We start from the raw sequence: 55,831 nt of genomic DNA on the forward strand, positions 1-55,831 counted from the left end.
TGTACAACTGCTTTTTCAGCCGGTTGAATCCATTTTTGGTCACATGGTTGGAGTGACACTGCGGACATGTCAGATACATCTTCTTCATCCTTAAAGCAAGAGATTCTGATCTTATCGAAACCTATCGGTCAGGGCACTACCTAAAAATTTACCACACAAGTAAAAATTACTCGCTGCACTCTTGATTTTCCGGCGAGTGCCGGATCCCCTGAGATTGTATACTTGTTTACTGAATAACTCCGACCATTTCTGCGCCCATTCCTTGAGCGCTTGAATGGGAGTGTACCCTGTCCCCTCCCCCGAAATAGGTCCAGCGAATAATGGTGGCCGAGCAGAGGAGAGCCCACATGCGCAAGAGCAAGTACAGCGAGCAGCAGATCGTTGACGCACTGCGTCGCGCTGAGTCTGGAGTAGCCGTCAAGGACGTGTGCCGGGAGCTGGGTGTCAGCGCGGCGACCTTCTATCAATGGCGCTCGAAATGGAGGCTTCGGACCTGAAGCGGCTGCGCGCGCTGGAGGCGGCGCGCCCTGGCGGGTGAGTCCATGGCCGAGGGTGTGAGCAAGCGGCGCGTCTGTCGACTGCTCGGGCTGAGCCGCTCGGTGCTCGACGATCACGCCCGCCCACGTGACGACGGGCCGCTGATCAAGGCGCTGAGCGCGCTGGCCGAGCGCCATCCATACGCCGGGTCCCGCAAGCGCTATGTGCGGCTGCGCCGCGCCGGACATCCCACCAGGAACCACAAGCGTGTGAATTCCCAGGCCAACCAAGGCCCCAAGCATGTACGGCTCGATCGAGCCGAACGAGGATCATTGCATCATGAGCATCAAGGAATACCGCACCGCCATCGAAGCCAGGGGCGGCCTCCTGGTGGTCAGGGACACGCCGGGCGTGGCCTTCGGCGACCGGGTGCGGATCGAGAACCATGCGGGCCAGATCCGCAACGGTCAGGTCATCCGTGCGGCGGACGAGGAGGTGCTGATTCTGGTCTTCGAGGGCACGGATGATCTGGACCTGGAGAACACCTGGGTCCGCTTCCTCGACGAGCCGGTGGAGATCGCGCTCTCGCCCGAGATCCTGGGGCGCGAACTCAACGGCCTCGGCGAGCCGCGCGACGGGCGCCCGCCGGTACTCTCGGGGCTGCGGCGGCCGGTGGGCGGCTCGGCCATCAATCCGGCCGCCCGCACCTATCCGCGCGAGTTCATCCAGACCGGCGTCTCGACCATCGACGGGCTCAACAGCCTGGTGCGGGGGCAGAAGCTGCCGATCTTCTCGGGCTCGGGCCTGCCGCACAACCGGCTCGCGGCGCAGATCGTGCGTCAGGCCAGGCTGGTCGACGAGAACTCCAGCTTCTCGATCGTGTTCGCGGCCATGGGCGTTTCCTACGCCGACGCCAAGTTCTTCCGCGACGAGTTCGCCAACTCGGGCGTGCTGCGCAACGTGGTGATGTTCGTCAACCTCGCCGACGACCCGCCGGTGGAGCGGCTCACCCTCCCCCGCGCCGCGCTCACCGCCGCCGAGTATCTGGCCTATGATCTCGACCACCACGTGCTGGTGGTGCTCACCGACATGACCAACTACGCCGAGGCGCTGCGCGAGGTCGCCACCGCCAAGGGCGACGTGCCCGCGCGCAAGGGCTATCCGGGCTATCTCTACTCCGATCTGGCGGAACTCTACGAGCGCTGCGGTCGTATCCACGACCGGCGCGGGTCGATCACCATGATGCCGGTCGTCTCCATGCCCTCGGACGACATCACCCACCCCATCCCCGACCTCACCGGCTATATCACCGAGGGGCAGATCGTGCTCTCGCGCGAGCTGCACAATCGCGGCATCTATCCCCCGGTGCACATCTCGCCGAGCCTGTCGCGGCTGATGAAGGACGGCATCGGCAAGGACGACACCCGCGAGGACCACCCCCGGGTCGCCGCCCAGCTCTACAGCCTCTACGCCCGCGCCCAGGAGACCCGCAATCTCGCCTCGATCATCGGCGCCGACGAGCTGTCCGAGCGCGACCAGCGTTTCCTCGAATTCGCCGATGCCTTCGATGCCCAGTTCGTCACCCAGGGCGAGCACGAAGAACGCTCGATCATCGACACCCTGGATCTGGCCTGGCGGCTGATGGCGCGTTTCCCGCGCGAGCAGCTCACCCGACTCCACGAAACCGACCTCGCGCGACACCTGCCCCATGACGACTGACGACACCATCGACTGCGCCGACTGCCGTGCCTGCTGCTGTCGGCTCGAGGCGGTATGCCTGACCGACACCGGGGTGCCGGCGCGTTTCCTCACCGAGGACGCCTGGGGCCAGACCTGCATGCTCCGGCTCGACGACGGCTGGTGCGCCGCGCTCGATCGCGACACCCTGCGCTGTCGCATCTACGCGCAGCGCCCGCTGGTCTGTCGGCTGTTCGAGATGGGCGGCCCCGACTGTATCGACGCGCGCCAGGACGCCAACCTTGCCCCCTCGGACTGAGCACCGGAACCAGGCACCATGACCGAATCGCTGATCAAGATACCGCCGACCAAGAGCAGCCTGCTGCGGCTACAGCAGCAGGCGCAGTTCCTGATCGCCGGACACGATCTGCTCGAACGCAAGCGCGAGCTGCTCACCCGACTGGTCTACGAGCGCATCGACGAGTACCGCGCGCTGCGGCGCGAGGCCGAGACCGCGCTCGGCGCGGCCTATCACTGCCTCAGCCTCACCCACCTGCGCATGGGCAGTCGCGGTATCCGTCAGGCCGCGCTCGGCGCCGAGCCGGCGCTGCGCGTCAACGTCCTGCCGCACCGCGCGCTCGGCGTCGAGTACCCGGCGGTGGCCAGCGAGCGCCTGCCGCTCAAGCCCGTCGGCCTGCTCGGCACCGACGCGAGCTTCGACGCCACCCGCGCCAACCTCGCCGAGGCCGCGGTGCTGCTCGCCCGTCTCGGCGAGGTCGAGACCGCGCTGCACCGACTGATGGAGGAGCAGCGCAAGGCGCAGAAACGCGTCAACGCGCTCAAGTACAACATCATCCCCCGCTACCAGCGCACCATCCGCTTCATCCGCTCGGCGCTGGAAGAGGAAGAACGCAACGCCCTGTTCCAGGTGAAGCTGCTGCGCGAGAGACAGAGGTAGCGGCCGGGAGAATTGAACCGCAAAGACCCGAAGGGCGCGAAGACGATAGAAGAGAAAGGCGTTCAGACGTGTAGGCCGGGCAAAGCGCAACGTGCCCGGCGAGTGGGTTGCGAATCAGCTTCCAGCGGTCAACTTCCAGCCACCAGCCACCAGCCACCAGCCACCAGCCACCAGTCACCAGTCACCAGTCACCAGTCACCAGTCACCAGTCACCAGCCATGGGTCTCACACTGGAGACTGAAGGTTTCTCGTTGGTAGCGCATTCGTCGGCTCGTAGGGTGGGATGCGTGACCGTGCGAAGACGTTGAGGATCAGCGCCGAGGCCATCCGGTCACGCACCCCATCCCGAACGATCGATGACCGGTCGGGCGGGCGAGGCGCGCCAGCCCTCCCCACTGGAGGCTGAAGGCTGGTGCCTGGACGCTCCTGTTCGCCGCTCAAAGCTCCCGACCCAGTTCCACCATCCGGTCGAGCAGCGCGAACAGGGCCTGGTGGAGTCGGGCGTAGTGCTCGGGGGGCTGGGCGCGAATATGCTCGGGCGATTGCACGAAGGGGCCGGTCTCGGTGAGTTCGTCGGCGCAGTGGACGAGCAGCCGCTCGACGCCCTCGGTGGTCGCCTCCAGATGGCACTGCAGCCCCAGCACCCGGCCCTCGAAGAGAAAGCCCTGGTTGGCGCAGGCGGCGCTCGCGGCGAGCGGTTGCGCGCCCTCGGGCAGGGCGAAGGTGTCGCCGTGCCAGTGGAAGATCTCGAACCCCTCGGGCAGCGCCGCGAACAGCCCCGAGGCGCGACCCTCGGCGCTGAGTTCGAGCGGGAACCAGCCGATCTCGCGCTCGGGGTTGCGACACACCCGCGCGCCCAGCGCGGCGGCGATCTGCTGGGCGCCGAGACAGATGCCGATCAGGTTCTTGTCGGCGCCGATGGCGCGCGAGATGAACGCGCGTTCGGTGGCGAGCCAGGGATGGCGCTGCTCCTGATCGACCCCCATGGGACCGCCCATCACCACCAGCCAGTCGATCTCGGCGAGCGCGGGCAGCGGCTCGCCGAGATCGAGCCGTACCACCTGCAGCGCATGGCCGCGGGCACGCACCCAGTCGCCGATCGCCCCCGGCCCTTCGAAGGGGACATGTTGCAGGACACAAACGCGCATCGGATCATTCATCATCACGACCTCAGCAACCCGAACCCTCGGAGAGCAGGTCGAGATCGTTCTGGATCATCGCCTTGGCGCGATAGAGTCCGATCAGCGTCTTGGCATCGGTGATGGTGGCGTCATGACACCAATCGAGCGCCTGACTGAAGGGCAGCCAGTGGACCTCGATCAGCTCGCCGGGCTCGTGCGCGACCGGCTGGCTGGTGAGCCCGCGCGCCAGCCACAGATGGATGACCTCGGTGAACACCCCGGGCGAGGCGTGCATCGGCCCGAGATCGTTCCACTCCTCGGCCACCAGCCCGGCCTCCTCGGCCAGCTCGCGCACGGCGGTGCGCTGCGGCGTCTCGTCGGGATCGATGCGCCCGGCGGGCAGCTCCCACAGCCAGCCTCCGGCAGCGTGGCGGAACTGGCGCAGCAGACAGACCCGGTCCTGGTCGTCGAGCGCGACCGTGGCCGCACCACCGGGATGGCGGACGATCTCGAGCGCCACCTCGGCGCCGTCCGGCAGCTCTACCTGCTCGCGGTTGACGTCGATCACCTTGCCGGCGTACAGGGTCTCGCAGTTGATGATTCGGGCTTCGGACATGGCAACCTCGTTTCGCTATCAATGCGTTGCGGGGCATCGCACGCAAGGGCCGAGCGCGCCTCCGGGCCGTCTGCTCCGGACCTCCCCCGCTGACGCACGGAGCATAACCGTAACCCGGCGGCACTGTCGCCCCGGCGCGTCGATTTGGTGGGCACTCGCGCCAGGTTCTAAACTACCGCACCCTGTCCACCCGATTCGACAAGCCGGATCGGAGCAATACCTGCGAGGAGCGACGGCTTGACCCAAGACCCAATCATCATCTCCATCACCTTCAGCATCTATTTCGTCATCGTGCTGCTGATCGGCTGGTACGCCTATCAGCGCACCCGCGATCTCTCCGACTTCATCCTCGGTGGCCGCCGACTCGGCAGCGGGGTCGCGGCGCTCAGCGCCAGCGCCTCGGACATGAGCGGCTGGCTGCTGCTCGGCCTGCCCGGCTTCGCCTATGCCTCCGGGCTCGAGTCGATCTGGCTCGCCGGCGGCCTGCTGTTCGGCACCTGGCTCAACTGGCTCGTGGTCGCCGCCCGACTGCGCGTGTTCAGCTTCGCCTACGGCAACGCACTGACGCTGCCCGAATACTTCGCCAATCGCTTCGCCGACGCCAGCGGTCTGCTGCGCGGCATCGCGGCGGTGTTCATCCTGCTGTTCTTCCTGATCTACACCGCCTCCGGCCTGGTCGCCGGCGGCAAGCTGTTCGAGTCGGTCTTCGGCCTGCCCTATGTCTGGGCCGTCGGCATCGCGGTGCTCTCGATCATCGTCTACACCGCCATCGGCGGCTTCCTCGCCGTCTCCTGGACCGACGTGATGCAAGGCCTGCTGATGGCCGTGGCGCTGATCGCCGTGCCGATGCTCGCCATCGCCTTGGCCGGCGGCAGCGACAACGCGATCGATCAGCTCAACACCCTCAATCCCGAGCTGCTCGACCCCATGACCAAGATCGACGGCACCGCCATCGGCTGGATCGGCATCGTCTCGCTCGCCGCCTGGGGCCTCGGCTACTTCGGCCAGCCGCACGTGCTCGCGCGCTTCCAGGCGATCGCCTCGCCGCGCAAGGTGGCCACCGCACGCCGCATCGCCGTCACCTGGGTGGCGCTCACCCTGATCGGCGCCACCCTCACCGGGCTGGCCGGCATCATCACGCTCGATGCGCCGCTGCTCGACGACGCCCGCGAGACGGTGTTCATCGAGCTGGTCAACCTGCTGTTCCACCCGGTGATCGCCGGCATCCTGCTCGCGGCCATCCTCGCCGCGATCATGAGCACCGCCGACTCGCAGCTGCTGGTCAGCTCCTCGGCCTTCACCGAGGACGTCTACCGCACGCTGATGCGCCGCGAGGCCAGCGAGCGTGAGCTGGTGATGGTCGGGCGCGCGGCGGTGGTCAGCATCGCGCTGTTCGCCTTCGCCCTGGCGATGGACCCGGATGCCATGGTGCTCGATCTGGTCGCCTATGCCTGGGCCGGGTTCGGCGCCGCCTTCGGCGCGCCGCTGGTGCTCTCGCTCTACTGGCGGCGGATGACGCGCCTGGGCGCGCTCGCCGGCATCATCGTCGGCGGTCTCACCGTGGTGGTGTGGAAGCAGCTCGACGGCGGTCTGTTCGCGCTCTACGAGATCGTCCCCGGCATGCTGTTCTCGGCCCTCGCGGTGGTGATCGTCAGCCTGTTCGATCGTCAGGGTCAGGAGCACCTCGGCGAGCGCTTCGACGAGGTGCGCGAGCAGTTGCGTGTCGAGATGCGCGGCTGATCCCCGCCCCACGAGACGTGCAAGGCGTCTCGGCGGCGCCGCCCCGGCGGGACCGGGGCGGCGCCCATCGTCAACGATCGGCACGACACCGCCAGCAGGGCTGCATGCTCACCGGAGTGTTCATCTCCCCGTAACCGATCGTACATAGAATGAAACCCAACAGACCCCGACCCCAGGCGCCCGTGCCCCAGCGGCACGAGGGCCGCGCCAGTCGCTCCGATCCGAGCTCTTTGGCGACGCCGCGCCGACGCCGCGCCCATTGCACCCAGGACCCCCGAAGATGCCCACCATTCTTGTCATCGACGACGAACCGGATATCCGCGAAGTGATGCGCTTTGCGCTCGAGAGCGCGGAGTTCCGCGTGCTCGAGGCCGGTCATGCCGACGAGGCCCGCAAGCTGCTCGCCAGCGACCAACCCGACCTCATCCTGCTCGACTGGATGCTGCCCGGGCGCTCCGGCCTGGAGCTGGCCCAGCAACTCAAGCAGAACCCCAAGACCCGCGGTCTGCCGATCATCATGATCAGCGCCCGGGGCGAGGAGGAGGATCGCGTCAAGGGGCTCGACACCGGCGCCGACGACTACATCGCCAAGCCTTTCTCGCCGCGCGAGATGATCGCCCGCACCAAGGCGGTGCTGCGCCGCGCCAAGCCGAGCGAACCGGCCGACGAGATCGAGATCGGCGGACTGCGCATCGACAACATCGGACACCGCGTCAGCGCCAACGGCCGCCCGGTGGAGGTCGCCCCCACCGAGTATCGTCTGCTGCACTTCTTCATGACCCACGCCGACCGCGCCTTCAGCCGCTCACAGCTGCTCGATCAGGTGTGGGGCGATCAGGTCTATGTCGAGGAGCGCACCGTCGACGTCCATATCCGGCGGCTGCGCAAGGCGCTGGAGCCGACCCGTCACGACGGCCTGTTGCAGACCGTGCGCGGCGTCGGTTACCGCTTCTCGGACAAGACCTGAGCCGGCAGGCCCCAGCCCCGATGCGCCGCGCCCTGCTCTTCGAGCTCGCGCTCTTCGCCGTCCCCTCGGGCGGCGCCCTGATGCTGTGGCTCGGCGGTCTGGCGCCGGCCTGGAGCGTCCCGCTGGCGAGCGTCCCCGCGCTCGGGCGCCATATCTTCCGACTGATCGACCTCAGTACCCTGATCCGCCGCCAGCACCGGCTCGCCCCGCCCTTCCCGCGCGGACTCTGGGGCGAGGTCTATCGCAACATCGCCCGCTACCAGCAGCGCGGGCGCAAGGGGCGCAAGCGCCAGATCCGCTTCACCCGTCGCTTTCGCGAGGCGGCCAACGCCGTCCCCGACGCCCTGGTGATCCTCGACAAGCACCACCGCATCGACTGGGCCAACCCCGCCGCCGCGCAGCTGCTCGACATCCACTGGCCGGAGCAGGACGGGCAGCACTTCCTCGACGTCTTCTGCCACCCCGAACTCGGCGACTTCCTCCACGACGGCGAATACCTGCGCCCGCTCGACATCGCCCCCAGTCACAACCGCGCGCTGATGATCTCGCTGCGCATCGCCCCCTTCGGCGAGCGCAAGCGCCAGCGTCTGGTGGTGGGACGCGACATCACCAAGGTCTATCACCTCAACATGATCCGGCGCGACTTCGTCGCCAACGCCTCGCACGAGCTGCGCACCCCGCTGACGGTGATCGGCGGCTTCGTCGAGAACCTGCTCGACGCCCCCAACACCCCCGAGCCCCACCGCCGCCCGCTGACCCTGATGCACAACCAGGCCGAGCGGATGCGCTCGATCATCGAGGATCTGCTCACCCTCTCGCGTCTGGAGATGCACGACAGCCCCGCCGACCAGCACAGCGTCGACGTCCCCGAGGAGCTGCGACTGATCCTCCAGGAGGCGCAGGCCATCGGCGATGCCGGTCACCGACTCGACCCCCTGATCGACACCGGACTGCTGCTGCTCGGCAACCAACCCGAGCTGCGCAGCGCCTTCTCCAACCTCGTCTTCAACGCCATCAAGCACACCCCCGCCGGCACCCGCATCCGCATCCGCTGGTGCCAGGACAAGGACGGCGCAACCTTCGTCGTCGAGGACGACGGCCCCGGCATCGCCCCCGAGCACCTGCCCCGGCTCACCGAACGCTTCTACCGCATCGACGCCGCGCGCTCGCGCCAGTCCGGCGGCACCGGGCTGGGACTGGCGATCGTCAAACACGTGCTCAACCGTCACGACGCCAGCCTCAACATCTCCAGCGAACTCGGCCAGGGCACCACCTTCGCCTGCCACTTCCCCACCACCCGCACCCTGCGCCGCGACGCCCCCGTCCCCCACGTCGACACCACCCCACCCAATCCAAGCCGCTCGGCCAACGGCGAGGGTTGAGGCAACACCCCATCTAACCGAAAGACGCATCGAGATCGATGGGTCGTCTGGCATATCTCGATCGTCATCACCGCGACAGCAGCATCCAATCTGATGTCTCTGAGATCGGCCACCCAAACCGGCGCAACATCACGCGGCCCCTAAACCACAGCGACATTGGCGACGCCATCGGGCACACGAAGCGAACGGCGTACAATAAACCCGACGTCCAGGTTCGCGGCTCGGTCAACGGCAGATCACGACTCGATCGAGGCCCCGCCCACCGACCCAGCAGTGTCAGACCCCGTCCGATTGTGCGAAGATCGGCGACAACCTTTTTGACCAACCATTCAAGCAATCCATGTCTTCGACTCTCGAATCCAGCCAACCCACCCCCACCTCTTCCGACGCCTGCGTGGTGCCGAGCGATCCGACCGCGGCGCCGGTGAGCGACCCGCGTCTCTGGCACCTCGGCACCCGCGTGGTGGCGATGCCGAGCGACACCAACGCCTATGGCGACATCTTCGGCGGCTGGCTGATGGCGCAGGCGGATCTGGCCGGGAGCACGGTGGCGATCCAGGTGGCGCAGGGTCGGGTGGCGACGGTGGCGGTCAAGGAGTTCCGCTTCCTCGCCCCGGTGCTGGTCGGTGATCTGGTCGATCTGTTCGCGCGGATGCAGCGTCTCGGCAACAGCTCGGTGACGGTCGAGGTGCAGATCTGGGCACAGCGCGAGCCCGACCCGGCCAGTCGCCACCAGGTCGCCGCCGCGGCGATCACCTATGTCGCGGTGGACGACGATGGCCGACCGCGCCGGATCACGCCACCGCCGGCGCTGAGCGACTAGCGCCGTCCCGGGCGCACGCCCGACCACCCTGCCGCGACATCTTGTCGCCCCACCCCGCAACACGAGGATTCGCACCATGTTCGAAGCAACCAAGGTCGGCCGCTCGGTGAGCAAGCAGGACTTCAAGGAGCAGCAGACACAGCTGCGCACCGACCTGCTGGCCGCGCAGCGCGAGCTGAAGGCCGCGCAGGTGCCGGTGGTGGTGCTGATCTCGGGGATCGAGGCGGCGGGCAAGGGCGAGGTGGTCAATCGGCTCAACGAGTGGCTCGACACCCGCGGGGTGCAGACCTTCGCCTTCTGGGACGAGTCCGACGAGGAGCGCGAGCGCCCGCGCTACTGGCGGTTCTGGCGGGCGCTGCCGGGGCGCGGCGAGATGGCGATCCTGTTCGGCGGCTGGTATCAGACGCCGATCGAGCACCGCTTCCGCGATCACTGCGGCGATGCCGAGCTCGACGCCGAGCTCAACCGCATCGTCGACTTCGAGCGGATGCTGATCCAGGACGGGACGCTGATCGTCAAGTTCTGGTTCCACATGTCGGAGTCCGACCAGAAGGCGCGGCTCAAGGAGCTCTCGCGCGACGACAAGAGCCGCTGGAAGATGCTCCCGGACAAGAGCAAGTTCTCCGAGCAGTACGCCGCCTTCGAGGAGGTCGCCGAGCGGGTGATCATGCACACCGATCGCGGCGTCTCGCCCTGGTATCTGATCGAGGCCGGCAACCGCCGCTATCGCGACCTCACCGTCGGCAAGACCCTGCTCCATGCGATGCGCGCACGCCTGGCCGCCGCCGGCCCCACCGACGAGCCGGTCTCGGGCATCGGCAGCCCGGAGCTGCCGGCCGGCGAGCAGGCGCAGATCACCCTGCTCGATCAGCTCGATCTCTCGCTCGCGCTCGAGCGCGACCCCTACAAGGCCGAGCTCAAGCGGCTGCAGAACGAGATCAACGAGCTGGCCTGGCGCGCCTACACCCAGAAGCGCTCGACGGTGCTGGTGTTCGAGGGGGTGGACGCCGGCGGCAAGGGCGGCGCCATCCGTCGCATCACCAACGCCATCGACGCCCGGCTCTATCGCGCCATCCCGGTGGCGGCGCCGAGCGACGAGGAGAAGGCGCACCACTATCTGTGGCGCTTCTGGCGCCAGATCCCGCGCGCCGGCTATATCACCCTCTACGACCGCTCCTGGTACGGGCGGGTGCTGGTCGAGCGCGTCGAGGGTTTCGCCACCGACGCCGAGTGGCGCCGCGCCTACTCCGAGATCAACCGCTTCGAGGAGCAGCTGGTCGACAGCGGGGTGATCCTGCTGAAGTTCTGGCTGCACATCAGCCAGGACGAGCAGCTCAAGCGTTTCAAGGACCGCGAGAACGTGCCCTACAAGCGCTACAAGATCACCGACGAGGACTGGCGCAACCGCGAGAAGTGGCCGCAGTACAAGGAGGCGATCAACGAGATGGTGGTGCGCACCAGCACCCGCCACGCCGCCTGGACCCTGGTCGAGGGCAACGACAAGCCCTATGCGCGGATCAAGGTGCTGCGCACCATCTGCGCGGCGCTGACCGAGGCGCTCGAGGGCGAGCAGCCACCGCCGGCGGGTTATCTGCCCTGCGGCGAGCGTCGCCCGCAGCCAGCCGAGACGGCGACCGCGGGCAAGAAGGACAAGTGAGGATTCAGCCGGGCAGGTCGAACAGACGCAGCGCGTTGTCGCGGGTGAGCGCGGCGATCGCCTCCGGGGTCGAGCCGCGCACCTCGGCCAGGCACTCGGCCACGTGGGCGACCCAGGCCGGCTGGTTGGACTTGCCGCGATGCGGCACCGGGGCGAGATAGGGGGCGTCGGTCTCGATCAGCAGGCGCTCGTCCGGGACCTGGCGGGCGACCTCGCGCAGCTCGGCGGCGTTCTTGAAGGTGACGATCCCGGAGAAGCCGATGTGGAAGCCGAGTTCGAGGGCACGGCGCGCCGTCTCCCAGTCCTCGGTGAAGCAGTGCACCACGCCGCCGACCTCGCCCGCGCCCGCCTCCTCCAGGATTTGCAGGGTATCGGCGCGGGCCTGACGGGTGTGGATCACCAGCGGCTTGGCGCAGGCGCGCGCGGCGGCGATATGGGTGCGGAAACGGCGCTGCTGGCGCTCGGCGTCCTCGGCGCCACGGTAGTAGTCGAGCCCGGTCTCGCCGATGGCGCGCACCCGGGGGTCGTCGGCGAGCGCGAGCAGGCGCGCCACGTCGGGGTCCTCGCCCTCGTTCTCGTTGGGATGGACGCCGACCGAACAGAAGACCTCGGGATAGGGCTCGATCAGCGCGCGCATCGCCGGATAGTGCTCCAGGTCGATGCCGATGCTCATCAGGTGGGTGACGCCCGCGGCGCGGGTCGCCGCGATCAGCGCGGCGAAGTCGCCGCCATGAGGGGTGAGGTCCACCCGGTCGAGGTGGCAGTGTGAATCAACCAGCATCAAAAACAGCCTACATGGTGTGGGTGGGACGCTCGGAGTTGAGCATGCCCGCCAGATATTCTTCGATCTTGCGCCGCGCCGCGCCCTTGTCCTGATCGCTGAACTGCACCCCGACGCCGACCGAGCGGTTGCCCTCGGCGCCGGGCGGGGTGATCCACACCACCCGACCGGCCACCGGGATGCGGTCGGTCTCCTCCATCAGCTGCAGCAACAGAAAGATCTCGTCGTCGAGCTGATAACGCTTGGTGGTGGGGATGAACAACCCGCCGTTCTTGATGTAGGGCATGTAGGAGGCGTAGAGCGCGCTCTTGTCGCGGATGGCGAAGTTGAGGATGCGCTGCTGGCCGCCCAGCGCGCCCAGCGAGTTGGTCGGTGAACTCATCGATCGGGACCCTCGGGGTGGATGCGTGCGGACGTCACGCGAGATCACGCCGACGCGGCTCGGCCGGACACGGCCAGCTCGCGCCATTCGATGGCCAGCGACTCCAGCAACAGTTGGGCGTTGACGCTGCCCTCGCACTGGGTGCGGGCCTCGAGCACCCGCCTGAAGAAACGATGCGCGGCCACCGGATCGAGCCGTGAGGCGAGCGCGGCGAGCGCCTCGCGCTGATCGGGGTTGTCGAGCCGGGGCGGCGTCGCGCTCGCGCCCAGGCGCAGCAGGTCGCAGAGCCAGCCGGCCATCCACTCCAAGAGTAACGCGGCGCCGAGCTTGTTCCAAGCCGCCGCCTCTGCGAGCGGCGCGCGCTCCCCCCGGGCCAGCGCGATGAACCCCTGGAGCCGCTGCGCACGCGCCTCCAGGCGCTCGGGGTCGAGCCGGTCGAGCGCGGCCAGCGGCGCGCCGTGGGCCAGACGCAACGCCAGCGCGGCCTGCTCATCGGGCAAACGACCACGCAGCCAGGCGAGCGCCTCGGCCTCCGCAGGCAACGCGATACGCAGCTGCTGACAACGGCTGCGGATGGTCGCCGGCAGCCGCTCCGGGTGCTCGGCAACCAGACACAGCAGGGTGCGCCCGACCGGCTCCTCCAGGGTCTTGAGGAGCGCGTTGGCCGCCGCGGCGTTGAGATGATCGGCGGGATCGATCAGCACCACCCGCCGCGCGACCCGGCTCGGGGTCAGCGCCTCACCGGCGCAGAGGGTACGGATCGCGGCGATCGGGATGTCACCGGACTTGCTCTCGGGGTCGGGACCGACACGCACCAGATCCGGATGATTGCCGGCGGCGAGCAGCACACACTCCGCACAGCGCCCGCAGGCCTGCCCCTCGGTGTCGGGTGCGGCGCAGAGCAGCGCACGGGAAAAGCGTTCGAGCAGAGCACGCTTGCCGACCCCGGCCGGTCCGCTCAGCAACAGCGCGTGCGGCAGCCGATCGGCGACGCGCGCCTGTTGCAGCCGCGCCCAGGGCGCGGCGAGCCAGGACGGCAGTCGATCGCGCCCCTGGCTCATCGTCCGGCCCCGAGCGTCTCGTGCAGCTCCACGGCGAGACGCTCGATCTCGGCGCTGACCGACTCCAGCGGTGCGGCGGCATCGATCACCCGATAGCGCTCCGGCATGGTCGCCGCCCGCGTCAGATAGACCGAGCGCACGGCCTCGAAGAAACGCAGGGTCTCGCGCTCGAAGCGATCGGTCGTGCCGGCACGGGCGCGGGCACGCGCCAGCCCCTGCGCCGGCGGCAGATCGAACACCAGGGTCAGATCCGGGCGCAGCGCCCCCTGCACCAGCCGCTCGAGGGTGGCGATGGGAGCGACGTCGAGCCCGCGCCCCCCTCCCTGATAGGCGTAGGTGGCGTCGGTGAAGCGATCGCAGATCACCCACACCCCGGTCTCGAGCGCCGGGCGGATGGTCTTGTCGAGATGTTCGGCGCGGGCGGCGAACATCAGCAGCAGCTCGGCGGTCTCGCACATGGCGCCGTGCTCGGGATCGAGCAACAGTTCGCGGATGTGCTCGGCGATCGGCGCCCCACCCGGCTCACGGGTGGTGATGACGCGCCGCCCCTGGGCTCGCAGCGCCCCGGCGAGACGCTCGACCTGGGTACTCTTGCCCGCGCCCTCGATCCCCTCGAGGGTGATGAAACGACCAGCTTCGGTTGATGCAGACATCTATTTTCCCAGGATATAGCGACGCACCGCGCGCTTGTGCTCGGCATAGGTGGCCGAGAACTGGTGGGTGCCGTCGCCCTTGGAGACGAAGAACAGGGCGTCGCCGTCGGCCGGGTGCAACACCGCATGGATGGTGCCGCGACCGGGCAGCGAGATCGGCGTCGGCGGCAGACCGTCGATCACATAGGTGTTGTAGGCGGTCGCCTCGCGCAGGTCGGAGCGGCGGATATCGCCCTCGTAGCGCTCACCCATGCCGTAGATGACGGTCGGATCGGTCTGCAGCCGCATCCCCATGCGCAGCCGTCGCACGAAGACCCCGGCGATCTTGGCCCGCTCATGGGTCGCGGCGGTCTCCTTCTCGACGATGGAGGCGAGGATCAGCGCCTCGTAGGGGGTCTCGACGGGCAGGTCCTCGGCGCGACCGGCCCACTCCTCGGCGAGCACCAGCTTCATCCGCTGCATCGCACGACGCAAGACGTCGATCCCGCTGGTGCCGCGCGGGAAGGCATAGGTATCGGGGAAGAAGCGCCCCTCCGGGTGCTCGCCGGGATGGCCGAGCCGGGCCATCAGCTCGGCATCGCTGAGCGCGGCCAGCCCCTCGCCGCCGAAGTGCGGATGGGCGTCGATCGCCTCGACCGCGCGACGGAAGGTCCAGCCATTGACCAGGGTGATCGGATACTGCACCACCTTGCCACGCACCACGTGATCGAGCACCTCGACCGGTGTCATCGCGGCGGTGAGGGTGTACTCGCCGGCCTTGATGCGCGTCTGATCACCACGTCGATAGGCCAACGCGATGAAATAGTAGGGATGCGGGATGATGCCGCGCTCGGTGAGCCGCTCGGCGATCTGGCCGAGCGAGCTGCCGGCCGGGATGTCGAAGACGACGGATTCACGATCGAGCGCGATCGGCGTCGTCTCGAAACGCTGGTAGTCGACCCACAACCCGGCGCCGAGCACACCCAGGGCAATGAGCAGGATCAGGAGGATTCGCAGCAGGGTCATTCGGTGAGTCGTCATCCAGGCGTGTGCGAGGCGGCCCGCACTGCGTGCAAGAGGTCCCAGGGCTGATCGTCGAGGTCGAAGCGCCGCGCTTCGAGCCTGGCCACCGGCCAGACAGCGATCACCGCATTGGTGAGAAAGAGCGCGCGGGCGCGCTCGAGGTCATCGCCGTTCAGGCGGCGCACCTCACAACCGATGCCGGCCTCGGCAGCCAGCTCTCGCACCAGTTCGCGCACCGTGCCGGTGATACCGGCCTGATCGAGCGCCGGGGTGTAGAGCCGCGCACCGTCCCACAGGAACAGGTTGCTCATGGTGCCCCCGCAGATGGCGCCATCCGGGGTCTGCATCAAGCCCTCGGCGATGGCGCCATCGTCCCACTCGCGCCGTGCCAGCACCGCATCGAGCCGGTTGAGGTGCTTGAGCCCGGCCAGCGCCGGATTCACCGAGACCGGCGTACGACAGTAGCGCACCGCCACGCCCCGTCGCCAGTCCGGCCCCGGCGGGCGCGGATAGAGCAGCAGGATCCGCCGGGGCTCGGGCCGCGCCGGCGGCCGGTAGCCACGTCCACCGCTGCCGCGCGTGAGCATCAGCTTGAGCACCCCCTCCTCGACGCCATCGAGCAGCGTCGCGAGCTCGGATTCGAGCTGGGCGGCAGGCGGGAGCGAGAGCCCCAGGCGCGCGCAGCCATGCGCAAGTCGGGCGAGATGACGTGACCACTGACAGGGCCGGCCGGCACGTACCAGCAGGGTCTCGAACAGACCGTCACCATAGTGCAAGGCGCGATCGGTGATCGTCAGATCAGACAGCGGACAGCCGTTGAGCAGCACCCGCAGCGGGGCGCCCGGCGTGTCATGAGTGGGTTGTGGGGAGACGCTGGAATCGCTCAACACACGACTCCTGGAGCGGCGGGAAGCGCCCACCGGGGCACGGCGCGAGAGGCGCCGTCCCCGATGGGTACGCGGGGTCAGACCCGACGGAACACCAAGGTGCCGTTGGTACCGCCGAAACCGAAGGAGTTCGACATCACCACGTCGAGCTTCGACTCGCGTGCGGTGTTGGGCACGTAGTCGAGGTCGCACTCCGGATCCGGGGTGCTGTAGTTGATGGTCGGCGGCGCGACCTGATCGCGCAGCGCGAGCACCGAGAACACCGCCTCGGCGCCACCGGCGGCGCCCAGCATGTGACCGGTCATCGACTTGGTGGAGCTGACCATGGTCTTGTAGGCATGGTCGCCGAGCGCACGCTTGACCGCGAGGGTCTCGCCTCGGTCGCCAGCCACGGTCGAGGTGCCGTGGGCGTTGATGTAGTCGACCTGATCCGGGCTGATGCCAGCATCGTTGAGCGCCATCAGCATGCAGTCGGCCGCACCCGAGCCATCGGTCAAGGGCGCGGTCATGTGGTAGGCGTCGGAGTTCATGCCGACACCGACCAGCTCGGCATAGATGTGCGCGCCACGGGCCTTGGCGCTCTCGTACTCCTCGAGCACCACCACGCCGGCGCCGTCGCTGAGCACGAAGCCGTCGCGCTCCTTGTCGAACGGACGGCTGGCGCCGACCGGATCGTCGTTGCGGGTGGAGAGTGCGCGCGCCGCGGCGAAGCCGCCGAGGCCGACCGGCGAGGTCGCCATCTCGGCGCCGCCGGCGAGCATCACGTCGACATAGCCGTGACGGATCATCAGCGCGGCCTCACCGATGTTGTGGGTGCCGGTCGCACAGGCCGAGACGATCGAGTAGTTCGGCCCCCTGAGGCCGAATTTGATCGAGAGATTGCCCGCCACCATGTTGACGATGTTGGCGGGAACGAAGAAGGGAGAAATCCGACGCGGCCCCTTGGAGCGATAGGCCTCGTAGTTGTTCTCGATACCGGTGATGCCACCGATGCCGGAGCCGACGGCGACGCCGATGCGGCGGCAGTTCGACTCATCGATCTCCAGTCCGGAGTCGGCAATGGCCTGAGAGCCCGCGGCGACACCGTAGTGGATGAACTTGTCCATCTTCTTGGCGTCTTTCTCGGCGATGTACTCGCTGGGATCGAAGCCATAGATCGGCCCACCGAAGCGGGTGCTGAACGGTTCGATGTCGAAGTGCGTGATCGGCTGGATCCCACTCCTGCCGGCAAGGATGCTGTCCCAAGCGGACTTGACGTTCAGACCAACTGGCGCCACCAGACCCAACCCAGTGACAACTACCCTTCTGCCTGCCATTGCTTACCCCTTCTCGTTCAGTACACCACGATTTGGCGGGTCGAGCCGCGTGCGGCGTCCGTCTCCGACGGACGACTGCGCGCGGACAGCAACCCTGCCTCAGGCCTGGTGCTCGTTGATGTAGTTGATGGCCTGCTGGACCGTGGTGATCTTCTCAGCGTCTTCGTCAGGAATCTCGGTCTCGAACTCCTCCTCGAGGGCCATGACCAGTTCCACGGTGTCGAGGGAGTCCGCGCCCAGATCGTCGACGAAGGACGCCTCGGCGGTCACTTCTTCCTCTTTGACACCCAGTTGCTCGACGACGATTTTGCGAACTCGATCTTCAACGCTGCTCATAATGAAAGATTCCTCCGGAATGAATAAAGTGGCCCTCGCTGAGCCAGCCCGTATTCTAGTGACAAACGAGGGTCGATGAAAGCCAATAAATAGCCTTAGGTGAAAACCCTAACCGATTGATATAAGTCATTTATATCAATCAAGGAAAAGATTTTCACGCCATGTGCATGCCACCGTTGACATGCAGCGTCTCGCCAGTGACATAGGCCCCGCCGGGAGAGGCGAGGAAGGTCACGGCAGCGGCGATCTCCTCAGGGGCACCGAGTCGACCGAGCGGGATGGAGCCGAGCAGCGCATCGCGCTGGGCATCGGGCAGCACCCGGGTCATGTCGGTGTCGATGAAGCCTGGGGCGACGCAGTTGACAGTGATGCCACGGGCGCCGACCTCGCGGGCGAGCGATTTGGTGAAGCCCATCATCCCGGCCTTGGCCGCCGCATAGTTGGTCTGACCGGCGTTGCCGCTGGCCCCCACCACCGAAGCGATGTTGATGATGCGCCCCTTGCGCGCCTTGGTCATCGGACGCAGGCAGGCCTTGACCAGACGATAGATCGAGGTGAGGTTGGTCTCGATGACCGAATCCCACTCCTCGTCCTTCATCCGCATCAGCAGGTTGTCGCGAGTGATCCCGGCATTGTTGACCAGGATGCTGGGCGCACCGAGACGCTCGTTGAGCGTCGCCAGGGCGCTGCTGATCGACTCCGCATCGGAGACGTTGAGCACCAGACCGATACCCTGATGGCCGGCGTCCTTGAACGCCTGCTCGATCGCCGCGGCGCCGGCTTCGCTGGTCGCGGTGCCGGCCACTGCCGCACCCTGCTCGGCCAGCGCCATGGCGATGGCACGACCGATTCCACGCGAGGCGCCCGTAACGAGCGCGATTTCACCCTTAAGCATTGGCAGTCGCCTCCAGTGCCGCATCGAGGGTCTTCGGGTCGAAGACCGGCAGCGTCGTCATGTTCCTGTCGATACGCTTGCAGAGTCCGGCCAGCACCTTGCCCGGGCCCGACTCGATGGCGGCCGGCACCCCGTCGCCGGCGACCTTGCGTACCGTCTCGACCCAGCGTACCGGGCGATAGAGCTGCTGCACCAGGAGATCGCGCAACTCGGCGACATCCGCGGCCGGGGCAACGTTGACGTTGTGCAGCACCGGCACCTGGGGCAGCGAGAGATCGAGTTCGGCGAGACGCTCGGCGAGCTGCTCGGCGGCCGGACGCATCAGCGCACAGTGCGAGGGCACGCTCACCGGCAGCTGTACCGCGCGCTTGGCGCCGGCGGCCTTGGCCGCCTCCACCGCGCGCGCAACCGCGGCGCTGGCGCCGGCGATGACCACCTGTCCGGGGGAGTTGAAGTTGACCGCCTCGAGCACCTCGCCGCCGGCCTGCTCGGCGCAGAGTGCGATCACGGTGTCGTCGTCGAGTCCGAGCAGCGCGGCCATCGAGCCTTCGCCCGGCGGCACCGCCGCCTGCATCAGCCGGCCACGCTCGGCGGCCAGACGGACGCCATCGGCGAAGCCCAGGGCCTCGGCGGCGACCAGGGCGCTGTATTCGCCCAGCGAGTGCCCGGCCATGACCGTGGCGGGAGCACCACCGGCCTGACGCCACACCCGCCACACGGCGATGCCGGCGGCGAGCATGGCGGGCTGGGTGTTCTCGGTGCGGTTGAGCGCGTCCTCTGGACCGCTGCTCACCAGTTGCCAGAGATCCTGACCGAGGGCGTCAGAGGCCTCCTCGAAGGTCTGGCGAACGCTGGGATAGGTCGCGGCGAGGGCATCGAGCATGCCGAGCGCCTGCGACCCCTGACCGGGAAAGAAAACGGCGAGTTGTTGTGGCATCGCAATACAGGAAGATCAAGAGGGAAATCAGTAACGGACCAGGACCGAGCCCCAGGTGAAACCGCCTCCGAAGGCCTCCATCAACAGCGTCTCGCCACGACGGATACGCCCGTCGCGTACCGCCTGATCGAGCGCCAGCGGGATGGAGGCCGAGGAGGTGTTGCCGTGCTCGGCAACGGTCACCACCACCCGTTCCATCGGCAGATCGAGCTTGCGCGCGGTCGCCTGGATGATACGGATATTGGCCTGATGGGGGATCAGCCAGTCGATGTCCGACTTGGTGAGGCCTGCGGCCTCGAGGGTCTCCTCGACGATGCGCCCGAGGGTGGTGACGGCGATGCGGAACACCTCGTTGCCCTTCATCTGAACGAAGCGGGCGTCGGGGTGACCGTTGCCGAGCCCACCGGGGACCTGCAACAGGTCCTTGTAAGCGCCATCGGCGTGAAGATGGGTGGAGAGGATGCCAGGCTCGTCGGCGGCCTCGAGCACCACCGCACCCGCGCCGTCACCGAACAGCACGCAGGTGGTGCGGTCGTTCCAGTCGAGGATGCGCGAGAAGGTCTCGGCGCCGACCACCAGCGCGCGCTTGGCCGCGCCGGTGCGGATGAACTTGTCGGCCACGTCCATTGCATAGACGAAGCCGGCGCACACGGCCTGCAGGTCGAAGGCCGGGCAGCCGTGCACATCGAGACGCTGCTGCAGCAGGGTCGCGGTGCTCGGGAAGAACTGGTCGGGCGTGGTCGTCGCCACCAGGATCAGATCAAGGTCGGAGGCGGTGATGCCCGCCGCCTCCAGCGCCCTGCGCGCGGCCTGCTCGGCCAGATCGCAGCAGCTCTCCCCGTCGCTGACCAGGTGACGTTTCTCGATTCCCGTGCGTTCCCGGATCCAGGAGTCTGAGGTATCGACGACAGCCTCGAGATCTGCGTTGGTCATGACGCGGGCCGGCAGATAGCTCCCGGTCCCGAGAATGCGGGAATACTTCATCAGGCGGTTTCCCTGTACTGTCCGCTGCCCTCGAGCTGACGCCCGACCTGTTCACCGATCCGCTTGGGGATGTCCTCGCGGATCTCCTTCTCGGCGATATAGATTGCGTTTTCGAACGCGATCTCATCGGCGCCGCCGTGACTCTTGATCACGATACCGCGCAGTCCGAGCAGGCTGGCACCATTGTAGCGACGCGGATCGATGTCGCGGCTGAAACGCTTGAGGATGGGCATCGCGGCCAGTCCGGCAAGCTGGCTGAACCAGTTGCGCTTGAACTGCTTGCGCAGCGAATGACGCACGAACTTGGCCACGCCTTCGCTCGACTTGAGCGCGACGTTGCCGATGAAGCCATCGCAGACGACCACGTCGACGTCATCGAGGTAGATGCCATCACCCTCGACATAGCCGACATAGTTGAGGCTGCTGTTGAGCAGCAACTCGTGGGCCTGCTTGACCTGCTCGTTGCCCTTGATCTCTTCCTGGCCGATGTTGAGCAGCGCGACCTTGGGCTGCTCGATGCCATCGACGACGGCGGCCAGCTCGCTGCCCATGACGGCGAACTGGAACAGATGGGCCCCGGAGCAATCGACGTTGGCGCCAAGATCGAGCATATGCGTATGACCGTGCAGCGAGGGCACCGTGGTGCTGATCGCCGGTCGATCGATGCTCGGCAGGGTCTTGAGGACGAACCGCGCGGTCGCCATCAGCGCCCCGGTATTACCGGCGCTGACACAGGCACCGGCCTCGCCGGCACGCACCAGGTCGATGGCCACGCGCATCGACGAGTCTTTCTTGCTGCGCAGCGCCCGCGATGGCAGTTCATCCATCGCCACCTCCTGGGAGGCGTGATGGATCCGCAGGCGCTCGCGACTCACCCCGCCGACATAGCCCTCAAGACGCTGCTCGTCGCCGACCAGGATCAGATTGGCGTGCGGGTTGTCCGCGAGATACTTGAGCGCTGCCGGGACCACGACACTCGGGCCGTGATCGCCGCCCATGGCGTCCAGTGCAATGGTGCAGGGTTGTGCCATCGATGCTCGACTCGCGTGTCGCGACCGTGACCCGAAACGGACCGACCGGATCACTCAGACTTGTCCACAACCTTGCGGCCGCGATAGAAACCGTCGGCCGAGACGTGATGACGACGGTGGGTCTCGCCGCTCGAGGGCTCGACCGAGAGCGTCGGCTTGCTCAGGGCGTCGTGGGAGCGACGCATGCCGCGCTTGGAAGGGGTCTTGCGATTCTGCTGAACTGCCATTGTTATCTCCAGGTACGGATCTGACGCCTCGTTGGCACGAGACGTCGCGTTGATCGAAATTGCGAAACCATCAGCCCTCGTCGTCGCGCCCGCGCGACTTCAGACTCGCCAGAATCGCGAACGGGTTGTCCCGCTCCGGCGTCGTCTCCAACAACGGCTCGGACTCGGGCGGCGAGGCATCGGTAGAAACCGGCGCCTCACACTCACCGGGCGCATGACGCGGCACCGCCGGGATCGCGAGCAGCAGCTCGTCCTCGATCCAGTCAAGCGGCTGCACCGGCTCGTCGTCTTCGACCAGCACCGGGTCGAGTGTCTCGTCGAGCTGCTCGGCCTGCTGCTCGCTGCGCACCAGCGCCAGCCTCAAGGGCGCGCTCACCGCAACGGCGACCTCGCCGAGACAGCGCTGACAGGGCAGCCGCAACACCGCATCGACGTCCCCGAAGACACGCACGCGCCCCCGGGGATCACGCTCGAAGGCGAGACGGTAACAGACCTCGGCCTTGCCCTGCGCAAGCGGGGCGAGACCGAGGACGGCCTCGGCAAGCCTCGGCAGCCGCGCAAGCTCGATCGTGCCGGTGAAGACACGCGCGGCCTGCGCGGCACGCCATGGGTCCAGTCGCTCAGGTAACGACGCTGACATAAGCTAATCAAATTAACCCAGTTTTGGCGATTTCGTCAACTTCCACGAATCAACCACCGCCCACCAGCGCGAGCAGGATACCGGCGGCCACTGCCGAACCGATGACACCGGCCACGTTCGGCCCCATCGCATGCATCAACAGGAAGTTGTGATGATCCGACTCGAGACCGACCTTGTTGACCACGCGCGCGGCCATCGGCACCGCCGAGACGCCGGCGGCGCCGATCAGCGGATTGACCTTGCCACCGGTGACCTTGCACATGATCTTGCCCATGATCACACCGGTGGCGGTACCGATGCAGAAGGCCAGCGCGCCGAGCAACAGGATGCCGAGCGTCTGCACGTTGAGGAACATCTCGGCCGAGAGCTTGGAGCCGACGGCCAGACCCAACATGATGGTGACCACGTTGATGATCTCGTTCTGCGCGGCGCGGCTGAGGCGATCGACCACACCCGATTCACGCAGCAGGTTACCGAACATCAGCATGCCCATCAGCGGTGCGGCCGAGGGCAGCAGGGTCACGCACAGCACCAGCACCGCGAACGGGAAGAGGATGCGCTCGAGCTTGGAGACGTGGCGCAGCTGCTCCATCTTGACCTGACGCTCGGACTCGCTGGTCAGCGCGCGCATGATCGGCGGCTGGATCAGCGGCACCAGGGCCATGTAGGAGTAAGCGGCCACGGCAATGGCGCCGAGCAGATCGGGCGAGAGGCGCGAGGCGAGGAAGATCGCCGTCGGGCCATCGGCGCCACCGATGATCGCGATCGAGGCGGCATCGGCCATGCTGAAGTCGAACCCGGGGATCAGGTTCAGCGCCAGCGCCCCGAGCAGGGTGGCGAAGATGCCGAACTGCGCCGCGGCACCCAACAGCAGGGTCGAGGGGCGCGCGATCAGGGCGCCGAAATCGGTCAGCGCGCCGACCCCCATGAAGATCAGCAGCGGGAAGATCCCGGTCTCGATGCCGACATGGTAGATCATGCCCACCATGCCGTCGGGACCACCGATCCCGGCCACCGGCGTGTTACAGAGGATGGCGCCGAAGCCGATCGGCAGCAGCAGCAGCGGCTCGAACTTCTTGGCGATCGCCAGATAGATCAGCAGACCGCCGACGCCGATCATCAGCGCCTGACCCCAGGTGAAATTGGCCAGTCCGGTGGACTGCCACAGTAGCAACAACTTTTCCATGGGTCCGCGCTCAGCTCAGGGTCAGCAGGGCCTGACCGACCTGCACCGCGTCCCCCTCGGAGGCGCAGACCGCAGCTACGGTTCCACCCTCGGGCGAGCGCACCTCGGTCTCCATCTTCATCGCCTCGAGGATCATCACCACGTCGCCGGAGGCGACCTGATCACCGGGCTTGACCAGCACCTTGAACACGGTACCGGCCAGCGGCGCGGGCACCTCGCTCGCAGCACCCGCAGCAGGCGCCGGGGCGGCGGCCGGGGCGGCACCCGCAGCCGGGGCGATCATCTCGACCGCACCCTCGGGCGAGACACGGACGTTGTAGGCGTGACCGTCGACCTCGACACGATAGGCCTCGGCCATCGCCGCGCCGCTCGCGGCAGCGGCAGGTGCGGCCTTGTCGGCAGCGGCGACCGGTGCCTCGGTCCAGGGCGCCGGCTCGAAGGCCGAGGGGTTGTCGCGGTTCTCGATGAACTTCAGCCCGACCTGGGGGAAGAGCGCGTAGGTGAGCACATCGTCGACCACCTCGTCGGCCAGGCTCAGCGAACGCTCCTCGGCGATCTCCTGGAGCTGCGCGGTCAGCGACTCCATCTCCGGGGAGAGGTTGTCGGCCGGGCGACAGGTGATCGGGGTCTGACCCTCTTCGAGCACGCGCTGCTGCAACGCGGCGTCGACCGGCGCGGGGGTGGCACCGTACTCACCGCGCAACACGCCGGCGGTCTCGGCGGTGATGCTCTTGTAGCGCTCACCCATGAGCACGTTGAGCACCGCCTGGCTGCCGACGATCTGCGAGGTCGGGGTGACCAGCGGGATGAAACCGAGGTCCTCGCGCACCTTGGGGATCTCGACCAGCACCTCGTCGAGACGATCGCTCGCACCCTGCTCGCGCAGCTGGTTCTCCATGTTGGTGAGCATGCCGCCCGGCACCTGGGCGACCAGGATGCGCGAGTCGACACCCTTGAGCGCACCCTCGAACTTGGAGTACTTCTTGCGAACGTCACGGAAGTAGGCGGCGATCTCCTCGAGCAGGTTGAGATCCAGCCCGGTGGCGCGATCGGTGTCCTCGAAGATGGCGACCACGGACTCGGTCGGCGAGTGCCCGTAGGTCATGCTCATCGAGGAGACGGCCGAGTCGACCATGTCGATACCGGCCTCGACCGCCTTGACGATGGTGCTGGTGCTCATGCCGGTCGTGGCATGGCTCTGCATCGCGATCGGGATCGAACAGCTTTCCTTGAGGCGAGTGACCAGCTGCTCGGCGACATAGGGCTTGAGCAGGCCGGCCATGTCCTTGATGCAGATCGAGTGACACCCCATGTCCTCGAGACGACGACCCATGTCGACCCAGTAGTCGAGGTCGTGCACCGGGCTCACGGTATAGGACATGGTGCCCTGAGCGTGCTTGTCGGTGGCGAGGACGGCCTTGATCGCAGCCTCGAGGTTGCGCAGGTCGTTCATCGCGTCGAACACGCGGAAGACATCGATACCGTTGGTCGCGGCACGCTCGACGAAGGACTCGACCACATCGTCGGCATAGTGCCGATAACCCAGCAGGTTCTGGCCGCGCAGCAGCATCTGCTGCGGGGTGTTCGGCATCGCCGCCTTGAGCTGGCGCAGACGGTCCCACGGATCCTCACCCAGATAACGGATGCAGGCGTCGAAGGTCGCCCCGCCCCAGCTTTCCATGGACCAGTAGCCCACCTGATCGAGCTTGGGCGCGATCGGCAGCATGTCTTCAAGACGCAGCCGAGTAGCGAGCAGGGACTGATGGGCGTCGCGCAGGACGACCTCGGTGATACCGAGCGGCTTGGGATCGTTCATGGTGAAGGTTCGATTTCGAAGTTCGCGATCAGGGGCGCCGCCGGTCAGGCGGGTACACCCCCCGACGACGCCCCGGTTACAGACGGACCCCTGGGTGTCAGGTCCGGCGTCGCTTCCGGTATTGGACGACGGCGGCCGTGATCGCCGCGGTCAGGCGACGATCGGTGACGGCCCCGGCACCTTGCGGGAAGGCGGGCCGCGCCTCGGGCGCGGTCTCCTCTGGGGCCCAGCGGCGCACGGCGGCGGCCACCAGGTGAAGCACGCCGATGAGCAGGATCAGGAAGGCGACCACGATGGTCATCCCGACCCCCATCAGCTGCAAGCCTTCGAGGAAGAGTTTTGAAAAGGAGATTTCGGTCATGACGATAGCCCTCAGACGTCGAACGGATGACGTCGGATCAGGGTCTGCACACGATCGGGACCCGTCGAGACCAGATCGACCGGCAGTCCGCTGAGCTGTTCAATGGTTTCGATATAGCGTCGCGCATTCTCGGGCAGCGCCTCGTAGCTCTCGGCGCCCACGCTCGACTCGCTCCAGCCGGGCAGATCAAGATAGCGCGGGGTGCAGCGGGCCATCGCCTCGCTGCCTACCGGCGGCGTCTCGAGCAGCTCGCCGTCGAGCTCGTAGCCGGTGCAGATCCGCACCCGCTCCATGCCGTCGAGCACATCGAGCTTGGTGATGCAGATGCCGGTGACGCTGTTGATGGCGAAGGAGCGCTTGAGCGCGACCATGTCGAGCCAGCCGCAGCGACGCTTGCGCCCGGTGGTGGCGCCGAACTCCGCCCCCTTCACCCCGAGATGATTGCCTTCGTCGTCGAACAGCTCCGAGGGGAAGGGGCCAGCCCCGACACGGGTGGTGTAGGCCTTGACGATCCCCAGCACATAGTCGAGGTCGCGCGGCCCTACCCCACTGCCGCTGGCGGCACCGCCGGCGGTGGTGGTCGAGGAGGTGACGAAGGGATAGGTGCCGTGATCGATGTCGAGCAGCGCGCCCTGCGCGCCCTCGAAGAGCACGTCCTCGCCACGCGCGCGCATCTGGTGCAGCAGGCCGGGGACGTCGACGATCAGCGGACGCAGCTCCTCGGCATGGGCCAGGGCCTCGTCACGGATCGGCGCGAGCTCGAGCGGCGCGAGCTTGTAGTAGTGCTCGAGGACGAAGTTGTGATAGTCGAGGACCTCGCCGAGACGCGCCTCGAAATGGGTCGCATCGAGCAGCTCGCCGAGACGGATGCCGCGCCGCGCGGTCTTGTCCTCGTAGGCCGGACCGATGCCGCGCCCGGTGGTGCCGATGGCGTTGCTGCCGCGGGCACGCTCGCGCGCCTGATCGAGCGCGACGTGATAGGGCAGGATCAGCGGACAGGCGGCACTGATGCCGAGACGCTCGCGCACCGGCACGCCGGCCTGCTCGAGCATCGCCATCTCGTCGAGCAGCGCCTGCGGCGAGAGCACCACGCCGTTGCCGATCAGGCAGCGCACGCCTTCGCGCAACACGCCCGAGGGGATCAGGTGCAGGACGGTCTTGGCCCCGTCGATCACCAGCGTGTGACCGGCGTTGTGTCCACCCTGGAAACGCACCACGGCGCCAGCGCGATCGGTCAGCAGGTCGACGACCTTGCCCTTGCCCTCATCGCCCCACTGGGTGCCTATTACAACGACGTTGTTGCCCATCTAGACTCTTTCCTACTCCGCATCGATAGCTTGTAATTCCCAGCGCCCCTCGCACCGCGCCAGGGTCTGGCTGCAGCCGAGTTGACGTGGATCCTGTTCGACCCCGGGCAGTACCTCGACCACCCGTCGCCCAGCGGCGCGCAGCCGCTCGATCTCGGCGCGCAGCGCCGGATCGGGATCGGCCGGCGCGAGCACCGGCGCGTCAACGCGATAGCGTTGCTCGAGCCCGCGTCCGTGACGCAACAGCTCCTTGAGGTCGGCACTGAAGCCGACCGCCGGGCGCGCCCGGCCGAACACCCGACCGATGTCGTCATAGCGCCCGCCACGCGCGACCTCGAGCCCCCAGCCGGGGACGAAGGCCGCAAACACCGCGCCGGTCTTGTAGCGATAACCGCGCAACTCGGCGAGGTCATAGTGGACCCCGACCTCGGGCAGCCAGCGCTGCAGCCCCTCGGCGATGCGCCGCAGGTCATCGAGCGCGGCCTGTACCGGCTGGTCGGCGCGACTCAGCACCTGCTCGGCACGCACCAGCGCATCGGCGCCGTTGAGTTCGGCGAGCGCGACCAGCATGTCGGCCGCAGCACCGTGGACGCCGAAGCCGCCGATCAGCTGCTCGACCTCGGGCACCGCCTTGCGCTGGAGCGCATCGAACAGCGCGTGCTCCTGTGCCGCATCAAGCCCGGCCTGACGGGCCAGCCCGCGGAAGATACCGACATGACCGAGATCGAGATAGCTCTCCTCGATCCCCGCCGCGCGCAGCGTGAGCATGATCAGGCGCAGGATCTCGATATCGCTCTCGACGCCGCCATGACCATAGATCTCGGCACCGAGCTGGAGCGGGCTGCGCGTCCCACCGAAGCCGTCGTCGCGAGTGCGCAGCACGGTGCCGAGATAGCACAGACGCTGCGGCACATCACGACGCAGATGATGGGCATCCATACGCGCGACCTGCGGGGTCATGTCGGACCGCACCCCGAGCAACCGCCCGGAGACCTGGTCGGTGAGCTTGAAGGTCTGCAGGTCGAGGTCCTGACCGGTCCCGGTCAGCAGCGAGTCGAGATAATCGATGAACGGCGGGATGACCAAGTCGTATCCCCAGCCGGCATAGAGATCCAGCAACTCGCGACGCAGCCCCTCGATGACCTGGGCCTGGGGCGGGAGCACCTCTTCGATTCCGGCTGGCAGCAGCCACCGTTCCTCATTCATTGCGCACTAAAACTCAGTTCACCAGATAGAGCAGCCCGAGCCCGACGATCATGCTCGTCAACCCGGCCAAACGCAGCGCCCGATCCCGCTCGGCCACCATCAGCAACAAGGCGCGTCTGAAGCTTCGCGGCGAGAGAAACGGCCAGATCCCCTCGACCACCAGCATCAGCGCCAGTGCGATCAGCAGCTCGTTCACAACCAGACGTCCTCGACCGGGGCTCGATCACGCGAACGCAACCGGGCTGGTACCCTTTCAAAAGGCGCCCATCTTTCCAGACGCAAGGGCATTTGTCCATCGCCGGGACATCGAAAAACACCCCGCAGACAGACAGAAAAACGTGATTTCAGCGCAAAAGCAGCATTTTGACAACAAAATGCATGCATTTAACCAGGGTGCGAAGGGTCGCTGAAACGTGGACGAAACGTCTGCAAGACGTCTTGGGTGGGGAAATGCGGCCCCGAAACGGGGCCGCATCCTGCAGCGGAGGGAGGATCAGCGGCCGATGGCCTCGACCGGGGCCTGCTGCTGACGGAAGAAACGGAAGAACTCCGAATCGGGTTCGAGCACCATCACGTCGCCACCATTGCCGAAGGCGTGGCGATAGGAACCGAGACTCCGGTAGAAGGCGTAGAACTCGGGGTCGACGCTATAAGCGCCGGCATAGATCTCGGCCGAGCGCGCATCGCCCTCACCGCGGATCTCCTCGGACTGACGATAGGCGTCGGCGGTGATCACGGTGCGCTGACGATCGGCATCGGCGCGAATCCGTTCGGCGGCCTCAGAACCCTTGGCCCGCAGGTCACGCGCCACCCGCTCACGCTCGGCGCGCATGCGCTGATAGACCGACTCACTGACCTCGGGCGGCAGGTCGATCTTCTTCACCCGCACGTCGACGATCTCGACACCGAGATCCTCGGTGTTGGCATTGACCTCCTTGGTGAGGATCTGCATCAGCTCCAGACGATCATCGGAGACCACCTCCTGGATGGTGCGCTTACCGAACTCGTCACGCAGGCTGGTGTTGATCCGCTCCGAGAGCAGCCGGCTGGTCCGCGCACTGCTGCCACCGGTGGAGCGGAAGAACTGCGCCGCGTTGGAGATCCGCCACTTGGCGTAGGAATCGACGATCACGTCCTTCTTCTCGATGGTGAGAAAACGCTCCGGACGCGAGTCGAGCGTCTGGATACGACGATCGAAGATCTCGATGGAGTTGATCAAGGGCAGCTTGAAATGCAGCCCGGGGCCGTACTGGTCGGAGACGATCTCACCGAGTCGCAGCTTGATCGCCACCTCGTACTGCTTGACCACGAAGGTACAGCTGTAGACGAGGAGCGCGAGCACCGCGACGCCGATCGGCAGCAGGGTCCTGTACTGATTCATCAACGCGTCCTCCGCTCACGGTCCACGATGCGCTGGGGCGTGGAATCACTCGCCCCGGTGGCGCTCGCCGGCGTCGCCGCGACCGGCGCCGACGCTGCCGGGCCACTCTGGGCCGGCGTTGCTGATTGCTTGAGCATCTGATCGATGGGCAGGTACATCAGGCTGTTGCCGCCGTCCTTGACGTCGAGCAGCACCTTGGCGTTCCCGCCGAGCACCTGCTCCATGGTCTCGAGATAGAGACGCTCGCGCGTCACCTCGGGGGCCTTCTGATACTCGGCGAGGATGGCACTGAAGCGCGCCGCCTCACCCTCGGACTCGGCGATCACCTTGTCGCGATAGGCGCGGGCATCGGCGATGATGCGCGCAGCCTCACCACGGGCGCGCGGCAACACCTCGTTGGCATAGGCCTCGGCCTGGTTCTCGATGCGCTCCTTGTCCTCGCGGGCCTTGATGGCATCGTCGAAGGCGGCCTTGACCTGCTCCGGCGGCTTGGCCGGCTGCATGTTGATCGTGGTCACCTCGAGGCCGGTCTTGTACTGATCCATCAGCGCCTGGATGCGCTCCTTGATGGTCACCGCCACCGCGCTACGACCCTCGGTCATCACATAGTCGAGCTTGCTGCCACCGATGGTCACGCGCACCACGGTCACCGTGGCGTCACGCAGGGTCTTCTCGGGATTCTGGTCCTGGAAGAGATAGTTCGCCGCATCCTGGATACGCGACTGCACCGTCAGCTCGACATCGACGATGTTCTCGTCCTGGGTGAGCATCGATGCCTTGTGACTGAAGGTCGCGATCTCGTCGACATTGACCTTGGTCACCGACTCGATCGGTGCGGGGATGTGCCAATGCGGCCCCGGCCCGGTGGTCTCGGTGAGCTTGCCGAAGCGGGTCTCGACGCCGCGCTCGGCAGGGCCGACGATATAGATGCCGGTGGCCAGCCAGATCACCACCAGCACGGCCACCGCCACACCGATCAGGCGCAGACTGAGGTCGCGCCCGGGACCACCGCTCGGGCCGCCCTGCCCGCCGCCCTTGCCGCCGAAGAGCCCACCCAGGCGCTCCTGGAGCTTGCGTACCACCTCGTCGAGATCGGGCGGTCCTTGGTCGCCGCCACCACTCCAAGGATCTTTGTTACCGCCACCTGGCTCGTTCCAGGCCATAGCTTCTCCGTCTGTACTGGTTGGTTGGGGGAGTCGTCCCGGATTGCCCTGTCGGGGGTTGACGATCCAGCCACTGCAAACAGGGCGTCACGACAAATCCGATGGCAGGTGAATATCGCGTAGAACAATGCCGACGTACGAGGCCGATATCAAGCGATATCGCATGATGAGGTCACGCGGACACGCATCCCCGGGCCCCAAATCGAAGGTGTCATTCTAAGATGGCGCAGCGGGGTGGAGCAAACGCCCCACCCCCAATGAAACTCAGGGTTCGACACAGGCGGCCAGGCGCACATCGCGTGCCCGCAGCCGCGCGAGATCGGCCCGCGCGATACTGAAGCTCATCTCCCATCCACCGCTCTCGAGGGGGGTGTCGGCGAGTATCTGGGCGTGAGCGAAGAGCAGCGCCCGCACCCGCCCATCGGCTGGCTCGAGTCGGACCCGGCGCTCGACGCGCTGGCCACCGACACGCTCGGCGATCGCCTGCAGCAACAGCTCGATCCCCTCGCCCTCGCGCGCCGAGATCCACACCCGCACCGGCACCCCCTCGGCATCGCGCTCGAGACGCGGCACGGCCTCCTCGAGCCGATCGATCTTGTTGAACACCTCCAGGCGCGGAATCTCGCTGCAACCGATCTCTTCGAGCACCTGCTCGACATCGGTGATCAGTCGCGAGCGCTGCGTGGCGGCGGCATCGATCACGTGCAGCAGCAACGCGGCGTTGCGCGCCTCCTCCAGCGTCGAGCGAAAGGCCGCCACCAGCTCATGCGGCAGATCACTGACGAAGCCCACGGTATCGGCCAGCAAGGCCCGCTCGCCGGTCGGCAACTCCAATCGACGCAGCGTCGGATCGAGGGTGGCGAACAGCTGATCGGCCTGGAACACCCCGGCCTCGGTGAGACGATTGAACAGCGTCGACTTGCCGGCATTGGTATAACCGACCAGCGAGACCACCGAGAGTTCGGCCTTGGCCCGCGCCTTGCGCCCCTGGGCGCGCTGCCCCTCGATCTTGCCGAGTCGGCGCTCGAGCATCGCCACGCGCTTGCCGAGCAGACGGCGGTCGGTCTCGAGCTGGGTCTCGCCCGGACCGCGCAGCCCGATACCGCCCTTCTGGCGCTCGAGATGGGTCCAGCCGCGCACCAGCCGGGTCGAGAGGTGACGCAGCTGCGCCAGCTCCACCTGCAGCTTGCCCTCGAAGGAGCGCGCCCGCTGGGCAAAGATATCGAGGATCAACCCGGAGCGATCGAGCACCCGGCACTGTACCAGGCGCTCGAGGTTGCGCTCCTGAGCCGGCGAGAGCGGATGATCGACGATCACCAGGTCGGCGGTGCAGGCGGCGACCAGATCCTTGAGCTCCTCGGCCTTGCCGCTGCCGAGGAAGTAGCGCGGATCGGGCGCGGCACGACTCCCCCCCAGGGTCGCCAGCACCTCGGCGCCGGCGGCCTCGGCGAGCAGCGCGAATTCCTCGCGCTGCTCGGCATCGACCCGCTCGCCGCCGAGATCGATCTGTACCAGCACCGCCCGCTCACCGACATCGGGACGCTCAAACACGCCGCGCCCCCACCAATCGTTGCGCGTGCGACTCAGGCATCGTCGGACTTGTCCTCGCCCTTCGGCGACTCATCGCTCGGCGGCAGCTTGACGTTGCGCGCCGGCACCACCGTCGAGATCGCATGCTTGTAGATCATCTGACTGACGTTGTTCTTGAGCAGCACGACGAACTGATCGAAGGACTCGATCTGCCCCTGCAGCTTGATACCGTTGACCAGGAACACCGAGACCGGCACGCGCTCCTTGCGCAGGGTGTTCAGGAAGGGGTCTTGCAGGCTATGGCCCTTTGCCATGTGTTGAGTCTCCTTGTTGTCGTTTGTTCGGTCGGCATCCGGATGTGACCGTGGCCGGACAGGTGCTCCGGGGCAGCGCTTCCCCCCCATCCCGGATCACCGCCGCTCTCTACGGTCGTCATGACCGCGTCGTCCGTCAGCGGGTTGCGAACTGGTGACGGACACCGACCTGATTTGGAGCAAGCCCCCAACGCGGGGGACCGCACTGAGCATGCCTCGCTGGCGACACCGCGGCAAGGACCAGCAACACCGGCCACGGCTCATCGGCCGCCGCCCGCGCCACCGATACCGGCCGCCGCGAGCGCCGCCAGCGCCTGACCACAGGGATCCGGGTGATCATCGATCCAATGACAGTCGGGCTCGGCGCGCAGCCAGGTGAGCTGACGCTTGGCGAGCTGTCTGGAGGCATAGATACCGCGCTGCACCAGCTCATCACGGTCGTACTCGCCGTGAAGATATTTCAACACCTGGCGATAGCCCACGCAGCGCATCGAGGGCAGCTCCGGGTGCAGGTCGCCGCGCGCCCACAGCCGCTCGACCTCGGCCACCAGCCCCTGATCGAGCATGTCGCAAAAGCGCTGCTCGATGCGCCGATGCAGCAGCGCGCGCTCGCCTGGCGCGCGCACCAGCTTCATCCAGCGATAGGGCGGATCGGCACGTGCGCGGGCCTCGGCGATCAGCGCGCTCATCGGGCGCCCGGCGAGGGTGTGGACCTCGAGCGCGCGCTGGATGCGCTGCGGGTCGTTGGGATGGATCTGCGCCGCGCTCACCGGATCGACCGCAGCGAGCCGCTCGTGCATCGCCTGCCAACCGAGACGCGCCGCCTCCGCATCGAGCGCGGCACGCACCGCCGCATCGGCCCCCGGCAGCTCGGCCAGACCGCGCAACAGACCGCGCACATAGAGCATGGTTCCACCGACCAGCAAGGGGATCCGCCCCCGTGCGCTGATCTCGGCCATCGCCGCCAGGGCATCGGCGCGAAACTGCGCGGTCGAATAGGACTCGCTCGGGTCGAGGATGTCGATGAGCCGATGCGGGGCCTCGGCGAGCACCTCGGGACCGGGCTTGGCGGTACCGATGTCCATGCCGCGATAGACCATCGCCGAGTCGACGCTGATGATCTCGCACGGCAGCCGACGCACCAGCTCGACGGCGAGATCGGTCTTGCCGGCAGCGGTCGGGCCGAGCAACAGGATGGCCCACGGCCGCGGGTCGGTCGATTCGGTCATGACAGGGGATCCTCTCGGGGATGCGGCTCAGCGGCCGCGCTCGAACAGTCGGTCGAGCTGATCGTGGGTCATCTTCACCCAGGTGGGACGGCCATGGTTGCACTGATCGATACGCTCGACCTGCTCCATCTCGCGCAGCAACGCGTTCATCTCTTCGATGGTGAGCCGCCGGTTGGCGCGCACCGCGCCGTGACAGGCCATGGTCGCGAGCACCGCGTCGATCGCCGCATCGAGCCGCCGACTGCGCCCGTGCTCGGTGAGATCGGAGAGCAGGTCGCGCCCCAGCGGCGCGATCTCGGCCTGACGCAGCAGCGCCGGGACCTCGCGGATCACCAGGGTCTCGGCGCCGAGCGGCTCGATCACCAGCCCCAACCGGGCAAGGGTGTCGCGCTGCGTCTCCAGCAACTCGACCTCGGCGCGACTGACCTGGAGGGTGACCGGCAGCAGCAGCGGCTGGGAGACGATGCGCCCGCGCGCCCAGGCCTGCTTGAGCCGCTCGTAGCCGATGCGCTCGTGGGCGGCGTGGATATCGACCACGATCAGCCCGTCGCGCGCCTGGGCGAGCAGGAAGACCCCGTTGACCTGCCCCAGGGCGAAGCCGAGCGGCGGGGCGTCGGCCGCCTCGACCTCTTCCTGGCGAGGCACGGGCCTCGCCCCGCCGACCTCGGGCAACGGCTTGGCCGGGGCGGCGGGCGCTGTCGAGGACGACTCCTCTCCCCCGCCATCTCGTGCCGCTGGCCTCGGGTGCTGGAAGGCCAGATCGGCCTGATAGCGCGCCGGACGCTCGGCGACCCGGCCCGCCGGGGCGACGACGGAACTCCGCTCACGAGCGACAGCGGCTCGCGCGCCTGTGCCGACGCGCCCGGCCTGCCCGCCCGAGGTGGCAAGCGCCGGCGTGAGCGGCGCGGCCGACGACGCGCGCGTGGAGGCGACCGCCGGCGCGGGCGCAATCGTCCCGGTCTCGGGCGTCCGCTCTCCGAGCACGCCGTCGGCGAGCCGGCGCTGCAGACTGCTGAACAGGAAGTCGTGGACCTGACGACTCTCGCGGAAGCGCACCTCGTGCTTGGCCGGATGGACATTGACGTCGACCTGACGCGCCGGCAGTTCGAGAAATAGCACGAAGGCCGGATGACGGGCATGGTGGAGCACATCGCTGAAGGCCTGGCGCACCGCGTGTGCCACCAGCTTGTCGCGCACCATGCGGCCATTGACGTAGAAGTACTGCTGATCGGCCTGGCTGCGCGAGAAGGCCGGTGGCAACACCCAACCGTGCAGGCGCAACCCGACGGCCTCGGCCTCCACCGTCAGCGCCTGCTCGGCAAAGGACTGGCCGAGCAGCTGGGCGAGACGGGCGCGCTCACGTGCCGTCTCGCCACCGGCCGGAGCCAGGTCGAACACCTGACGGCCATTGTGGCGCAGCACCAGACCGACCTCGGGACAGGCCAGGGCGATACGTCGCACCACCTGCTCGAGGTGGCCGAACTCGGTGCGCTCGGTGCGCAGGAACTTGCGCCGCGCCGGGGTGTTGAAGAACAACTCGCGCACCTCGACCGAGGTCCCGGGCGGGTGCGCGGCCGGCTGTGGCGACTCGAGCGTACCATCGGGACCGACCCCGATACTCCAGGCCGGGGTGTCCCCGGGCGCCTCGCGGGGACGCGAGGTCAGCGTCAGCCGGCTGACCGAGGCAATACTCGGCAGCGCCTCGCCACGGAAACCGAGGGTGATGATGCCGTCGAGATCCTCGAGTGCGGCGATCTTGCTGGTGGCATGCGCCGAGAGCGCCAGGCCCAACTCGTCGCGCGGGATGCCGCAACCGTCGTCACGCACCCGCAACCGCTTCACCCCGCCCTGCTCGACCTCGATCTCGATACGCTCGGCACCGGCGTCGAGGCTGTTCTCGATCAGCTCCTTGGCGATCGAGGCCGGGCGTTCGACGACCTCGCCGGCGGCGATCTGATTGACGAGATGGGGCGGGAGGGTACGGATCGGGGAAACCATCGCGCAGATGGAACCAGATCGGCGCGCAGACAGCAAGGGCCAGCGGCCAGCGGCCAGCGGCCAGCGGCCAGCGGCCAGCGGCCAGCGGGATTGAACCGCAAAGACACAAAGGGCGCAAAGGGATTGTGTGTTCAGGACCCCAGCGCAGGCGCTGTTCCCTACTGGAAGCTGGCCGCTGGAAGCCGACTCGAATGACCAAAACGCAAAGAAAACACGCGAAGAAAGCGGCCAGCTTTCAGTCAACAGCCTCCAGTGTCGGCCTGCAATCAACGGTCGCGCGACGAGCCAAGCCCTCCCCTCGCTGGCGGCTGATAGCTGAAAGCTGGAGGCTTTTCCCCTTTGCGGCTCAATCCGTCCTGGTCGCAAGCGAGGTCACGAGTCCTCGGGGATGGCAAGCACCTGACCGACGCGGATGGTGTCGTCGGTCAGGCCGTTCTCGGCACGCAGCGAGGAGAGACTGACACGATAGCGCTGGGCGATCTCGGAGAGGGTATCGCCCTGGTGGGTGACGTGACGGCGCGGGGTCGAGCGCCCGTTGGCCGCCTGCAGCAGCGCACCCTGTGGCGGGTACTTGCGAAAATAGGCCTTGATCCCGGCGAGGATGGCGCGTGCCAGCCGCTCTTGATGGGCCGGGTCGCGCAACCGGCGCTCCTCCTCGGCATTGGTGATGAAGGCGGTCTCGACCAGCATCGAGGGAATGTCCGGCGACTTGAGTACCGCAAACCCGGCACGCTGGACCCGGCGCTTGTGCAGATCCCCGATCTCGCCGAGATGCGAGAGCACCGCGCCGGCGGCCTCGGTGCTGTGCTCGATGGTCGCGTTCTGGGTCATGTCGATGAGCACGCTGGCGAGCAGATCGTCGCTGTCGGCGATGTTGACCCCGCCGATGAGGTCGGCGGCGTTCTCGCGGTTGGCCAGCCAGCGCGCCGCTTCACTGCTCGCGCCGTTGAACGACAGGGTATAGACCGAGGAGCCGTGGGCGCGATCGTTGGTGAAGGCGTCGGCATGGATGGAGATGAACAGATCGGCCTTGTGCTTGCGCGCCTTCTCGATGCGCTGGCGCAATCGGACGTAGTAGTCCCCGTCGCGGATCATCAGCGGGCGCATCCCCGGCTCGCGCTCGACCAACGCGGCGAGCTTGCGGGCGATCGCCAGGGTGACGTCCTTCTCGTAGGTGCCGCGCTTGCCGATGGCACCGGGATCGGCGCCGCCGTGGCCGGCATCGATGGCGATCAGCACCTCGGGACGTGAAGGCGATCGAGTGCGACTGGCCACCACCGTGGCATGGGGTGCGGCACTGGCGGTCCGCGGCAGCAGATCGATCACCAGGCGGTGTTTGTCGTGACGGCGATCCGGCGGCAGGCTGAAGCTCTTGACCCGTACCGGACACTTGAGGTCGAAGACGATACGCAGATCGGTCTTGTCGCGAATACCGCTGCGCAGCCCGACCAGCGCCGGATCATTGCCACGTGGCCGCGGCAGCGTGCCGGACAGCCGGGCGTCGCTGAGGTCGACGACGACCCGGTCCGGACCCTCGAGGGTAAAGATCTTGTGGGTGAGCGCAGCTCGGGTATCGAGTACCACCCGGGTGCGACCGTCCTCGACACCGACGCGCGCGCCCTCGACCGTGACCTGCGCGGCAAGTGCGGGCAGGGCCAGGAGGGAGCAGAGCAGGAGAGTGAAAACCCGTTTCACGTCGCAGCCTCGGGGTCGCCGGGGTCGCCGACGACCGATGTTCTCGGGGACGGCACGGCCATGCAGTGGAGATGACCCGCCCCAGGGGATTGACGGTTCGTTGTTTTTAAGATAGCAGCTTTAGCGGGAGTATTCCAAGAAAAAACCTGGGATTAGCCTCGCTTTCTGAATTTCTTCGGAACGAAATGTATCGCTTATACAACAAGGATTTGCGCGACCGGGACTCAGCGCTCATAGAGCGCTCGGGCCAGCGTCAGACCCGCCTCGGTGGTCGCCACCGGGCGCAGGCTGCGCCCATCGGCGCGATGCTCGAGCTGGAGCTGCAGATCCGGCGGCGGCAACGCGCCGGCACCGCATTGCGGCCACTCGACCACCCAGATCGCCGGGGTCTCGAGCAGATCGCGCAGACCGAGATACTCCAGCTCCTCGGGATCGGCCAGGCGATAGAGGTCGAGATGGTAGAGCTGGGTGGTGGCGAGTACATAGGGCTCGATCAGGGTATAGGTCGGACTGCGCACCGCACCCTGGTGACCGAGCGCACGCAGCAGCCCCCGGGTCAGGGTGGTCTTGCCGCAGCCGAGGTCGCCCTGCAGATAGAGCACGAAGGGCGCTCGCATCCGCTCGGCCAGCCGTGCACCGAGCGCCAGCTGGGCCGCCTCACCGGCGATATGGATCTCATGCATGATGGTTCTCTCTCCCGTCGGCCAGGGCGCGCACCGCCTCGATGATGTCCCCGGCGATCATTCCCCGCTCACCCGCGCGCGCTGCCCGGTCACCGGCGGCGGCATGCAGACAGACCCCGACACGCGCGGCGCCCCCGACATCCATCCCCTGCCCGATCAGCGCAGCGATGACCCCGGTGAGCACGTCTCCGGCACCGGCGGTCGCCATCCCCGGATTACCGTCGCTGCAGACCGCCGGCGGTGTCTCGTCCGCGTCGGCGACCAGACTGCCGGCACCCTTGAGCACCAAGGCACCGCCATACTTTTGACGCAAGGCCGCGAGCGCGGCGAAACGATCCGCCTCGAGCGCGGCGGTCCCACAGCCGAGCAACCGCCCCGCCTCGCCCGGATGCGGCGTCAGCACCCAGTCATCGCGCCGCAGCGGCTGCTCGGCGAGCAGGTTGAGCGCGTCGGCATCGACCACCAGCGGCAACCGGCACTCGCGCACCCGCCGCCACAGCCCGCGCCCCCACGCCTCCCGCCCGAGCCCGGGACCGATGGCCACCAGATCGGCACGTGCGAGCAGTGGCTCGAGATCGGCGTCGTGCTCGACCCCACGCACCATCAGCTCCGGGCGGGTGAGATTGAGCAGCGCGGCATGTGCCGGATGGGTGGCGACCGTCACCAGCCCGGCACCGGCACGCAGCGCCGCCTCGCCGGCAAGACGTGCCGCGCCGGACATCCCCGGGGCGCCACCGATCACCAGCACATGACCGCACTGCCCCTTGTGCGCATCGCGCCGTCGCGTGCCCAGACAGGCGCGCTGGCTGGCCCAGTCGATGCGCTGCGCACTGGCCGGCTCGGCCACCAGCAGGGTCTCCGGCACCCCGAGCGAGTCCCAGTGGAGCCGGCCACAGCAGCCGGGGCCGGCCCCGGTCAGCAGCCCCTGCTTGAGCACGATGAAGCTGATGGTCGCGCTGGCCCGCACCACCTCGCCGAGCACGGCGCCCCGGTCGGCATGCAACCCGGTGGGGAGATCGAGCGCGAGAACCGGGGCCGGGTGGGCATTGAGCGCACGCACCGCCTCGGCCCAGTGCTCGCGCAACGGACGCTCGAGCCCGATGCCGAGCAGGGCATCGACCAGCAGCTCGGCGTCCTCGGGAAGGCCACCGCGCCAGGGCTCGATCGCCCCGCCGACCGCCCGCCAGTCACGGCAGGCCTCGGCGGCCTCATGCCGCAGCCGCTCCGGCGCGACCAGGCTCAACACCCGAACCTCGCGCCCGGCCCGGCGCAACAGCCGCGCCAGCGCATAGCCGTCACCCCCGTTGTTGCCGCCGCCAACGAGCACGCAGACCCGGCGCGCCTGCGGCCAGCGCGCGGCCACCAGTCGCTGCGCCGCGCGTGCGGCGCGCTCCATCAGCTCACGACCGCTCAGGTCGGGCTGGAGACAGGCGGCGCGGTCGAGCGCGCGGGCCTGATCGGCGCGGTAGAGTGCGTGCGGCAGCGATGGCTGGTTCATGACGGTCTGGAGATGGATTGGGATCGGCGTGGCGACCCCGATTCTAGGGTGAATGGACGAGACAGGCGAGTACCGGAGCAGACGATGACGCGCGCGCTCGATCCGCACGAGGCGCTCGAGCTGGCGACCCGGATCAAGGGCTGGGGGATGGCGCTCGGCTTTCAGCAGGTCGGCATCACCGATACCGGACTGCAGCGCGCCGAGCAGCGTCTGCTCGACTGGCTCGACGCCGGCCATCACGGCAAGATGGACTACATGGCCCGCCATGGCCGCCGGCGCGCCCGTCCCGCCGAGCTGGTGCCGGGGACACTGCGCATCGTCTCGGTGCGCATGGACTACCATCCCGAACCACACGAGGACCCGGCGACGCTCAGCGACCCGGCACGCGCCTTCGTCTCGCGCTATGCACTCGGGCGCGACTATCACAAGCTGATCCGTCGTCGCCTGCAGCGCCTCGCCGACCAGATCACCGAGACGATCGGCCCCTTCGGCTATCGCGCCTTCGTCGACTCGGCGCCGGTGATGGAGAAGCCGCTCGCCGAGCAGGCCGGACTGGGCTGGATCGGCAAGCACACCAACCTGATCAACCCGCGCGCCGGCTCCTGGTTCTTTCTCGGCGAACTGTTCACCGACCTGCCGCTCCCGCTCGATACACCGCTGCGCTCACACTGCGGTCACTGCTCGGCCTGTCTCGAGGTCTGTCCCACCGCAGCGATCATCGCGCCCTATCGGCTCGACGCCCGGCGCTGCATCTCCTACCTCACCATCGAGCACCCAGGCCCGATCCCGCTGGCGCTGCGCCCCGCACTCGGCAACCGCATCTACGGCTGTGACGACTGCCAGCAGGTCTGCCCCTGGAATCGTTTCGCCCGCGCCACCGCCGAGACCGACTTCCTGCCTCGCCAGGGACTCGATCGCGCCACCCTGATCACCCTGATCGGCTGGGACGAGCCGACCTTTCTCGAACGGACCTCGGGGTCTGCGATCAGACGCATCGGTCATGGTCGCTGGCTGCGCAACCTCGCCGTTGCACTCGGCAATGCCGATCCGTCGCCGGCGGCGCTCACTGCACTCATACGCTGGCGGGACCATCCAGACCCCATGGTTCGCGAGCATATCGACTGGGCGCTGGCGCGCCAGCGCGAGCACGGCGCGCGTGACGGATGGTGACGCTCAGGTCGGGGCGCGCAGCAGCGACCACACCTCGCTGTTGCGCTCGGGGCGGAGGTCGCGGTCGGCCGCCGGCACCTCGGGCGAACCGAGCGCGATCCCCAGCCGGGTGGCGAGCAGGCGCTGTCGACGCTCCATCTCCAGGCTGTGGTTGGGGTTGGCCAGCAGCAGCTTGAACAGCTGCAGATCGTTGTGGAAGTAGGACGAGTCGGCCTTGGTGCACTCCAGCGTCTCGATCAACGCGGCCTGCAACCAGAGTCCCAGATCGCCCTTCACCGGACGCTGGTCGAAGCTCGGCATCGGTGCGACCAGCGGGCGGTTGACATGGATCTGCAGGTCGTCCGGGATCGGCTCGGTGAGCCAGGTCATGCCCTGCAGCAGACCTGCGACCTCACCGCCGGCACGCTGACGCTCACCGAGATCGAAGAGGATACGGATCAGCACCATGCGGGTGGCGAGATGACCATCCCCCTCGGCCCTGAGCTGGACGAAACGCGCCATCGCCTCGGTCAGCGCCTGATAGCGCTCGGCCACCGGCCGAGCCGAGTCGTGGCTGTCGAGATAGCGCTCGAGCGCCTCCTCGAAGCGCGACCAGAAGGGATCGCGACCGTGGTCGGCGATCTGCCAGTCGATCAGAAAGGGCTGGGCATAGGGATAGGCGCCCAGCCGGATATACCATGCGCTCTCGGTCATCGCGATCTCCAGTTGAGCCGGTTCACACCATCAGGCCGCGCGCCCGCAGCCGCTCGGCTCGCGCCGGCGCACAGGCAAAGAGGTTACGACGGCGCGCATCGAGCGTCTCCGCCGTACCACAGGGGGCCAGGGCGCTCAGTGCATCGACCTGGCGGTACAGCGCGTAACCGAGCGTCTCGACCGCCTGGCGCAACGCACCCAGGTCGCAATCCGGAGCGACCCGGAACATCAGCAGCGGGTCGTGTGCGGCAAAAAACCGCTCCCCCGCCCGCAACACAGCGGGCAGATGCTCGGCGGCGAGATCAAGACGCACCAGCGACGGACTCGCGCCTGCGGGCCAGGCCGCATCGGCCAAGAGCTCGTCCAGGGTCAGTGCCCCGACCGTTCGCGTCTCGAAGGAATCGCCGAGGTCGTGCGGGCGCGCCGCCCGACGCACCCGGATACCGACCTCGCCGGCCCCGTCTCCGATCGCCCGTTGCTGAAGCACGACACGTGTCTCCAGCGCATTCTCGGCAAGGCTGCGCGCCAGCAGCGCCGCGGCTTCGGTAACCGGCTCGAGCGCCAGCACCCGACCGTTGCCCTGCCCCATGGCATGGGCCATGGCGAGGGTATAGACACCGAGACCCGCGCCCAGATCGAGCACCAGATCGTCGGGCTCCACCAGACGACGCACCAGCGCCAGCTCGGGTTCCGGCCAGTCCTCGCGCTCGAGCAGCAGATAGGTGGGCAACGCGTCGATATCATTGGGGACATGGATGCGCACACCGTCATCCATGGTCAGCAACAGTGAGTCATTGCCAGCCGATGACGCCGGCATGGTCGGCTCCGAAGGCAGCGGCGCCGCAGTCGAGGCCGGGGTCGCCGCCATCGCCTCGGTGATGCGCTGGGCGAGCGCATCCGCCTCGGGGGAGTCGAGCCCGAGTCCGCGCGCGCGCTCCATCACCTCGGCGGCCTCGGCGGCACGCCCGGCGAGCAGCAGACCCTCAACCAGGGTCAACCAGTAACCACCGATCTCCGGGGCCTGATCGAGTGCATGACGCACATGGTCGAGCCCGGCATCGAGATCGCCGCGCTCGATCTCGATGATGCCGAGGTTGTGATTGGCCTCGGCATGATCCACATCGAGCGCCAGCACTGCACGATACAGCCACTCGGCGGCCTCGGCCCGTCCACCGCGCTGATGTTCGATGGCCTGCTCGAGCAGTCGTTGGGAGTCTGTCACGATCGTTGCTCCGAGATTGACGTTGGCGGATCGGGTGCGGGCGAAGACCCGGCGCCCCCGTGATTGAATGAGCATCCTAGCACCGATCGGCGAACCGCCTAAAGTGCCACTGATGCTTGCCCGGGACGTCCCCGGGTGGCACAGTCCGAACAGGGATCGAGCACCCCGAGAGCAAGCGACGAGAGGCCTCGACCATGACCATGCACACCGATCTGATCACCGAACTCGAGCAGGCCACCGAACAGCTGGTGGGGGCGGCGACGGGCGCCGACTGGGCGCTGGTCGAGACGCTGCAGAAGCGACGCCGGGCACTGATCCAGCGACTCGGCACGGACCTCAAACCCGAGACATGGAGCGCAAGCGAGCGTCAGCGCCTGCGGCACATTCTCGAACAAGAGGGCCACGCCGAGACGCGTGCCATCAACGAACGGACGAAGGTGCTGCGCAAGCTGCAGCGACTGCGTGCGGCCGAGGACGGCGAGCGCCAGACCGAACCGCAGGACAACCCGGGGTCGGCGCATACCGCGCAGCGGATGCGCAAGGCCTATGGCAATCCCGGACAGGATCAAGGCGGATCCAAGACCTCCTAGAGGAAGTCGAACAGCGACAGCCGATTGACCTGCACATAGGTCTGCTGCGCGGCCTGAAGGACCACTTCTTGCAGTCTGAAGCGGCTGATCGCCTCGGCATAGTCGACGTCCTGGATGTCGGAGAGGGTGCTCTCGAGATTGAGTTCGCGCTCGGCATTGAGTTCGGTCTGGGTGTCGAGCGTCTGTAGCCGGGAGCCGACCGTGCTCCTGACATCGCTGAGCCGATCGAGACCCGAGTCGATATTGCCGAGTGCGATCTCGACCGACTCGGAGAGCCGGGCGCGGACCTCGGGATCGCTCACCGGGGTCTCCAGCGCGGTGGCGATCTCGTCGAGGGTGGCGAAGATGTCACGGTGCTCGGCCGGGCGCGAGACCACGGTATCGCCATCGGCCGGCGCGCCGGTCAGGGTCACGCTGCGCCCGGCGAACTCGATCGCATCGCCGCTGTTGTAGGCAACGCCCTGGATCGGCGTGCCGCTCTTGTCGAGCACGACATTACCGAGGTCGTCGACCACGGAATATTCCATGGTCCCGGCATTCTCGGCGAAGCGGATCTCGAAGCGCTCACCGGCGGTGGCATCGAAGTCCTCACGATCCCTGATCCGCGTCTCCTCGACCACCAGCGAGCCGGTATTGCCAAGCGGCTGCTGCGCCTCGAGTACCAGGCCGCTGCGCTCGGGCAGATCCATGAAGAGGACGTCGCCACTGTCACCGACGGTGATGGTGCTGGTCGACGAGAGTTCGACCTCGCGTACCGCGCCAGCCCCCTGGGCGCCGACATAACCGACCGAGCCGTCGGCCTCCTTGTTGAAGGGCTGGACGAACGAGCGGGTCCCGGCGAACAGGTATTCGTCGTTGGCGTCTCTGGTGTTGGCGATGTCGATGAGATCATCGCGCAGCTGATGGATCTCGCTGGCGAGATAGCTACGGGTCTGGTCGTTCTGGGTATCGTTGTTGCCGGCGAGCACCAGCTCGCGGGCGCGTTGCAGCAGGTTCTCCATGGCGATGATGCTCGCCTCCTCCTGCTCAAGACGCGGCTGGGCATAGTCGGCGTTACGCTGATATTGCTCGTTGGCGCGGATCGCGGCATTGAGCTGACCGGCCTGGGTCGCCCCCGCGGGGTCGTCGGCAGGGGTGAGGATGCGCCGACCGGTGGACAGCTGCAGTTGGGTGTGGCTGAGCTCGGACTGCGCCCGCTGCATCGCCGTGACGCCGCTCTGGAAGGCCTGTTGGGTGGAGATACGCATGCTGGGCTCGCCTCCGCGGGGCTTAACGCCTGACCGCGTTGATCAGGGTGTCGAACAGGGTGCTGGTCGTGGCGATCACCTGCGCCGAGGCCTGATAGGCCTGCTGGTAGCGCAACAGATTGGCCGCTTCCTCGTCGAGGTTCACCCCAGAGATCGACTCACGCTGGGCCTGGGCCGATTCGAGCTGGGTGGCACTGGCATCACGCACGATCTGTGCCTGACGGGTCTGGGTGCCGACCTCGGAGATCAGGCTGTTGTAGCCGTTCTGGATGCTCTCGTCGCCCTCGAGGATGCGCGCGTCCTGGAGCCGGGTCAGCTCGAGCATGTTGCGGTTGTCGCCCTCGCGCTGGACATTGCCGGAGATCTCGAAGACCTCGCCGTCATTGGGCGCGCGCTCGAGCGTGACCTCCCAACCATTGGCGGCGATGGTCACCCGGCCATCGGCGCTCCCGCTCACCGCCGAGGTCGGCAGCGGCACGCCATCGAGACTGTACTGGAAGGTGGCGGCGTCGTAGCTCAGCTCGACGGTGTCGGCAAAACGCGGGTGCTCGCTGTCGGTCACCCGCACCTCGGCGGCGCTGACACCATTGGCCGGATCGGGATAGACGGCGATCTCGGCAAGCCCGCCGATGTCAAACTGGTCACCCGCAGCGGGCTGCGAGTCGAGGGTCAGCGCCCAGCCATTGGCGGTGATCGTGGTGGTGTTGCCGTCCGGCGCCACCTCAACCGCGGAATTCGGCAGCACGGTGCCGTCGAGGACGTAGTTGGTACCGTTGAAGGCCAGGGTCGAGGCGGTCGAGAAATCGGCCTCGGGATCGGTGACACGGCTCTCGAGCACCGCCGCCGTGCCGGTGTTACCGGCGTCCGGCGTCACCGCCAAGGTGCCGCCGCCACCGACGGTGAAGCGATCACCGGCGATCCAGGCGTTCTGCAGCTCGAGCTGCCAGCCGTTGGCGGTGATCTGGATGTTGCCCGAGGGCAGCGTGGTGAGGTCCGGTGGTGTCAGGGCAACGCCGTCGAGGGTGTAGTCGGTGCCGTCGAACTCGATCACCACCTCGTCGAGCAGATCGGGGTCGGTGGTGTCGATGACACTGCGGCTGACGACATCCGGGCGCAGGTTATCCTGGCCGAGGACAATATCCACCCCGCCGTTGCCGGCGACGGAGAACTCGTCACCGACCTCGGGCGTGCCATCGAGGGTCAGCGCCCAGCCATTGGCGCTGATGGTGGTGAAGCCCTGCTCGTCGACGTTGACCGCGCTCGGCGGCAGCTCGACACCATCGAGGGTATAACCATAGCCGTTGTAGCCGACCACGGCGCTGTTGAGCAGCCGTGGGTCGTCGCCGTCGACGGCGACGACCGAGGCAATCTGCACCGCGCTGGCATTGAGATCGCCGGCATCGGCGACCATGGCGCCGGCGGCGGCGATCTTCTCCGGATCGCTGATCAGCACCTCCAGCGAATCGGCCGCGCCCCGCGTCGGCTGGATCAGCCACTGATCGCGCGAGGCGGCGCCGGAGAGATCCCCGGTATCGATACGTAATCCACCACCGGTGAGGACATCCGGGTCGTCGGGATCGGGCGTCAGCGGCACATCGGTGCCATCGGGGAGGGTCTCGAGACGGTAGGCGCTGCCGGTGAAGCGCAGCCGGTAGTCGTTCTGCGTCAGCTCGCCGACGTCCTCGAGGGTGACCTCGAGCTGGCCACTGGCGGCATTGCCGGGCGTCGGATAGACATCGGGCTCGGGGATGGCAAAGAGTTCGCCGCCAAGGTTGCCGTCACGGTCGACACCGAGGGTGTGCTGCTGGTTGAAGGCGGCGCCCAGGTTGAGGGCGATGAACCCCAGGGTGTTCTGCGCCTCGTCGAGGATCCCGGTACGCGTCTCGAGCATGGCGCCGAGCTCTCCGCCGGTCACAAAGCGCGAGATGTCGACCGGCTGATCGCCCCCGGAGGTCTTGAGTCCGACATCGATGTTGCCGTCACCGGAGAAGGAGCGCGCGACCAGCTCGGCCGCGTTCCCGCCGGTGACCAGCGCCTGACCGTTGCCGACGAAGACGTTGACCGAGCCGTCGTCCTGCACCGTGGTGTTGAGATCGACCTTCTCGGCGAGCTGGTTGAGCAGCAGATCGCGCTGGTCGAGCAGGTCGTTGGGCTGGCTGCCGCGCGAATCGCCGGTGACGATCTGGGTGTTGAGCTCGGCGATCGCCGCGGTGAGCTGGTTGATCTCGTCGACGCTCGAACGGATCTCGCCGTTGAGCAGGCCGCGCTGCTCCTCGATCTCGCCGTTGACGCGAGAGAAGCGCTCGGAGAGCGACTCGGCCTCGCCGATCAGTGCGGTGCGCGCGGCGATCGCGGTCGGGTCGTCGGCGACATCCTGGACGGCGGCGAAATAGTTCTCCAGCACCGGCGCCATGCCGGTGGTGGCATCGGCGAGCAGGCTGTCGACCCGCTCGGCATACTCGGCGCGCACCGAGCCATAGCCGTTGTCCGAGAGACTGGTGCGCAGCCGGGCGTCGACCAGATCGTCCTGGATGCGACGGATACCGTCGGCGGTGACGCCCTGACCGACGTAATACCCACCGGTGAACTGCGGCGTACGCGTACTGAAGTCGACGCGCTGGCGGGTATAGCCCTCGGTGGCGGCATTGGCGATGTTGTGCCCGGTGGTGGAGAGCGCGCGCTGGAAGGCCAGCAGCCCCGATACCCCCGTCCCCAGAATACTCATACCCGTCTCCCGTGGATCTGCCGGTTGATGGATGCCTGGCCGCCGTCAACCACGATCGACCACTCCACTGGACCCTGTTGCTGAACACCTCGCATCATCTACCCTCGCACTCGAGTCTTATCGGCCGGCGCCGTGGAAACTTGAGGCGCGGCAGGCGCTTCCGTGGCCTGTTCGGCGCTCATCCGTCGCAGCTTGGCATGGATGCCGAGGATCTTCTCAGCATAGCGCGGATCGGTGGCATAGCCGGCGCGCTGCAACCCACGCACGAAATCGCGCGGCGAGTCGGCATGGGCCAGCGCATCACCATAACGAGGATTGCGCTGGAGGAAATCGACATAGTCCTCGAATGAACCGGCGGGACTCGGGTAGGCACGAAAGCGCGCCTGCTCGCGCCGGGCCACGCCGTCACGATACTCGAGCGTGCCGACCGAGACGCGCTCGCCCTGCCAGGCGCGATTGGCCTTGATGCCGAAGAGGTTGAAGCTGCTGCTGCCATCGGCATGACGCGGCACGTGCTTCCCCCAGCCGGTCTCCAGCGCCGACTGTGCGAGCAGCACATGTGGATCGACACCCAGTCGCGCGGCGGCCTGCTCGGCGTGCGGGGCGAGATAGTCGAGGAACTCCTGCGGGTTGCGCGGCGGCCAGCGCCCCTCCCCGGCGCGGGCGATGCCCGTCGAGGTCGCACCCGACGCGGCCTCCTCGCTCCGGGCGGTCGGTGCCGCGTCCGTCGAGCTCTCCGCCGGATGCAGCCGCCGCAACCAGGGGGTGCGTTCGGGGACGGCGAGGGTGCGCTCGGCGCCGCTCTCGGCGCTCACCGCCGGCCCGGACGGCGAGAGCTGGCGCAGCAGCGCCTGACGGATGCCCAACCCCCGCCCATCGCTCAGGTTCGCCGCGATCTGTTGATCGTGCATCTCCTGGTACATGCGGCTGTGCTGCGAGTCGAGGATGCCCTCGCCGAGCGAGGCGGTGCGCATCTGCTTGAGCATCTGCCCGACCAGCAACGACTCGAAGGCGCGCGCGGCGGTATCGAGCGCGGCGGCATCGTTACGCCGCACCACGGCACCGAGCGACTTCAGGCTCGCCGGATCGGCGGCCAGACGGTTGCCGAGTCCCGCCCGGGCGGTGAGTGCGGAGGTGGAGTCGAGCGGCAGCATGACTAGATCACCACCAGCTCGGCGCGCAGCGCGCCGGCCTCGCGCAGCGCCTCGAGGATCGACACCAGATCGCCGGGCGCGGCGCCGACGTTGTTGACCGCGCGCACGATCTCGTCGAGCGAGGTCCCCGGGGCGAACAGGAACATGCGGTTGTTCTCCTCGGTCACGTCGATGCCGGTATCGGGCACCACCGCGGTCTGACCGCCGCCGAGCGGCTGCGGCTGCGAGACCAGGGCGTCCTCGCTGATGGTCACGGTGAGGCTGCCGTGCGAGACGGCGGCCGGATAGACCTGTACCCCGGAGCCGATGACCACGGTGCCGGTACGTGAGTTGATCACCACCCGGGCGGCCGGCTCCCCGGTCTCCACCTCCAGGTTCTCCAGGGTGGCGACGAAGTCGACCCGGCGACCCGGGTCGATCGGGGCATGGATCTGTACCGAAGAGGCGTCCATCGGCTGGGCGACGTCGTTGCCGAAGGTGCGATTGACCGCCTCGGCGAGGCGGCTGGCGGTGGTGAAGTCGGGACGGTGCAGGTTCATCACCATCAGCCCGCCCTGGGCGAAGGCGCTCGGCACCTCGCGCTCGACCGTCGCCCCCCGGGGGATGCGTCCGACGCTCGGGACATTGACGGTGACCCGGCTGCCGTCGGCGCCCTCGACGCCGAAACCGCCGACGATCAGGTTGCCCTGAGCGATGGCATAGATCTCGCCATCGGCGCCCTTGAGCGGGGTCATCAGCAAGGTGCCACCACGCAGGCTCTTGGCATTACCCATCGACGAGACGGTGATGTCGATGCGCTGCCCCGGCTTGGCGAAGGGTTGAAGATCGGCGGTCACCATCACCGCGGCGACGTTCTTGAGCTGGGGATTGACGTCGGCCGGCACGGTGATGCCGAGCTGGCCGAGCATGTTCTTCATGGTCTGGATGGTGAAGGGGGTCTGGGTGGTCTGGTCGCCGGTGCCGTCGAGCCCGACCACCAGGCCATAGCCGAGCAGCTGGTTGTCGCGCACCCCGGAGATGGTGGCGAGATCCTTGACCCGCGCCACCCGGGCATCATCCGGTGCATAGGTGTTGCCCGCCAGTGCAAACGGCGCGAACACACCGAGCAGCAGCGAAAACACAAGGGCGAGACTGCGATCGTTCATGTCGAACCTCTTGCCCGCGCCATCAGAAGGGGAACAGCGGGCTGTTGGCGATCCGGGTAAGCCATCCCGGGCCATTGCTGTCGGCCAGCGCGCCGGTGCCGCCGTAGTAGATCTGGGCATTGGCGACCTGGGTCGACTGCACCGTATTGGTGGCGCTGATATCGACCGGGCGCACGATGCCGCGCAGCCGGACGTACTCCTGACCCTGGTTGATCCCCAGCCACTTCTCGCCCTGCACCACCAGATTGCCGTTGGGCAGCACCTGGGCCACGGTCACGGTGATGCTGCCGGTGAGCTGGTTGCTCTGCTTGGAGTCGCCGGCACCGTCGAAGGTGCGTCCGGCGTTCGACTCAGCGGCGAACAGCGAGGCACCGCCGGCGGTCACCGGACGACCGGCGATGCTGACGCTGCCGAGATCCATCGAGTAACCCGAATCCTTGGAGGTCGAGGTCTCGGCGGTCTTCTGGGCATTGGTGCTCTCGGCGAGCTCGACGGTGAGGATATCGCCGACCCGCCGCGCCTTGTAGTCCTCGAACAGGGTCTTGGCACGACCCTGCTGGAAGATCGAGCCGGTGTTGAATGCGCTGGCAGCGGCCGTGGCCGGGGCCACCGTCTGGTACTCGGGCGAGTCGCCGGGGCGCGGCGGATCGAGGCTGGCACACCCGGAGAGTGCGGAGGAGATCAGTGCCAATGTCATCAGTGGGCGGGTGTTCATGCGGTGCCTCGTCCCGGCCCTCAGCGGGCCAGGTTGTTGTTGACGAACTGCAGCATCTGATCGGCGGCGGAGACGGCCTTGGAGTTGACCTCGTAGGCGCGCTGGGTCTCGATCATGTTGACCAGTTCCTCGGCGATGTTGACATTGCTGCTCTCGAGCGAGCCCTGGATCACGGTGCCGATGCCGTTGAGCCCGGGATTGGACTGCTGCGCCGCACCCGAGGCCCCGGTCTCGAGAAACAGGTTCTCGCCCATCGGCTGCAGCCCGGCGGGGTTGATGAAGTCGGCCAACTGGACGATCCCCAGCTGGACCCCTTCGGGCTGGTTGGGCAACTGGGCGGTGACGGTGCCGTCCTTGCCGATGGTCAGCGACTGGGTGTCCTCGGGGACCACCAGCCCCGGCTGCAGCGGATAGCCGTTGGACATCACCACCTCGCCGTCGGCGTTGAGCTGGAAGGAGCCGTCGCGGGTATAGCCGATCTCGCCGCTGGGCAGCAGGATCTGGAAGAAGCCCCGCCCCTCGATGGCCATGTCGAGGGCGTTCTCGGTCTGGATCAGGTTGCCCTGGTTGAACAGCTTCTCGGTGGCCACGGTGCGCACGCCGGTCCCCAGGGTCAGACCCGAGGGCAGCTGTGCCTCCTGGGTGGCCTGGGCACCGGGCTGGCGCACGGTCTGGTAGAGCAGGTCCTCGAACACCGCCCGCCCCTTCTTGAAGCCGGTGGTGTTGACGTTGGCAAGATTGTTGGAGACGACCGACATACGCGTTTGCTGCGCGTCGAGTCCGGTCTTGGCGACCCAGAGGGCACGATTCATGGTGCGACTCCTGTACTGGCGCGAACGCGGTTAACTGATCCCCAGCAACTGATTGCTGGTCTGTTCGAGACTGTCTGCGGTATCCATCATCTTGACCTGCATCTCGAAGTGCCGGGAAAGCTCCATCAGCCGGGTGAGGGCCGCCACAGTATTGACGTTGCTGCCCTCGAGCATCCCGGTGACCACCTGGACACCGGCATCCGGCGGCACCGGTTGACCATCCTTTGCACGAATCAGGCCATCGTCGGTCCGCATCAGGTTGTCGGTATCGGGCTTGACCAGGCGGATGCGCTCGACCGCGGCCAGGGTGTTCGGGGCGGCGCCCTGCGGGCGCACGGTGATGGTGCCGTCGGTGCCGATCAGGATCGACTCGAAGGGTGGCACCGCGATCGGCCCGCCGTCACCGAGCACCGGCAACCCGCGCTCGGTACGCAGGATACCGACGCTGTCGACGTGCAGGTTGCCGGCGCGGGTATAGGCCTCGCCCCCGTCGGCGGCCTGCACGGCGATGAAGCCCTCGCCGCGGACGGCGACATCGAGATCGCGCCCGGTGCTCTGCAGCGGCCCCGGGGTGAAGTCGATGGCCTCGTTGCCGACCTGTACATAGTCGCGCGACGGATACACCGGCCCGCGCACCGGCGCGGTGTAGGCGTCTGCCAGCGCCTGGCGGAAGCCGTGGGTGTCGGCGTTGGCCAGGTTGTGGTTGTTGATGCTCTGGGCGTAGAGATTCTCCTTGGCCCCGGACATCGCGATGTACAGAAAACGATCCATGACTCAGCCCCGTGATCCGCGACTCAGCGGATGTTGATGATGGTCTGGGTGATGGCGTCGGCCGTGGAGATGGTCTGCGCGTTGGCCTGATAGTTGCGCTGCGCGATGATCAGGTTGACCAGCTCCTCGGCGAGATCGACGTTGGAGGCCTCGAGCCCGCCCGACTGCACCAGCCCCAGACTACTGGTGCCGGCCTCGCCGTAGACCACGTCGCCGGCGGCATAGGACTCCGCCCAGTTGTTGTCACCGAGCTGCAGCAGGCCCTGCGGGTTGGTGAAGTTGGCCAGCGCCACCTGTCCCAGCGCCGCCGCCTGACCATTGGTGTAGCGGGCGAACACCACACCCGATTGGTCGACGTCGAAACCGACCAGACGCCCGGTGGTGAAGCCGTCCTGGTTGAGATCGTCGACCGAGTAGTCGGGGCCGAACTGGGTGATGTCGGAGAAGTCGATCGAGACCACCCCGGTGGCCTCGCCCGTGACCGGGTCGATCTCACCGAGCAGACCGCCATTGACCGGGTCGTAGTTGGCGAGATCGAAGGTGAAGTCGGTCGCCGTGGTCGGACTGGTCATCACGCCGTTGGAGTCGAAGGTGAGCTTCACCGGGCCTTGCGGCTGCGGCGGCGACAGGTTCGACCCGGAGAGATCGACATAGGCCTCCCACTCCAGGGTGTTCTCCGTCTTGACGAAGTACATGGTCGCGGTGCGCGGCGCGCCGAGCGAGTCATAGAGGGTCAGCGCGGTGGAGTACTGATAGGTCTCCGGATCGGTCTGGTCGAACTTCACCGGGGCCCCGGGCTCGAAGGCCACGCTGAACTCGTCGCCGACATCGGGTTGGGCAGACAGCGTCAGCTCCCAGCCGTTCTCGGAGATGACGTGCTGGCCACCGCTCACCGTGGCCAGCACCAGCTTGCCGTTGAGCAGATACTGCTCGTCACCAGCCGCGTTCGCCCCCTGATAGACCAGGGTCGCCGGATCGAGGATATCGGGGTCCGAGGAGTCGAGTACCGCCAGACCGCTTACAGTCACGGCGCTGGTGTTGGCGCTCCCCACGGTGGCCGTCGCCTCGGGCGCGGTCGAGAACTGATCGCCATCGGCGGGTGTGCCGTACAGCTCCATCGCCCAGCCATTGACGGTGATCGTGGTCTTGTCGCCATTGACCACGACGTTCTCTGCCGCGACCGGGACCTGGGTACCGGTGCCGTCATCATAGGTGTACTCATCGTTGGTCGCGTCGTAGGTGAGGGTGAACGGGTTGAGGTAGTTCGGGTTGCTCGAATCGACCACATAGACCCGCGACTCGGTCACCGCGCCGGTGTTGGCGGGGTCGGCCGTCACATTGATCACCCCCGCCTCCTCGTCGACGATCTGCTCGGCCTCCGAGCTGAGGTTGATCGACATGTCGATCTCCGAGGTCGGACGCGGCGGATTGTCACCGAAGTCGAGCTGGAGGTCGCTCAACTGACCGGTGCTGAAACCGGGGTCGGGGCTGTTCTTCTCGACCGGCGGGAACACCTGCAGACGCTGGCCGGCGCTGTTGACGACGAAGCCGTCGCGGTTGACCTGGAAGGCCCCGGCGCGGGTGTAGAGCTGCTCGCCGTTGTCGTTGAGCACGAAGAAGCCCTCACCGTTGATCGCGAGATCGAGCGCGTTGTCGGTGAAATCGATGTTGCCCTGGCTGAACTGCTGGGTCACCGCCTCCAGACGCACGCCCGAGCCGATGGCGGTCTTGGTGATGTCGCCGTAGGAGTTGGCGAAGACGTCGGCGAACTCGGCGCGCGACTCCTTGAAGCCGACGGTGCCGGCGTTGGCGATGTTGTTACCCGTGACCTCGAGGTCGGCCGAGGCGGCGTTCAGACCACTGAGTCCGATGCGAAAAGGCATGATGCGTCTCCTGAACTAGAGCTGATATCTGCGATGACGTCCCAGGGTCTACCGGCGCGCCGCATCCATGCGCGCGTCAACTGCCGATGCGGAACACACTGTTGAAGTCGACGTTGCCGAGCCCCTGCACCTGGAGCACCAGGCCACTGTCCTCCCCGCCCAGGGCGACGCTGCTGACCTCGCCACTGACCAGGGTGTAGAGCGCCTCGGTGCTCTCGCCGAGCAGCGCCCTGGACTTGAACTCGTAGGTGCCGCTGGGCGCCTCCGTTCCGTCGTTCGTCAAGCCGTCCCAGGTGAAGTCATGCAAGCCCGATGCCTGGGTACCGAGATCCATCGAGCGCACCACCTGTCCCGCATCGTTGTAGACGTCGACCGTAACGCCAGTCCCGGAGCTCGGCAGACTGATCGCTCCCGCCACCGTCTCCCCCGACTGGAACTCGAAGTCCTCGACCGGCACCAGTACATCGCGACCGACCAGGGACGCGCCCTGCAGGGTCTGCCATTGGCTGAACGACTGCGCCAACGACTCGAAGGCGACGGTCAGCTCCTCGATGCCGGTGACGGTGGAGAACTGCGCCAGCTCGCCGATGAACTCGCCGTTCTCCATCGGGTTGAGCGGGTCCTGGTTGGACAGCTGGGTGGTCATCAGCTTGAGGAAGTCCTCCTGGCCGAGCGAGTTGTCGATCGGTTCCTTCTTGGTGCCCTCGTAACTGCTGAGCCCCAGCCCAGTGAGCACGTCGGTATTGATTTCACTCATGGCGAGGCTCCTAGCTCTGACCGATGCGCAGGGTGCGCTGCAACAGCTGGCGCGAGGTGTTCATCACCTCGACGTTGGCCTCGTAGCTGCGCGAGGCCGACATCATGTTGGCCATCTCCTCGACGACGCTGATCGCCGGGCGGAACACATAGCCCTCCTCATTGGCCTGCGGGTGGTTGGGCTCGAAGGTCGGGATCGGCTCGGCGGTAGAGTCGACGATATCGGCCACCCGCACCGGGCGGGCCGCGCCCGTGGGGTCGCTGCGATCGAGCAGGGTCTGGAACAGCACCTGCTTCGACTTGTAGGTCTCCTCCGGCGAGCTCGCCGCGGTATTGGCGTTGGCCAGGTTTGAAGCGACGGTATTCAGTCGCACCGACTGCGCGGTCAGCGCCGAGGCCGAGGTATTGAAGACACTGAATAGGGTGCTCATGCCTTACTCCTTGCGTAGTGCGGAGCGGATGCCGGAAACCCGACGATTGAGGAACTCGAGGCTGCTCTGGAACTGCATGGCGTTCTCGGCGAAGGCGGCGCGCTCGAACTGCGGGTCGACGGTGTTGCCATCGAGCGACGGCTGCGACGGGATGCGATAGAGCGGCGCCATCGCCGAGTCCAGATCCGCGCGCGGCAGCGGCAGATGGCCCTGCCGGGTCTGCTCCAGTGGCAACAGATCGTCACGCTCGACCTGGGTGGCGAGCGCAGACCTGAAATCGATGTCCTGTGCCTTGTAGTTCGGGGTGTCCGCGTTGGCGAGGTTCGAGGCCAGCAGCTCCAGACGCTGTGCCCGCACCCGTACCGCCGCGGGCTGGATCCCCAGTGCCTTGTCGAGTGAAAGACTCATGTGGAACACGCCTGTGGCATTGACTTGCCGAAGACAATGCAAACATTAGGCCAACCTGGAGGCTGGAGGCTGGAGGCTGGAGGCTGGAGGCTGGAGGCTGGAGGCTGGAGGCTGGAGGCTGGAGGCTGGAGGCTGGAGGCTGGAGGCTGGAGGCTGGAGGCTGGAGGCTGGAGGCTGGAGGCTGGAGGCTGG

Annotated in this window: 54 protein-coding genes and 2 pseudogenes; 11 read left to right on the forward strand and 45 right to left on the reverse strand. The window is 67.3% G+C overall.

Annotated elements, in window-relative coordinates; genetic code table 11:
• Positions 1–347: 347 nt before the first annotated feature.
• The 4 genes from EBL84_RS10330 to EBL84_RS10345 all read left to right on the forward strand — a co-directional run bounded on the left by EBL84_RS10330 (position 348) and on the right by EBL84_RS10345 (position 3,112).
• Positions 348–497 (forward strand): transposase, encoded by a 150-nt coding sequence (locus EBL84_RS10330; RefSeq protein WP_165913477.1) that lies wholly within the window; start codon positions 348–350, stop codon positions 495–497.
• Positions 498–816: 319 nt separating this feature from the next.
• Complete coding sequence (locus EBL84_RS10335; protein ID WP_005223694.1) at positions 817–2,196, forward strand: V-type ATP synthase subunit B; 1,380 nt, start codon at positions 817–819, stop codon at positions 2,194–2,196.
• Positions 2,186–2,473 carry a YkgJ family cysteine cluster protein gene (locus EBL84_RS10340; protein ID WP_123140741.1) on the forward strand — a complete coding sequence of 96 codons (288 nt, stop codon included), beginning with the start codon at positions 2,186–2,188 and terminating at the stop codon, positions 2,471–2,473. The genes EBL84_RS10335 and EBL84_RS10340 overlap by 11 nt, the downstream gene beginning before the upstream one ends.
• An 18-nt stretch (positions 2,474–2,491) precedes the next feature.
• Positions 2,492–3,112: a V-type ATP synthase subunit D gene (locus tag EBL84_RS10345; RefSeq protein ID WP_123140742.1), complete on the forward strand. Its 621-nt coding sequence runs from the start codon at positions 2,492–2,494 to the stop codon at positions 3,110–3,112.
• Between the two features lie 437 nt (positions 3,113–3,549).
• On the opposite strand, the gene EBL84_RS10350 is transcribed toward EBL84_RS10345, so the two are convergent.
• Together EBL84_RS10350 and EBL84_RS10355 are read right to left on the reverse strand one after the other, a co-directional pair.
• Complete coding sequence (locus tag EBL84_RS10350; protein WP_223806993.1) at positions 3,550–4,260, reverse strand: type 1 glutamine amidotransferase; 711 nt, start codon at positions 4,258–4,260, stop codon at positions 3,550–3,552.
• Between the two features lie 22 nt (positions 4,261–4,282).
• Complete coding sequence (locus EBL84_RS10355) at positions 4,283–4,849, reverse strand: NUDIX hydrolase (protein ID WP_005223698.1); 567 nt, start codon at positions 4,847–4,849, stop codon at positions 4,283–4,285.
• A 237-nt stretch (positions 4,850–5,086) separates the two neighbouring features.
• Between EBL84_RS10355 and putP the strand changes: the two genes are divergently transcribed.
• From putP to pap, 5 genes are all read left to right on the forward strand, one after another.
• Positions 5,087–6,589, forward strand: coding sequence for a sodium/proline symporter PutP (gene putP / locus EBL84_RS10360; protein ID WP_123140744.1), 1,503 nt, complete (start codon positions 5,087–5,089; stop codon positions 6,587–6,589).
• Positions 6,590–6,869: 280 nt separating this feature from the next.
• A complete protein-coding gene (gene phoB / locus EBL84_RS10365) occupies positions 6,870–7,556 on the forward strand; it encodes a phosphate regulon transcriptional regulator PhoB (RefSeq protein ID WP_123140745.1) in 687 nt (228 codons plus the stop codon).
• A 20-nt stretch (positions 7,557–7,576) separates the two neighbouring features.
• Positions 7,577–8,938 carry a phosphate regulon sensor histidine kinase PhoR gene (phoR, locus tag EBL84_RS10370; protein ID WP_123140746.1) on the forward strand — a complete coding sequence of 454 codons (1,362 nt, stop codon included), beginning with the start codon at positions 7,577–7,579 and terminating at the stop codon, positions 8,936–8,938.
• Between the two features lie 340 nt (positions 8,939–9,278).
• The gene (locus EBL84_RS10375) at positions 9,279–9,761 is read left to right on the forward strand and encodes an acyl-CoA thioesterase (protein WP_005223702.1); all 483 of its coding nucleotides are present in this window, start codon (positions 9,279–9,281) and stop codon (positions 9,759–9,761) included.
• Between the two features lie 76 nt (positions 9,762–9,837).
• Positions 9,838–11,418 carry a polyphosphate:AMP phosphotransferase gene (gene pap, locus EBL84_RS10380; protein WP_123140747.1) on the forward strand — a complete coding sequence of 527 codons (1,581 nt, stop codon included), beginning with the start codon at positions 9,838–9,840 and terminating at the stop codon, positions 11,416–11,418.
• A 4-nt stretch (positions 11,419–11,422) separates the two neighbouring features.
• On the opposite strand, the gene EBL84_RS10385 is transcribed toward pap, so the two are convergent.
• The 29 genes from EBL84_RS10385 to EBL84_RS10530 form a co-directional block, all read right to left on the reverse strand.
• Positions 11,423–12,199, reverse strand: a complete 777-nt coding sequence (locus tag EBL84_RS10385) for a TatD family hydrolase (protein ID WP_062274392.1) — start codon at positions 12,197–12,199, stop codon at positions 11,423–11,425.
• Between the two features lie 10 nt (positions 12,200–12,209).
• The gene (locus EBL84_RS10390) at positions 12,210–12,581 is read right to left on the reverse strand and encodes a PilZ domain-containing protein (RefSeq protein ID WP_082806048.1); all 372 of its coding nucleotides are present in this window, start codon (positions 12,579–12,581) and stop codon (positions 12,210–12,212) included.
• Between the two features lie 44 nt (positions 12,582–12,625).
• Entirely contained in the window at positions 12,626–13,642 is a 1,017-nt protein-coding gene (gene holB / locus EBL84_RS10395; protein WP_123140748.1) for a DNA polymerase III subunit delta', read from the reverse strand.
• Positions 13,639–14,295 (reverse strand): dTMP kinase, encoded by a 657-nt coding sequence (gene tmk / locus EBL84_RS10400; RefSeq protein ID WP_123140749.1) that lies wholly within the window; start codon positions 14,293–14,295, stop codon positions 13,639–13,641. The genes holB and tmk overlap by 4 nt, the downstream gene beginning before the upstream one ends.
• Positions 14,296–15,300: an endolytic transglycosylase MltG gene (gene mltG, locus EBL84_RS10405; protein ID WP_223806994.1), complete on the reverse strand. Its 1,005-nt coding sequence runs from the start codon at positions 15,298–15,300 to the stop codon at positions 14,296–14,298. It lies immediately after the preceding gene.
• 11 nt (positions 15,301–15,311) lie between these two features.
• Positions 15,312–16,187, reverse strand: coding sequence for an aminodeoxychorismate lyase (gene pabC / locus EBL84_RS10410; RefSeq protein ID WP_369957875.1), 876 nt, complete (start codon positions 16,185–16,187; stop codon positions 15,312–15,314).
• Positions 16,188–16,261: 74 nt separating this feature from the next.
• Positions 16,262–17,500 carry a beta-ketoacyl-ACP synthase II gene (gene fabF, locus EBL84_RS10415; protein WP_123140752.1) on the reverse strand — a complete coding sequence of 413 codons (1,239 nt, stop codon included), beginning with the start codon at positions 17,498–17,500 and terminating at the stop codon, positions 16,262–16,264.
• Positions 17,501–17,599: 99 nt separating this feature from the next.
• Positions 17,600–17,836: an acyl carrier protein gene (acpP, locus tag EBL84_RS10420; protein WP_005223711.1), complete on the reverse strand. Its 237-nt coding sequence runs from the start codon at positions 17,834–17,836 to the stop codon at positions 17,600–17,602.
• A 154-nt stretch (positions 17,837–17,990) separates the two neighbouring features.
• Positions 17,991–18,731, reverse strand: a complete 741-nt coding sequence (gene fabG, locus EBL84_RS10425) for a 3-oxoacyl-ACP reductase FabG (RefSeq protein WP_123140753.1) — start codon at positions 18,729–18,731, stop codon at positions 17,991–17,993.
• Positions 18,724–19,668, reverse strand: coding sequence for an ACP S-malonyltransferase (fabD, locus tag EBL84_RS10430; protein WP_123140754.1), 945 nt, complete (start codon positions 19,666–19,668; stop codon positions 18,724–18,726). Before fabD ends, fabG begins: the two co-directional genes overlap by 8 nt.
• A gap of 27 nt (positions 19,669–19,695) precedes the next feature.
• Positions 19,696–20,652 carry a beta-ketoacyl-ACP synthase III gene (locus EBL84_RS10435; protein ID WP_123140755.1) on the reverse strand — a complete coding sequence of 319 codons (957 nt, stop codon included), beginning with the start codon at positions 20,650–20,652 and terminating at the stop codon, positions 19,696–19,698.
• Positions 20,652–21,683: a phosphate acyltransferase PlsX gene (gene plsX / locus EBL84_RS10440; protein ID WP_123140756.1), complete on the reverse strand. Its 1,032-nt coding sequence runs from the start codon at positions 21,681–21,683 to the stop codon at positions 20,652–20,654. Before plsX ends, EBL84_RS10435 begins: the two co-directional genes overlap by 1 nt.
• 50 nt (positions 21,684–21,733) lie before the next feature.
• A complete protein-coding gene (gene rpmF / locus EBL84_RS10445; RefSeq protein WP_005223716.1) occupies positions 21,734–21,910 on the reverse strand; it encodes a 50S ribosomal protein L32 in 177 nt (58 codons plus the stop codon).
• Positions 21,911–21,980: 70 nt separating this feature from the next.
• Complete coding sequence (locus EBL84_RS10450) at positions 21,981–22,550, reverse strand: YceD family protein (RefSeq protein ID WP_123140757.1); 570 nt, start codon at positions 22,548–22,550, stop codon at positions 21,981–21,983.
• A gap of 49 nt (positions 22,551–22,599) precedes the next feature.
• The gene (locus tag EBL84_RS10455; RefSeq protein WP_062274423.1) at positions 22,600–23,736 is read right to left on the reverse strand and encodes a sodium ion-translocating decarboxylase subunit beta; all 1,137 of its coding nucleotides are present in this window, start codon (positions 23,734–23,736) and stop codon (positions 22,600–22,602) included.
• Positions 23,737–23,746: 10 nt separating this feature from the next.
• Positions 23,747–25,552 carry a sodium-extruding oxaloacetate decarboxylase subunit alpha gene (gene oadA, locus EBL84_RS10460; protein WP_123140758.1) on the reverse strand — a complete coding sequence of 602 codons (1,806 nt, stop codon included), beginning with the start codon at positions 25,550–25,552 and terminating at the stop codon, positions 23,747–23,749.
• Positions 25,553–25,649: 97 nt separating this feature from the next.
• Positions 25,650–25,913: an OadG family protein gene (locus EBL84_RS10465; RefSeq protein WP_207301260.1), complete on the reverse strand. Its 264-nt coding sequence runs from the start codon at positions 25,911–25,913 to the stop codon at positions 25,650–25,652.
• An 11-nt stretch (positions 25,914–25,924) separates the two neighbouring features.
• Positions 25,925–27,220, reverse strand: a complete 1,296-nt coding sequence (locus EBL84_RS10470; protein WP_123140759.1) for an adenylosuccinate synthase — start codon at positions 27,218–27,220, stop codon at positions 25,925–25,927.
• Between the two features lie 12 nt (positions 27,221–27,232).
• Complete coding sequence (locus EBL84_RS10475) at positions 27,233–28,426, reverse strand: ATP phosphoribosyltransferase regulatory subunit (protein WP_123140760.1); 1,194 nt, start codon at positions 28,424–28,426, stop codon at positions 27,233–27,235.
• A gap of 13 nt (positions 28,427–28,439) precedes the next feature.
• Positions 28,440–28,622 carry a DUF2065 domain-containing protein gene (locus EBL84_RS10480; protein ID WP_062274437.1) on the reverse strand — a complete coding sequence of 61 codons (183 nt, stop codon included), beginning with the start codon at positions 28,620–28,622 and terminating at the stop codon, positions 28,440–28,442.
• A gap of 297 nt (positions 28,623–28,919) precedes the next feature.
• Positions 28,920–29,807, reverse strand: a complete 888-nt coding sequence (hflC, locus tag EBL84_RS10485) for a protease modulator HflC (RefSeq protein WP_123140761.1) — start codon at positions 29,805–29,807, stop codon at positions 28,920–28,922.
• The gene (gene hflK / locus EBL84_RS10490; protein WP_123140762.1) at positions 29,807–30,970 is read right to left on the reverse strand and encodes an FtsH protease activity modulator HflK; all 1,164 of its coding nucleotides are present in this window, start codon (positions 30,968–30,970) and stop codon (positions 29,807–29,809) included. The genes hflC and hflK overlap by 1 nt, the downstream gene beginning before the upstream one ends.
• A 264-nt stretch (positions 30,971–31,234) precedes the next feature.
• On the reverse strand, positions 31,235–32,521 hold the full coding sequence (gene hflX, locus EBL84_RS10495; protein ID WP_123140763.1) for a ribosome rescue GTPase HflX: 1,287 nt from the start codon (positions 32,519–32,521) through the stop codon (positions 31,235–31,237).
• Positions 32,522–32,553: 32 nt separating this feature from the next.
• Complete coding sequence (hfq, locus tag EBL84_RS10500) at positions 32,554–32,814, reverse strand: RNA chaperone Hfq (protein WP_005223727.1); 261 nt, start codon at positions 32,812–32,814, stop codon at positions 32,554–32,556.
• Between the two features lie 260 nt (positions 32,815–33,074).
• Positions 33,075–34,043 carry a tRNA (adenosine(37)-N6)-dimethylallyltransferase MiaA gene (miaA, locus tag EBL84_RS10505; RefSeq protein ID WP_123140764.1) on the reverse strand — a complete coding sequence of 323 codons (969 nt, stop codon included), beginning with the start codon at positions 34,041–34,043 and terminating at the stop codon, positions 33,075–33,077.
• Positions 34,044–34,070: 27 nt separating this feature from the next.
• Entirely contained in the window at positions 34,071–36,041 is a 1,971-nt protein-coding gene (mutL, locus tag EBL84_RS10510; RefSeq protein WP_123140765.1) for a DNA mismatch repair endonuclease MutL, read from the reverse strand.
• A gap of 372 nt (positions 36,042–36,413) precedes the next feature.
• A complete protein-coding gene (locus EBL84_RS10520) occupies positions 36,414–37,736 on the reverse strand; it encodes an N-acetylmuramoyl-L-alanine amidase (RefSeq protein ID WP_123140767.1) in 1,323 nt (440 codons plus the stop codon).
• Positions 37,737–37,960: 224 nt separating this feature from the next.
• On the reverse strand, positions 37,961–38,419 hold the full coding sequence (tsaE, locus tag EBL84_RS10525) for a tRNA (adenosine(37)-N6)-threonylcarbamoyltransferase complex ATPase subunit type 1 TsaE (protein ID WP_123140768.1): 459 nt from the start codon (positions 38,417–38,419) through the stop codon (positions 37,961–37,963).
• On the reverse strand, positions 38,412–39,917 hold the full coding sequence (locus tag EBL84_RS10530; protein ID WP_123140769.1) for an NAD(P)H-hydrate dehydratase: 1,506 nt from the start codon (positions 39,915–39,917) through the stop codon (positions 38,412–38,414). The genes tsaE and EBL84_RS10530 overlap by 8 nt, the downstream gene beginning before the upstream one ends.
• Positions 39,918–40,001: 84 nt before the next feature.
• On the opposite strand from EBL84_RS10530, the gene queG reads away from it, so the two are divergent.
• Positions 40,002–41,087, forward strand: a complete 1,086-nt coding sequence (gene queG / locus EBL84_RS10535; RefSeq protein WP_123140770.1) for a tRNA epoxyqueuosine(34) reductase QueG — start codon at positions 40,002–40,004, stop codon at positions 41,085–41,087.
• A 3-nt stretch (positions 41,088–41,090) separates the two neighbouring features.
• On the opposite strand, the gene EBL84_RS10540 is transcribed toward queG, so the two are convergent.
• The gene (locus tag EBL84_RS10540) at positions 41,091–41,780 is read right to left on the reverse strand and encodes a hypothetical protein (protein WP_123140771.1); all 690 of its coding nucleotides are present in this window, start codon (positions 41,778–41,780) and stop codon (positions 41,091–41,093) included.
• Between the two features lie 22 nt (positions 41,781–41,802).
• A complete protein-coding gene (locus tag EBL84_RS10545; protein WP_190287936.1) occupies positions 41,803–43,002 on the reverse strand; it encodes an FkbM family methyltransferase in 1,200 nt (399 codons plus the stop codon).
• A gap of 194 nt (positions 43,003–43,196) precedes the next feature.
• Here EBL84_RS10545 and EBL84_RS10550 point away from each other — a divergent pair, with 194 nt between their 5' ends.
• Positions 43,197–43,592 (forward strand): flagellar protein FliT, encoded by a 396-nt coding sequence (locus tag EBL84_RS10550; protein WP_123140773.1) that lies wholly within the window; start codon positions 43,197–43,199, stop codon positions 43,590–43,592.
• On the opposite strand, the gene flgL is transcribed toward EBL84_RS10550, so the two are convergent.
• The 12 genes and pseudogenes from flgL to flgB form a co-directional block, all read right to left on the reverse strand.
• Entirely contained in the window at positions 43,589–44,839 is a 1,251-nt protein-coding gene (gene flgL / locus EBL84_RS10555; protein WP_123140774.1) for a flagellar hook-associated protein FlgL, read from the reverse strand. The genes EBL84_RS10550 and flgL overlap by 4 nt on opposite strands.
• A 22-nt stretch (positions 44,840–44,861) precedes the next feature.
• Positions 44,862–47,564, reverse strand: coding sequence for a flagellar hook-associated protein FlgK (gene flgK / locus EBL84_RS10560; protein ID WP_223806995.1), 2,703 nt, complete (start codon positions 47,562–47,564; stop codon positions 44,862–44,864).
• Between the two features lie 98 nt (positions 47,565–47,662).
• Positions 47,663–48,718, reverse strand: a complete 1,056-nt coding sequence (flgJ, locus tag EBL84_RS10565) for a flagellar assembly peptidoglycan hydrolase FlgJ (protein ID WP_123140775.1) — start codon at positions 48,716–48,718, stop codon at positions 47,663–47,665.
• A 2-nt stretch (positions 48,719–48,720) separates the two neighbouring features.
• The gene (locus tag EBL84_RS10570; protein ID WP_123140776.1) at positions 48,721–49,863 is read right to left on the reverse strand and encodes a flagellar basal body P-ring protein FlgI; all 1,143 of its coding nucleotides are present in this window, start codon (positions 49,861–49,863) and stop codon (positions 48,721–48,723) included.
• 22 nt (positions 49,864–49,885) lie between these two features.
• Positions 49,886–50,578 carry a flagellar basal body L-ring protein FlgH gene (gene flgH / locus EBL84_RS10575; protein ID WP_123140777.1) on the reverse strand — a complete coding sequence of 231 codons (693 nt, stop codon included), beginning with the start codon at positions 50,576–50,578 and terminating at the stop codon, positions 49,886–49,888.
• Positions 50,579–50,598: 20 nt separating this feature from the next.
• Positions 50,599–51,390, reverse strand: coding sequence for a flagellar basal-body rod protein FlgG (gene flgG, locus EBL84_RS10580; RefSeq protein WP_123140778.1), 792 nt, complete (start codon positions 51,388–51,390; stop codon positions 50,599–50,601).
• A gap of 30 nt (positions 51,391–51,420) precedes the next feature.
• Complete coding sequence (locus tag EBL84_RS10585; RefSeq protein WP_123140779.1) at positions 51,421–52,161, reverse strand: flagellar basal body rod protein FlgF; 741 nt, start codon at positions 52,159–52,161, stop codon at positions 51,421–51,423.
• Between the two features lie 23 nt (positions 52,162–52,184).
• Positions 52,185–52,949, reverse strand: a pseudogene (locus EBL84_RS17325) (flagellar hook protein FlgE); the annotation flags it as partial.
• Positions 52,950–53,243: 294 nt separating this feature from the next.
• Positions 53,244–54,044 (reverse strand): annotated as a pseudogene (locus tag EBL84_RS17330) (flagellar hook-basal body complex protein); the annotation flags it as partial.
• Between the two features lie 76 nt (positions 54,045–54,120).
• Positions 54,121–54,801: a flagellar hook assembly protein FlgD gene (locus tag EBL84_RS10595; RefSeq protein WP_123140781.1), complete on the reverse strand. Its 681-nt coding sequence runs from the start codon at positions 54,799–54,801 to the stop codon at positions 54,121–54,123.
• A gap of 10 nt (positions 54,802–54,811) precedes the next feature.
• Positions 54,812–55,231, reverse strand: a complete 420-nt coding sequence (gene flgC, locus EBL84_RS10600; RefSeq protein ID WP_123140782.1) for a flagellar basal body rod protein FlgC — start codon at positions 55,229–55,231, stop codon at positions 54,812–54,814.
• A gap of 3 nt (positions 55,232–55,234) precedes the next feature.
• Positions 55,235–55,639: a flagellar basal body rod protein FlgB gene (gene flgB / locus EBL84_RS10605; protein WP_123140783.1), complete on the reverse strand. Its 405-nt coding sequence runs from the start codon at positions 55,637–55,639 to the stop codon at positions 55,235–55,237.
• Positions 55,640–55,831: the final 192 nt, after the last annotated feature.

This window comes from Marichromatium sp. AB31, from assembly GCF_003718685.1.
GTDB classification, from domain to species: domain Bacteria; phylum Pseudomonadota; class Gammaproteobacteria; order Chromatiales; family Chromatiaceae; genus Marichromatium; species Marichromatium gracile.

Coding starts and splice junctions, on each gene's coding strand:
- EBL84_RS10435 (WP_123140755.1), bottom strand. CDS start 20,652: ATGAAGTATTCCCGCATTCTCGGGACCGGGAGCTATCTGCCGGCCCGC.
- phoR (WP_123140746.1), top strand. CDS start 7,577: ATGCGCCGCGCCCTGCTCTTCGAGCTCGCGCTCTTCGCCGTCCCCTCG.
- flgJ (WP_123140775.1), bottom strand. CDS start 48,718: ATGCTGCCGCTCGACTCCACCTCCGCACTCACCGCCCGGGCGGGACTC.
- oadA (WP_123140758.1), bottom strand. CDS start 25,552: ATGAACGATCCCAAGCCGCTCGGTATCACCGAGGTCGTCCTGCGCGAC.
- flgL (WP_123140774.1), bottom strand. CDS start 44,839: ATGCGTATCTCCACCCAACAGGCCTTCCAGAGCGGCGTCACGGCGATG.
- flgG (WP_123140778.1), bottom strand. CDS start 51,390: ATGAATCGTGCCCTCTGGGTCGCCAAGACCGGACTCGACGCGCAGCAA.
- hflC (WP_123140761.1), bottom strand. CDS start 29,807: ATGAATCAGTACAGGACCCTGCTGCCGATCGGCGTCGCGGTGCTCGCG.
- hflK (WP_123140762.1), bottom strand. CDS start 30,970: ATGGCCTGGAACGAGCCAGGTGGCGGTAACAAAGATCCTTGGAGTGGT.
- rpmF (WP_005223716.1), bottom strand. CDS start 21,910: ATGGCAGTTCAGCAGAATCGCAAGACCCCTTCCAAGCGCGGCATGCGT.
- plsX (WP_123140756.1), bottom strand. CDS start 21,683: ATGGCACAACCCTGCACCATTGCACTGGACGCCATGGGCGGCGATCAC.
- queG (WP_123140770.1), top strand. CDS start 40,002: ATGACGCGCGCGCTCGATCCGCACGAGGCGCTCGAGCTGGCGACCCGG.
- EBL84_RS10540 (WP_123140771.1), bottom strand. CDS start 41,780: ATGACCGAGAGCGCATGGTATATCCGGCTGGGCGCCTATCCCTATGCC.
- EBL84_RS10550 (WP_123140773.1), top strand. CDS start 43,197: ATGACCATGCACACCGATCTGATCACCGAACTCGAGCAGGCCACCGAA.
- holB (WP_123140748.1), bottom strand. CDS start 13,642: ATGAGCCAGGGGCGCGATCGACTGCCGTCCTGGCTCGCCGCGCCCTGG.
- EBL84_RS10340 (WP_123140741.1), top strand. CDS start 2,186: ATGACGACTGACGACACCATCGACTGCGCCGACTGCCGTGCCTGCTGC.
- fabF (WP_123140752.1), bottom strand. CDS start 17,500: ATGGCAGGCAGAAGGGTAGTTGTCACTGGGTTGGGTCTGGTGGCGCCA.
- EBL84_RS10450 (WP_123140757.1), bottom strand. CDS start 22,550: ATGTCAGCGTCGTTACCTGAGCGACTGGACCCATGGCGTGCCGCGCAG.
- flgB (WP_123140783.1), bottom strand. CDS start 55,639: ATGAGTCTTTCACTCGACAAGGCACTGGGGATCCAGCCCGCGGCGGTA.
- EBL84_RS10475 (WP_123140760.1), bottom strand. CDS start 28,426: ATGAATGAGGAACGGTGGCTGCTGCCAGCCGGAATCGAAGAGGTGCTC.
- EBL84_RS10335 (WP_005223694.1), top strand. CDS start 817: ATGAGCATCAAGGAATACCGCACCGCCATCGAAGCCAGGGGCGGCCTC.
- phoB (WP_123140745.1), top strand. CDS start 6,870: ATGCCCACCATTCTTGTCATCGACGACGAACCGGATATCCGCGAAGTG.
- EBL84_RS10385 (WP_062274392.1), bottom strand. CDS start 12,199: ATGCTGGTTGATTCACACTGCCACCTCGACCGGGTGGACCTCACCCCT.
- EBL84_RS10350 (WP_223806993.1), bottom strand. CDS start 4,260: ATGCGCGTTTGTGTCCTGCAACATGTCCCCTTCGAAGGGCCGGGGGCG.
- EBL84_RS10595 (WP_123140781.1), bottom strand. CDS start 54,801: ATGAGTGAAATCAATACCGACGTGCTCACTGGGCTGGGGCTCAGCAGT.
- tmk (WP_123140749.1), bottom strand. CDS start 14,295: ATGTCTGCATCAACCGAAGCTGGTCGTTTCATCACCCTCGAGGGGATC.
- EBL84_RS10585 (WP_123140779.1), bottom strand. CDS start 52,161: ATGGATCGTTTTCTGTACATCGCGATGTCCGGGGCCAAGGAGAATCTC.
- flgK (WP_223806995.1), bottom strand. CDS start 47,564: ATGAGTATTCTGGGGACGGGGGTATCGGGGCTGCTGGCCTTCCAGCGC.
- EBL84_RS10530 (WP_123140769.1), bottom strand. CDS start 39,917: ATGAACCAGCCATCGCTGCCGCACGCACTCTACCGCGCCGATCAGGCC.
- mutL (WP_123140765.1), bottom strand. CDS start 36,041: ATGGTTTCCCCGATCCGTACCCTCCCGCCCCATCTCGTCAATCAGATC.
- fabG (WP_123140753.1), bottom strand. CDS start 18,731: ATGCTTAAGGGTGAAATCGCGCTCGTTACGGGCGCCTCGCGTGGAATC.
- EBL84_RS10465 (WP_207301260.1), bottom strand. CDS start 25,913: ATGACCGAAATCTCCTTTTCAAAACTCTTCCTCGAAGGCTTGCAGCTG.
- hfq (WP_005223727.1), bottom strand. CDS start 32,814: ATGGCAAAGGGCCATAGCCTGCAAGACCCCTTCCTGAACACCCTGCGC.
- EBL84_RS10330 (WP_165913477.1), top strand. CDS start 348: ATGCGCAAGAGCAAGTACAGCGAGCAGCAGATCGTTGACGCACTGCGT.
- tsaE (WP_123140768.1), bottom strand. CDS start 38,419: ATGCATGAGATCCATATCGCCGGTGAGGCGGCCCAGCTGGCGCTCGGT.
- EBL84_RS10570 (WP_123140776.1), bottom strand. CDS start 49,863: ATGAACGATCGCAGTCTCGCCCTTGTGTTTTCGCTGCTGCTCGGTGTG.
- EBL84_RS10470 (WP_123140759.1), bottom strand. CDS start 27,220: ATGGGCAACAACGTCGTTGTAATAGGCACCCAGTGGGGCGATGAGGGC.
- fabD (WP_123140754.1), bottom strand. CDS start 19,668: ATGCCACAACAACTCGCCGTTTTCTTTCCCGGTCAGGGGTCGCAGGCG.
- acpP (WP_005223711.1), bottom strand. CDS start 17,836: ATGAGCAGCGTTGAAGATCGAGTTCGCAAAATCGTCGTCGAGCAACTG.
- EBL84_RS10375 (WP_005223702.1), top strand. CDS start 9,279: ATGTCTTCGACTCTCGAATCCAGCCAACCCACCCCCACCTCTTCCGAC.
- flgH (WP_123140777.1), bottom strand. CDS start 50,578: ATGAACACCCGCCCACTGATGACATTGGCACTGATCTCCTCCGCACTC.
- EBL84_RS10455 (WP_062274423.1), bottom strand. CDS start 23,736: ATGGAAAAGTTGTTGCTACTGTGGCAGTCCACCGGACTGGCCAATTTC.
- EBL84_RS10390 (WP_082806048.1), bottom strand. CDS start 12,581: ATGAGTTCACCGACCAACTCGCTGGGCGCGCTGGGCGGCCAGCAGCGC.
- miaA (WP_123140764.1), bottom strand. CDS start 34,043: ATGACCGAATCGACCGACCCGCGGCCGTGGGCCATCCTGTTGCTCGGC.
- EBL84_RS10355 (WP_005223698.1), bottom strand. CDS start 4,849: ATGTCCGAAGCCCGAATCATCAACTGCGAGACCCTGTACGCCGGCAAG.
- flgC (WP_123140782.1), bottom strand. CDS start 55,231: ATGAGCACCCTATTCAGTGTCTTCAATACCTCGGCCTCGGCGCTGACC.
- EBL84_RS10345 (WP_123140742.1), top strand. CDS start 2,492: ATGACCGAATCGCTGATCAAGATACCGCCGACCAAGAGCAGCCTGCTG.
- pap (WP_123140747.1), top strand. CDS start 9,838: ATGTTCGAAGCAACCAAGGTCGGCCGCTCGGTGAGCAAGCAGGACTTC.
- mltG (WP_223806994.1), bottom strand. CDS start 15,300: ATGACCCTGCTGCGAATCCTCCTGATCCTGCTCATTGCCCTGGGTGTG.